This window comes from Streptomyces sp. NPDC087440 (genome assembly GCF_044744005.1).
Taxonomy (GTDB): Bacteria; Actinomycetota; Actinomycetes; order Streptomycetales; family Streptomycetaceae; genus Streptomyces.
In genome coordinates this window covers 1-56,789 of the sequence record NZ_JBIUXN010000037.1, presented here as the reverse complement: position 1 = coordinate 56,789, position 56,789 = coordinate 1, and the positions used below count along the sequence as shown (strand labels likewise).

General features: G+C 70.6%; 50 protein-coding genes. 18 read left to right on the top strand and 32 right to left on the bottom strand.

All coding sequences use genetic code 11. The features are described from left to right. Positions 1–312: 312 nt before the first annotated feature. The gene (locus ACIO3O_RS41475; RefSeq protein ID WP_401755793.1) at positions 313–951 is read right to left on the bottom strand and encodes a MerR family transcriptional regulator; all 639 of its coding nucleotides are present in this window, start codon (positions 949–951) and stop codon (positions 313–315) included. A 169-nt stretch (positions 952–1,120) separates the two neighbouring features. On the opposite strand from ACIO3O_RS41475, the gene ACIO3O_RS41470 reads away from it, so the two are divergent. From ACIO3O_RS41470 to ACIO3O_RS41450, 5 genes are all read left to right on the top strand, one after another. Next, positions 1,121–2,041 (top strand): hypothetical protein, encoded by a 921-nt coding sequence (locus ACIO3O_RS41470; RefSeq protein ID WP_401755799.1) that lies wholly within the window; start codon positions 1,121–1,123, stop codon positions 2,039–2,041. Then, positions 2,038–2,496 (top strand): ABA4-like family protein, encoded by a 459-nt coding sequence (locus ACIO3O_RS41465; protein WP_401755790.1) that lies wholly within the window; start codon positions 2,038–2,040, stop codon positions 2,494–2,496. Before ACIO3O_RS41470 ends, ACIO3O_RS41465 begins: the two co-directional genes overlap by 4 nt. A 134-nt stretch (positions 2,497–2,630) precedes the next feature. After that, on the top strand, positions 2,631–3,218 hold the full coding sequence (locus tag ACIO3O_RS41460) for a sigma-70 family RNA polymerase sigma factor (RefSeq protein ID WP_401755787.1): 588 nt from the start codon (positions 2,631–2,633) through the stop codon (positions 3,216–3,218). Then, on the top strand, positions 3,215–3,961 hold the full coding sequence (locus ACIO3O_RS41455; RefSeq protein ID WP_401755785.1) for an anti-sigma factor domain-containing protein: 747 nt from the start codon (positions 3,215–3,217) through the stop codon (positions 3,959–3,961). The genes ACIO3O_RS41460 and ACIO3O_RS41455 overlap by 4 nt, the downstream gene beginning before the upstream one ends. Next, the gene (locus tag ACIO3O_RS41450; RefSeq protein ID WP_401755782.1) at positions 3,958–5,337 is read left to right on the top strand and encodes a cryptochrome/photolyase family protein; all 1,380 of its coding nucleotides are present in this window, start codon (positions 3,958–3,960) and stop codon (positions 5,335–5,337) included. Before ACIO3O_RS41455 ends, ACIO3O_RS41450 begins: the two co-directional genes overlap by 4 nt. 159 nt (positions 5,338–5,496) lie before the next feature. On the opposite strand, the gene ACIO3O_RS41445 is transcribed toward ACIO3O_RS41450, so the two are convergent. Next, on the bottom strand, positions 5,497–6,180 hold the full coding sequence (locus tag ACIO3O_RS41445; RefSeq protein WP_401755779.1) for a M15 family metallopeptidase: 684 nt from the start codon (positions 6,178–6,180) through the stop codon (positions 5,497–5,499). Between the two features lie 114 nt (positions 6,181–6,294). Here ACIO3O_RS41445 and ACIO3O_RS41440 point away from each other — a divergent pair, with 114 nt between their 5' ends. After that, the gene (locus ACIO3O_RS41440; RefSeq protein WP_401755776.1) at positions 6,295–6,972 is read left to right on the top strand and encodes a response regulator transcription factor; all 678 of its coding nucleotides are present in this window, start codon (positions 6,295–6,297) and stop codon (positions 6,970–6,972) included. Positions 6,973–7,026: 54 nt separating this feature from the next. On the opposite strand, the gene ACIO3O_RS41435 is transcribed toward ACIO3O_RS41440, so the two are convergent. From ACIO3O_RS41435 to ACIO3O_RS41415, 5 genes are read right to left on the bottom strand one after another with little or no spacing between them, the layout of a single operon-like run. Continuing rightward, on the bottom strand, positions 7,027–7,833 hold the full coding sequence (locus tag ACIO3O_RS41435) for a DUF1295 domain-containing protein (protein WP_401755773.1): 807 nt from the start codon (positions 7,831–7,833) through the stop codon (positions 7,027–7,029). Then, on the bottom strand, positions 7,830–9,113 hold the full coding sequence (locus ACIO3O_RS41430) for a class I SAM-dependent methyltransferase (RefSeq protein WP_401755770.1): 1,284 nt from the start codon (positions 9,111–9,113) through the stop codon (positions 7,830–7,832). Before ACIO3O_RS41430 ends, ACIO3O_RS41435 begins: the two co-directional genes overlap by 4 nt. Further along, complete coding sequence (locus ACIO3O_RS41425) at positions 9,110–10,399, bottom strand: class I SAM-dependent methyltransferase (protein WP_401755767.1); 1,290 nt, start codon at positions 10,397–10,399, stop codon at positions 9,110–9,112. Before ACIO3O_RS41425 ends, ACIO3O_RS41430 begins: the two co-directional genes overlap by 4 nt. After that, positions 10,396–11,154 carry a DUF1365 domain-containing protein gene (locus ACIO3O_RS41420; RefSeq protein ID WP_401755796.1) on the bottom strand — a complete coding sequence of 253 codons (759 nt, stop codon included), beginning with the start codon at positions 11,152–11,154 and terminating at the stop codon, positions 10,396–10,398. Before ACIO3O_RS41420 ends, ACIO3O_RS41425 begins: the two co-directional genes overlap by 4 nt. Then, on the bottom strand, positions 11,154–12,467 hold the full coding sequence (locus ACIO3O_RS41415; protein ID WP_401755764.1) for an NAD(P)/FAD-dependent oxidoreductase: 1,314 nt from the start codon (positions 12,465–12,467) through the stop codon (positions 11,154–11,156). Before ACIO3O_RS41415 ends, ACIO3O_RS41420 begins: the two co-directional genes overlap by 1 nt. 131 nt (positions 12,468–12,598) lie before the next feature. Between ACIO3O_RS41415 and ACIO3O_RS41410 the strand changes: the two genes are divergently transcribed. From ACIO3O_RS41410 to ACIO3O_RS41395, 4 genes are all read left to right on the top strand, one after another. Then, on the top strand, positions 12,599–14,698 hold the full coding sequence (locus tag ACIO3O_RS41410) for a molybdopterin-dependent oxidoreductase (protein WP_401755761.1): 2,100 nt from the start codon (positions 12,599–12,601) through the stop codon (positions 14,696–14,698). 69 nt (positions 14,699–14,767) lie between these two features. After that, positions 14,768–15,427, top strand: a complete 660-nt coding sequence (locus ACIO3O_RS41405; protein WP_401755758.1) for a fasciclin domain-containing protein — start codon at positions 14,768–14,770, stop codon at positions 15,425–15,427. Between the two features lie 23 nt (positions 15,428–15,450). Next, positions 15,451–16,419 (top strand): ADP-ribosylglycohydrolase family protein, encoded by a 969-nt coding sequence (locus ACIO3O_RS41400; RefSeq protein WP_401755755.1) that lies wholly within the window; start codon positions 15,451–15,453, stop codon positions 16,417–16,419. A 236-nt stretch (positions 16,420–16,655) separates the two neighbouring features. Continuing rightward, positions 16,656–17,618, top strand: a complete 963-nt coding sequence (locus tag ACIO3O_RS41395) for a pseudouridine synthase (protein ID WP_401755752.1) — start codon at positions 16,656–16,658, stop codon at positions 17,616–17,618. 52 nt (positions 17,619–17,670) lie between these two features. On the opposite strand, the gene ACIO3O_RS41390 is transcribed toward ACIO3O_RS41395, so the two are convergent. From ACIO3O_RS41390 to ACIO3O_RS41335, 12 genes are all read right to left on the bottom strand, one after another. Next, entirely contained in the window at positions 17,671–20,499 is a 2,829-nt protein-coding gene (locus ACIO3O_RS41390; RefSeq protein ID WP_401755750.1) for a DEAD/DEAH box helicase, read from the bottom strand. A gap of 73 nt (positions 20,500–20,572) precedes the next feature. After that, on the bottom strand, positions 20,573–21,502 hold the full coding sequence (locus tag ACIO3O_RS41385) for a diacylglycerol kinase (RefSeq protein ID WP_401755747.1): 930 nt from the start codon (positions 21,500–21,502) through the stop codon (positions 20,573–20,575). A gap of 42 nt (positions 21,503–21,544) precedes the next feature. Then, positions 21,545–22,486, bottom strand: a complete 942-nt coding sequence (gene tatC, locus ACIO3O_RS41380) for a twin-arginine translocase subunit TatC (protein ID WP_401755744.1) — start codon at positions 22,484–22,486, stop codon at positions 21,545–21,547. A gap of 64 nt (positions 22,487–22,550) precedes the next feature. Next, on the bottom strand, positions 22,551–22,841 hold the full coding sequence (gene tatA / locus ACIO3O_RS41375; protein WP_401755741.1) for a Sec-independent protein translocase subunit TatA: 291 nt from the start codon (positions 22,839–22,841) through the stop codon (positions 22,551–22,553). Positions 22,842–23,056: 215 nt separating this feature from the next. Continuing rightward, positions 23,057–23,254 (bottom strand): hypothetical protein, encoded by a 198-nt coding sequence (locus tag ACIO3O_RS41370; protein WP_401755738.1) that lies wholly within the window; start codon positions 23,252–23,254, stop codon positions 23,057–23,059. 49 nt (positions 23,255–23,303) lie between these two features. Continuing rightward, positions 23,304–23,567: a hypothetical protein gene (locus ACIO3O_RS41365; RefSeq protein WP_401755736.1), complete on the bottom strand. Its 264-nt coding sequence runs from the start codon at positions 23,565–23,567 to the stop codon at positions 23,304–23,306. A gap of 69 nt (positions 23,568–23,636) precedes the next feature. Then, entirely contained in the window at positions 23,637–24,605 is a 969-nt protein-coding gene (locus tag ACIO3O_RS41360) for a helix-turn-helix transcriptional regulator (RefSeq protein ID WP_401755733.1), read from the bottom strand. Positions 24,606–24,620: 15 nt separating this feature from the next. Continuing rightward, positions 24,621–25,580, bottom strand: coding sequence for a helix-turn-helix transcriptional regulator (locus ACIO3O_RS41355; protein ID WP_401755730.1), 960 nt, complete (start codon positions 25,578–25,580; stop codon positions 24,621–24,623). 181 nt (positions 25,581–25,761) lie between these two features. Continuing rightward, positions 25,762–26,136 carry an FKBP-type peptidyl-prolyl cis-trans isomerase gene (locus ACIO3O_RS41350; RefSeq protein ID WP_401755727.1) on the bottom strand — a complete coding sequence of 125 codons (375 nt, stop codon included), beginning with the start codon at positions 26,134–26,136 and terminating at the stop codon, positions 25,762–25,764. A gap of 85 nt (positions 26,137–26,221) precedes the next feature. Continuing rightward, positions 26,222–27,223 carry an FKBP-type peptidyl-prolyl cis-trans isomerase gene (locus ACIO3O_RS41345; protein WP_401755724.1) on the bottom strand — a complete coding sequence of 334 codons (1,002 nt, stop codon included), beginning with the start codon at positions 27,221–27,223 and terminating at the stop codon, positions 26,222–26,224. Between the two features lie 133 nt (positions 27,224–27,356). After that, positions 27,357–28,718 carry a Pup--protein ligase gene (pafA, locus tag ACIO3O_RS41340; RefSeq protein ID WP_401755721.1) on the bottom strand — a complete coding sequence of 454 codons (1,362 nt, stop codon included), beginning with the start codon at positions 28,716–28,718 and terminating at the stop codon, positions 27,357–27,359. A gap of 9 nt (positions 28,719–28,727) precedes the next feature. Continuing rightward, positions 28,728–29,996 (bottom strand): MFS transporter, encoded by a 1,269-nt coding sequence (locus ACIO3O_RS41335; protein WP_401755718.1) that lies wholly within the window; start codon positions 29,994–29,996, stop codon positions 28,728–28,730. A gap of 137 nt (positions 29,997–30,133) precedes the next feature. Here ACIO3O_RS41335 and ACIO3O_RS41330 point away from each other — a divergent pair, with 137 nt between their 5' ends. Then, a complete protein-coding gene (locus ACIO3O_RS41330; protein ID WP_401755715.1) occupies positions 30,134–31,162 on the top strand; it encodes a LacI family DNA-binding transcriptional regulator in 1,029 nt (342 codons plus the stop codon). A gap of 75 nt (positions 31,163–31,237) precedes the next feature. Here the strand turns inward: ACIO3O_RS41330 and prcA are convergent, their stop codons facing one another. The 6 genes from prcA to arc form a co-directional block, all read right to left on the bottom strand. Next, positions 31,238–31,987 carry a proteasome subunit alpha gene (prcA, locus tag ACIO3O_RS41325; RefSeq protein WP_401755712.1) on the bottom strand — a complete coding sequence of 250 codons (750 nt, stop codon included), beginning with the start codon at positions 31,985–31,987 and terminating at the stop codon, positions 31,238–31,240. Between the two features lie 54 nt (positions 31,988–32,041). Next, positions 32,042–32,887 (bottom strand): proteasome subunit beta, encoded by an 846-nt coding sequence (gene prcB / locus ACIO3O_RS41320; protein ID WP_401755709.1) that lies wholly within the window; start codon positions 32,885–32,887, stop codon positions 32,042–32,044. Further along, the gene (locus ACIO3O_RS41315; protein WP_401755706.1) at positions 32,839–33,432 is read right to left on the bottom strand and encodes an endonuclease VII domain-containing protein; all 594 of its coding nucleotides are present in this window, start codon (positions 33,430–33,432) and stop codon (positions 32,839–32,841) included. Before ACIO3O_RS41315 ends, prcB begins: the two co-directional genes overlap by 49 nt. 26 nt (positions 33,433–33,458) lie before the next feature. Beyond that, positions 33,459–33,677: a ubiquitin-like protein Pup gene (locus tag ACIO3O_RS41310; protein WP_345224656.1), complete on the bottom strand. Its 219-nt coding sequence runs from the start codon at positions 33,675–33,677 to the stop codon at positions 33,459–33,461. Positions 33,678–33,801: 124 nt separating this feature from the next. Beyond that, positions 33,802–35,313, bottom strand: coding sequence for a depupylase/deamidase Dop (gene dop, locus ACIO3O_RS41305; protein WP_401755702.1), 1,512 nt, complete (start codon positions 35,311–35,313; stop codon positions 33,802–33,804). A gap of 271 nt (positions 35,314–35,584) precedes the next feature. Further along, a complete protein-coding gene (gene arc / locus ACIO3O_RS41300) occupies positions 35,585–37,351 on the bottom strand; it encodes a proteasome ATPase (RefSeq protein ID WP_401755699.1) in 1,767 nt (588 codons plus the stop codon). 243 nt (positions 37,352–37,594) lie between these two features. Here arc and ACIO3O_RS41295 point away from each other — a divergent pair, with 243 nt between their 5' ends. Continuing rightward, positions 37,595–37,915 carry a ferredoxin gene (locus tag ACIO3O_RS41295; protein WP_189828463.1) on the top strand — a complete coding sequence of 107 codons (321 nt, stop codon included), beginning with the start codon at positions 37,595–37,597 and terminating at the stop codon, positions 37,913–37,915. 36 nt (positions 37,916–37,951) lie between these two features. On the opposite strand, the gene ACIO3O_RS41290 is transcribed toward ACIO3O_RS41295, so the two are convergent. The 3 genes from ACIO3O_RS41290 to ACIO3O_RS41280 form a co-directional block, all read right to left on the bottom strand. Further along, entirely contained in the window at positions 37,952–38,518 is a 567-nt protein-coding gene (locus ACIO3O_RS41290) for a hypothetical protein (protein WP_401755696.1), read from the bottom strand. A gap of 237 nt (positions 38,519–38,755) precedes the next feature. Further along, a complete protein-coding gene (locus tag ACIO3O_RS41285; RefSeq protein WP_401755693.1) occupies positions 38,756–39,667 on the bottom strand; it encodes a tRNA (adenine-N1)-methyltransferase in 912 nt (303 codons plus the stop codon). Between the two features lie 56 nt (positions 39,668–39,723). Further along, positions 39,724–41,019 carry a site-2 protease family protein gene (locus ACIO3O_RS41280; protein ID WP_401755689.1) on the bottom strand — a complete coding sequence of 432 codons (1,296 nt, stop codon included), beginning with the start codon at positions 41,017–41,019 and terminating at the stop codon, positions 39,724–39,726. A 176-nt stretch (positions 41,020–41,195) separates the two neighbouring features. Here ACIO3O_RS41280 and ACIO3O_RS41275 point away from each other — a divergent pair, with 176 nt between their 5' ends. Both ACIO3O_RS41275 and ACIO3O_RS41270 read left to right on the top strand, forming a co-directional pair. Further along, positions 41,196–42,053: a RecB family exonuclease gene (locus tag ACIO3O_RS41275; RefSeq protein ID WP_401755687.1), complete on the top strand. Its 858-nt coding sequence runs from the start codon at positions 41,196–41,198 to the stop codon at positions 42,051–42,053. Positions 42,054–42,525: 472 nt separating this feature from the next. After that, entirely contained in the window at positions 42,526–43,197 is a 672-nt protein-coding gene (locus ACIO3O_RS41270; protein WP_384358208.1) for a response regulator, read from the top strand. A 73-nt stretch (positions 43,198–43,270) separates the two neighbouring features. On the opposite strand, the gene ACIO3O_RS41265 is transcribed toward ACIO3O_RS41270, so the two are convergent. From ACIO3O_RS41265 to metH, 4 genes are all read right to left on the bottom strand, one after another. Further along, positions 43,271–44,863, bottom strand: coding sequence for an ABC transporter substrate-binding protein (locus ACIO3O_RS41265; protein ID WP_401755685.1), 1,593 nt, complete (start codon positions 44,861–44,863; stop codon positions 43,271–43,273). Positions 44,864–44,965: 102 nt separating this feature from the next. After that, positions 44,966–46,570, bottom strand: coding sequence for an ABC transporter substrate-binding protein (locus ACIO3O_RS41260; protein ID WP_401755683.1), 1,605 nt, complete (start codon positions 46,568–46,570; stop codon positions 44,966–44,968). Positions 46,571–47,007: 437 nt separating this feature from the next. Beyond that, positions 47,008–47,709 carry an HAD family hydrolase gene (locus tag ACIO3O_RS41255; protein ID WP_401755681.1) on the bottom strand — a complete coding sequence of 234 codons (702 nt, stop codon included), beginning with the start codon at positions 47,707–47,709 and terminating at the stop codon, positions 47,008–47,010. 129 nt (positions 47,710–47,838) lie between these two features. Further along, positions 47,839–51,351 carry a methionine synthase gene (metH, locus tag ACIO3O_RS41250; RefSeq protein WP_401755678.1) on the bottom strand — a complete coding sequence of 1,171 codons (3,513 nt, stop codon included), beginning with the start codon at positions 51,349–51,351 and terminating at the stop codon, positions 47,839–47,841. Positions 51,352–51,612: 261 nt separating this feature from the next. On the opposite strand from metH, the gene ACIO3O_RS41245 reads away from it, so the two are divergent. The 4 genes from ACIO3O_RS41245 (at position 51,613) to ACIO3O_RS41230 (ending at position 56,689) form a co-directional block, all read left to right on the top strand. Then, on the top strand, positions 51,613–52,377 hold the full coding sequence (locus tag ACIO3O_RS41245; RefSeq protein WP_401755675.1) for an IclR family transcriptional regulator: 765 nt from the start codon (positions 51,613–51,615) through the stop codon (positions 52,375–52,377). A gap of 235 nt (positions 52,378–52,612) precedes the next feature. After that, positions 52,613–53,386 carry an MIP/aquaporin family protein gene (locus ACIO3O_RS41240; protein WP_401755672.1) on the top strand — a complete coding sequence of 258 codons (774 nt, stop codon included), beginning with the start codon at positions 52,613–52,615 and terminating at the stop codon, positions 53,384–53,386. 59 nt (positions 53,387–53,445) lie between these two features. Further along, positions 53,446–54,975, top strand: coding sequence for a glycerol kinase GlpK (gene glpK, locus ACIO3O_RS41235; RefSeq protein WP_401755669.1), 1,530 nt, complete (start codon positions 53,446–53,448; stop codon positions 54,973–54,975). Positions 54,976–55,078: 103 nt separating this feature from the next. Then, the gene (locus ACIO3O_RS41230) at positions 55,079–56,689 is read left to right on the top strand and encodes an FAD-dependent oxidoreductase (RefSeq protein ID WP_401755666.1); all 1,611 of its coding nucleotides are present in this window, start codon (positions 55,079–55,081) and stop codon (positions 56,687–56,689) included. The last annotated feature ends 100 nt before the right edge of the window (positions 56,690–56,789 follow it).

Sequence of the window (56,789 nt, the reverse complement as noted above, 5' to 3'; positions counted from 1 at the left end):
CGGGACGGGCGGGCAAGGGGGCGGCCCCTCCCGCTCCCGGCCCGCCCGGGTGCCGCCCCTGGCCCAGCCCCGACACCGGGTGCACGTCACCGCCAGGGCCCCGGGCCGCCTCCCGGTGCCGGACAGGCGCAGCTCTGCCCCGCCGGGGCAAGGGGGTCCCCAGCCCCGCCCCTTCACCTAAACCCGCGGGGCCATTGCACGGTTCCGTGCGGGTGCGTGGGTGGCTGGTCGCGCAGTTCCCCGCGCCCCTGAAGGGGCGCCCAGCGCGGCGGTGCCGCGCAGCGAGACAGCCCCGCGCCCGTGACGGGGCGGTCAGCCCTGTTCGCCGCGGCCGTAGATGCGGCCCGTCTCCTCCGCCTGCGCGATCCGCCTCAGCGACCCGAACATCGCGTCGCCCAGCATCATCCCGATCACCACCCCCTCCAGCACGTCGTCCCGCGCCCCCAGCCCCCGCACGTACGACAGGTCCGCCTCCGCCACCTTCTCCGCCGCCTCCGCGTACGCGTCCAGCGCCACCGCGAAGTCCTCGTGGCCCAGGCGTTCCGCCTCCGTCAGCGTGCGGGCGAGAGCGTCGCCGTCGGGGTGGCCCGGGGGGACGTACCAGCCCCGGCGCTCCCCCAGCGCGGCCACCGACGCGCGGGCCGCGTCCGAGGGTTCGCCGCTGCCGACCAGGGTCGGTGCCGCCACCGTCCCGGCCACCTCCCCCATCAGCTTGAACACCGGCTGCGACGTGTCGTCCACCACCGCCAGGATCTCCGCGATCCGGGCCAGCGACAGGCCGCCCACGCCCAGCATCGAGCGGATCAGGCGCAGCCGCCGCTCGTGGCCGTCCCCGTACGACGCCTGGTTCGGGCTGGTCAACTCCCCTGCCGGGAGCAGCCCTTCACGGACGTAGAACTTGATCGTGGGGACCGACACCCCGGTCCTGCGGCTCAACTCGCCTATGCGCACTGCCTGTTCACCTTTCGGTCCGAGGAAGGGCCTTGCCAACTCACGGGCACGGATGGATAGTTTAGCTATCCGATAGCGGTTAGTGCCACTATCCATTCCTTGTTGGGGGTCTCTCATGCCTGCCGCCTGGCGTACCTGGCACCGTCCTCTGGTGGTCTTCTCGATCCTGATGATCGCCTCCACCGTATTAACCGGCATCGGGCTGGTGGTCGACGACCGCACGGTCCTCGGCTCGCCGGTCTGGTTCAAGCCGTTCAAGTTCTCCGTGTCGTTCGCCGCGTACGGTCTTTCGCTGGCCTGGATGCTGTCGCTGCTGCCCCAGGGGCGGGCGGCCACGGTCGGGAAGTGGGCCGGCGTGGTCGTCACCGTCGCGAGTCTCGGCGAGATGGTGCTGATAGCGGGGCAGGCCGCCCGCGGCAGGCGCAGCCACTTCAACCTCGAAACCGGCTTCGACGCCGCCGTGTTCGCCGCCATGGGCCTCACCGTGGTGGTGCTGTGGCTGGGGAGTCTGGTGATAGCCGTACTCCTGCTGCGGGCGAAGATCCTGGAGCGTGCGACCTCCCTGGCCGTGAAGGCGGGTGCGGTGCTCGCCCTCGCCGGGACCGGGCTCGGCTTCCTGATGACGCAGCCCACCGATGCCCAGCTGAAGGCCGGGATCACCGACACCGCCGGGGCGCACGGGGTCGGCGTCGCCGACGGCGGCCCGGCCATGCCGGTGACCGGCTGGGCCACCACCGGCGGCGACCTGCGCATACCGCACTTCGTCGGCATGCACTCGCTGCAACTGCTGCCACTGCTGGCTCTGTTGCTCCTCGCGCTGGCTCCGCGCGTCGCCCGGCTCGCCGACCCCGTCGTCCGGCTGCGGCTGACCGCCGTCGCCGCCGCCTCGTACGCGGCGCTCCTCGGCCTGGTCACCTGGCAGGCCCTGCGCGGGCAGGCGCTCGTGAGCCCGGACGCCACGACGCTCGTCGCGGCGGGCGTGCTGGTGGCCGCGACCGCCGCCGGTGTGCTGCTCGCGCTGCGCGCCCGGCCCGTACACCGTCAGCGGCCCGATCAGCCGGGCCGGCACGACAAGGAGCTCGCGGCATGACCGGCTTCCTCTTCGACCTCAGCTTCTACCTGGCCGCCCCCGTCTGGCTGTTGATGGTCTTCGCCCCGCGCTGGGCGTGGACCGTGCGGATCGCGCGGTCGCCGTACACCGTGCTGCCGATCCTCGCCGTGTACCTGGGCCTGGCGGTCCCGGTCCTCCCGGAACTGTGGGCGGCCGTGAGCGGCCCGAGCCTGGACGGGTTCCGCGAGCTGACGGTCCTGGCGAACGGCGCCGGGGCGATCTGGGCGCAGGTCATCGCCTGGGACCTCTTGATCGGGCAGTGGATGTTCCTTCAGGCGCGGCGGATGGGGCTGCACCCGCTGGTGACGGGCCCGTTGCTGGTCCTCACCGTCCTGCTGTCGCCCTTCGGAGTGCTTGTCCTGCTCGCCGTCCGGGCGGTCCACTCGGCCCGTACGGCCAAGGACCGGCCGGAAGCGGTCCGTATCTCCGCCTAGTACGGAAGGCCCTTCGGGGCAGGCGGGTGAGAAACCCGGACGGCGACACCAATCCGCGGGTCCCCGGTCTCCGAATATCCGGTGGGACCGTGGGGAGCCGACCGCCCGCCCCGCCGCCAGCGAAGGAAACCCGCGTGAAAGAAGCCGTCCACGTCCAAGGGACGCCCGCCCCGGGGCCCGACGGGCTCCAGGAGCTCATCGGCCGGGTGGCCAGGGGCGACCAGGAGGCCTTCGGCCGGGTGTACGACCTGGTCAGCGGGCCGGTACTGGGACTGGTGCGCAGTGTGCTGCGCGATCCGGCGCAGTCCGAAGAGGTCGCCCAGGAGGTGCTGGTGGAGGTGTGGCGCACCGCCGCCCGCTACCAGCCGTCCCGGGGCAGCGGCATGACCTGGGTCCTCACCCTCGCGCACCGCCGCGCCGTCGACCGGGTGCGGTCCGCGCAGGCGTCCGCCGACCGCGAGCAGCGGGCCGCACTGCTCGACCGCACCCCCGCGTACGACGAGGTGACCGAGCAGGTCGAGGCCCGGCTGGAGCGCGAGCAGGTGCGCCGCTGTCTGCGCACCCTCACCGAGCTGCAACGCCAGTCGGTGACCCTCGCGTACTACCGCGGCCTCGCCTACCGGGAGGTCGCCGAACTCCTCTCCGTACCCCTGGGGACGGTCAAGACCCGTATGCGCGACGGACTGATCCGGCTGCGCGACTGCCTGGGAGTGGGCGCATGAGCACCGCCGAACTGCACACGCTGACCGGGGCCTACGCGCTGCACGCGCTCCCCGAGGACGAGCGCCTCGCCTTCGAACACCACCTGGCCGACTGCCCCTCCTGCGCCCAGGAAGTGGCCGAACTCGCCGCCACCGCCGCCCGGTTGGGTCGCGCGATGACCGAGAACCCGCCGGAGCGGATGAAGGCGGAGGTGCTGCGCCGCATCACCACCGAGCGCCAGGAGGGTCCGTTGACGGTACGTCAGGGGCGGGTGCGGGGAAGGTACGGGCGGGCCGCGACCCGCTTCGCCCTCGCCGCGTGCCTGGCCGCTGCGGCCGCCTTCGGCGGGATCGCCGTCTGGCAGCACCAGGTGGCCCAGGACGCCCAGCAGCAGGCACAGGCCGCGCAGCAGCAGACCGAGGCACTGGCGGCGGTCCTCGCCGCGCCGGACGCGAAGGCGTCCACCGGCAGGGTCGGGGCCGGGGCCTCGGCGACGGTGGTCGTCTCGCGCAGCCGCGACCGGGCCGCGTTCGTGGCCTCCGGCATGCCCACTCCCCCGGCGGGCAAGGTCTACCAGCTCTGGTTCAACGACGCCGGGACGATGCGCTCGGCGGGCCTGATGGACCCGGCGGCCTCCACCGGCGCGGTCCTGCTCAACGGCCCGGTCGGCAAGGCCTCCGGCATGGGCATCACCGTGGAGCCGACCGGCGGCTCGCCCGCACCCACCTCCGACCCCGTCGCCCTCATGGAGTTCCCCGCATGACCCGCACCACCCGCGAGGCTTCTGTCGCCGTCGCCCTGTTCACCTCCGACCTGCGCATCCACGACCAGCCCGTGCTGCGGGCGGCGCTGCGCGGGGCGGACGAGGTGGTTCCGCTGTTCGTGCTGGACGACGGGGTGCGGCGGACCGGCTTCACCGCGCCGAACCGGCGGGCCTTCCTCGCCGACTGCCTGGCCGACCTGGACGCCGCCCTGCGCGAACGCGGGGGACGCCTGGTGATCCGTACCGGAGATGTCGTCGACGAGGTGGCCCGCCTGGTCGCCGAGACGGGCGCGGTGGCGGTGCACGTGGCGGGCGGGGTCAGCGGATACGCCCAGCGTCGCGAGGAGCGGCTGCGCGAGGCGCTCGCCGGGCAGGGGTGCGGGCTGACCGTCCACGACGCGGTGGTCACGGTGCTGCCGCCGGGGGCGGAGGTGCCGTCCGGTTCCGGGCGTGATCACTTCGCCGTGTTCACTCCGTATCACCGCAGGTGGGAGGCGGCCGAGCCGCGTGCGGTGCTGGCAGCGCCCAGGGTGGTGCGGGTGCCGGAGTGGGTGGCGGGCGACCCGCTGCCCGCCCGGGACGCGGTGCGGGACACCTCGCCGGGGCTGGCCCAAGGCGGCGAGCGGGCGGGCCGCAAGCGGCTCTCCGGGTGGCTGGCCCAGGACGTCGCGGCGTACGAGGACCGCCACGACGACCTGCCGGGCGACGCCACCAGCCGCCTCTCTCCCTTCTTGCACTTCGGCGCGCTCTCGCCGGTGGAGGTGGTGCACCGGGCGCGGCAGAAGGGGGATGCGGGGGCGCAGGCGTTCGTACGGCAGTTGGCCTGGCGGGACTTCCACCACCAGGTCCTCGCCGCGCGACCGGCGGCCGCGTGGAGCGACTACCGCGACCGGCACGATCGCTGGCGTGCGAACGCCCGGGAGATCGAGGCCTGGAAGGCGGGGCTGACCGGCTATCCGGTCGTCGACGCGGCGATGCGGCAGCTCGCGCACGAGGGGTGGATGCACAACCGGGGGCGTCTGCTGGTCGCCAGCTTCCTGACCAAGACGCTGTACGTGGACTGGCGGGTCGGCGCCCGGCACTTCCTGTCCCTCCTGGTCGACGGGGACGTGGCGAACAACCAGCTCAACTGGCAGTGGGCGGCGGGCACGGGCACCGACACCCGCCCCAACCGCATCCTCAACCCCCTCGCCCAGGCCAAGCGGTTCGACCCGCACGGGGATTACGTCCGCAGGTGGGTGCCGGAACTGGCCTCCGTGCCGGGGTCGTCCGTCCACCAGCCCTGGCACTTCGAGGGGCGGGCCCGCCTCGACTATCCCGACCCGATCGTGGACCTGGCGGAGGGCCGGGCCCGCTTCGAGTCGGCCCGCGGCTGAACGTGCGGGGCGGTTTGGTCTCGGTCCTGTGCGGGGGCGTGGTGGTCTCTGTCCTGTGCGGGTGCGTCGTGGTCTCGGTCCTGTGCAGGTGCGTCGTGGCTGGTCGCGCAGTTCCCCGCGCCCCTGATGGCATGCCCTCCGGGCAGCCATCCCCGCGCCCTACCGCGACGCATCCCTCAGCAGCACCGGGCACTTCCCCTCCCTCAGCTCAAAGTGCCACAGCTCGTTCGCATAGATCTGGCACAGCCCGTACCGCGCCCCCTCCCTGATCAGCCACCGATCCGCATCCGCCGACCCGATGTCGATCGCCCGCCCCGTCACATGCTGCGACCCGTCCGGCGTCTCCACGAACTTCCGTGCCTCCGCCAGGCTCCCGTACTTCTCCACGCCCTCGTCGAGCAGCCGCTGCTGGTACCCCCTGCTGCGCCACCCCGACGTCACGAAGAAGTCGACCCCCTCCTCCTTGGCGTCCTTCGCCGCCGCCTGCACCGCCTTCAGCAGCGCCGGGTCCAGTCGGCGCAGCGCGGCGTGCCCGGTGTCGAAGGGGGTGAGCTGGCGGGCCGAGGGTATGGACCCGTCGCCCGTGTCCGCCGCGCCGTCACCGTTGGGCGCGCCGGGATTCGCCGGTGGGACACCGGGGTCCGTGCGCCGGGGCGGGGCCGCGACCGCCTCCTCCCGCGCCCCCGTACCGTCCCCGGAGCCTCCCGTGAGGGCCACCGCCCCGGTCACGCCCAGCGCCGCCACCAGGGCCAGCCCGCCGGCCACCGCCCAGCCCGTCGCCGACCCCCTCCGCCCGGTTTCCCGCATGGTGCCCTCCGTCGATCCGTCGTCGTATGCCTCCATGTCGTCAGTGCAGTCGTGCCGGTGTTGTCGGGACGTTTCGGATTCCCGATACGTTTTCGATAGGCCCGGTGTCGTTGAATGGCCCGGAGCGCGCAGACCGAGGAAAGGCCGCCGATGCGGGTGCTGATTGTCGAGGACGAGCCGTATCTCGCGGAGGCGGTGCAGGCGGGGCTGCGCCTGGAGGCCATCGCCTCCGACATCGCGGGCGACGGCGACACGGCCCTGGAGCGCCTCGACGTGCACACGTACGACGTGGTCGTCCTGGACCGCGACATCCCCGGCACGCACGGCGACGACGTGTGCCGCACGATCGTGGCGCGCGGTCTCGGCTGCCGGGTGCTGATGCTGACGGCGGCGGCGCACCTGGACGAGAAGGTCACCGGGTTCGAGCTCGGCGCGGACGACTACCTCACCAAGCCCTTCGACCTGAAGGAACTGGTCGTACGCCTGCGCTCGCTGGCGCGCCGTCCCAAGGAGAGCACGCCGCCGGTGCTGGAGTGCGGGGACCTGCGGCTGGATCCGTTCCGGCGGGAAGTGTTCCGGGCGGGCCGCTACATCTCGCTCACCCGCAAGCAGTTCGCGGTGCTGGAGGTGCTGATGGCCGCCCGGGGCGGGGTGGTCAGCGCGGAGCTGCTGCTGGAGAAGGCGTGGGACGAGAACGCCGACCCGTTCACCAATGCCGTACGCATCACCATCTCGACCCTGCGCAAGCGGCTCGGCCGCCCGTGGGCCATCCACACGGTGCCCGGCGTCGGCTACCGGCTCGGTGAGGGCGTCGACCCCGCCGCCTGACCACCGCCCGCCCCCTGATCGCCGCCCGCCCCCTGACCACCGCCCCGCCCGTGATCACTTCCTCGGTGCCCACGGGAAGAACCCGTTCGTCCGCGCCGCGTACTCCCGAAACCCCGGCCGCTGCGCCATGCTCCGCTCCAGCAGCCGTTTCCCGCTCCCCCAGATCAGCAGGTAGCTCATCACCAGCGGCCCGACCACGGTCAGCCCCGCCACTCCCCAACTCCCGGCCGCGACAAGGAAGATGCCCCACCAGACGCAGAAGTCGCCGAAGTAGTTGGGGTGCCGGGTCAGGGACCACAGGCCCCGGTCCATGATCTTCCCCTTGTTCGCGGGGTCGGCCTTGAACCGGGCCATCTGCCGGTCGCCGACCGCCTCGAAGTACAGGCCCACGGCCCACAGCGCACATCCGGCCCAGCCGACCCACCCGATCGCCCCGGGCGCGTACATCCCCGCCTGCACCGGCAGCGACACCAGCCACACCAGGGCCCCTTGGAGCAGGTACACCATCCGGAACGCGTACCGGTTCCGCCGCCCCTCGGGGGCCTTGCTCAGCATCTTCTCGTAGCGCGGGTCCTCGCCGTGCCCGCGGCCGCGCCACGCGATGTGCAGCGCGAGCCGCAGGCCCCACACACAGGTCAGGGCCAGGATCACCAGCCGCCGCCCGTCGTCGCCGGCCGAAGCGCCGGAGACGACGTACGAGACGGCCGCGACCGCCGCGAACCCCACCCCCCACGCCGCGTCGACCACCCGGTGCAGCCCGATCCGTACGGCGATCGCGAACGTCACCAGCATCACGGCGAGCGCCGCCCCCGCCGCCCAGCCGAGTCCCGCCGCCCAGTCGCCCCACGGAAATCCGTTCATGCGTACCGCTCCTCCTCGTCGACCCCGCTGTGCCCGTGCGCGTCCTGCCGCACCGCGAGGATCTGGTCCACGCCCATCCGTCCCTCCGCGAACGCCAGCGCGCCCCCGACCAGGTACAGCCGCCACACCCGTGCGACCTCCTCGCCGACCAGCGCGACGAAGTCCGGCCAGCGGTCCTCCAGCGTCCGGTGCCAGGCTGCGACCGTGCGGACGTAGTGCTCGCGCAGCGACTGCACGTGCCGCACTTCGAGGCCCGCGCCCTCCAGGAGGGTGACGGTCTCGCCGAGGGGCCGCATGTGCATGTCGGGTGCGATGTACGACTCGATGAACGCACCGCCCCCGGGTGCGACCCGGCCGCGCGACATCTGCTGCACGAGCAGCCTGCCGCGCGGGCGCAGCATCGTGTGCAACTGCCGGGCGAATCCGGGGTATTCGGCGTCGCCGACGTGTTCGCCCATCTCCACGGTCGCCACCGCGTCGTACGTCCCGTGCCCGTCGGCGATGTCCCGGTAGTGGCGGCACCGCACCTCCACCCGGTCGCCGAGCCCGCGTGCGGCCACCTGCTCGCGCACGTGCGCGGCCTGTTCGGCGGCGAGGGTGACGGCGGTGACGTGCACCCCGTGTTTCTCGGCGGCGTACAGCGTCAGCGAACCCCAGCCGCAGCCGACGTCGAGCAGGCGGGCTCCGGGCTCCAGCCGCAGCTTGCGGCAGATCAGCTCCAGTTTGTCGCGCTGGGCGTCGACGGCCCCATAGCCGTCCTCGGTGCTGGTCCAGTAGCCGCAGGAGTACGCCATCGTCTCGTCGAGGAGCAGGGAGTAGAAGGCGTTGGAGAGGTCGTAGTGGTGGCTGATGGCGGCCCGGTCGCGGCTCTTGCTGTGCAGGGTGCCGCCGAGCCGGGCCTCCGACCGGGGCACGGGCGGCCGGGGTCCGACCGCACCGATCCGCAGTGCCGTACGGGCGGCCCGCGCCCGGTCTGTGACGCTCAGCCTCGGCGGCCGCAGCCGTTGGGCGCGGAAGGCCTCCCAGATCCGGCCGAGGCCGTCCGCGAGGTCGCCGTCCACGTCGAGGGCGCCGGTGACGTAGGCGCGGGCGAGCCCGAGTTCGCCGGGCTGCCACAGCAGGTGGCGCAGCGCCCGCCGCGACCTGAGGACCACCACAGGACCGTCCCCCTGCGGTCCGGCCTCGCTGCCGTCCCAGGCGCGCAGCCGCAGCGGGAGCGGCCCGCCAAGCAGGTGCTGCGCCTCGTCGGCGAGCCGTCCGGCGACTCCTGTGCCCTTCATCGGGTGCCCTTTCCGGTGAGCTGCAACTGCCGTACGTCGAGGTATCCGGAGCGGAACCCGGCCTCCGAGTAGGCGAGGTAGAACGACCACATGCGGCGGAACGTGGTGTCGAAGCCGAGGGCCTCCACCTCGTCCGCGCGGGCCTCGAAGCGGGCCCGCCACAGCCGCAGCGTCTCCGCGTAGTGCACGCCGAAGCCGTCGTCGCGGGTGACGGTGAGCCCGGTGTGCGCGGCGGTGGTGCGCTCGACGGCCTCCACCGAGGGGATCAGGCCGCCCGGGAAGACGTACTTCTGGATCCAGGTGTACGTCGTGCTGCTGGCCCGCAGCCGGTCGTCGGGCATGGTGATCGCCTGGAGCGCGATCTTCCCGCCGGGGGCGAGACGGCGCTCCAGGGTGGCGAAGTAGGCGGGCCAGAACTCCTCGCCGACGGCCTCGATCATCTCGACGCTGACGACGGCGTCGTAGGTGCCCTCGACCTTGCGGTAGTCGCGCAGCAGGACGGTGACCCGGTCGGCGAACCCGGCGTCCGCGATGCGCCGCAGGGCCAGCTCGCGCTGCTCGACGGAGAGGGTGACGGTGGTGACGCGGGCGCCGCGCGCAGCCGCCCGGATCGCCAACTCGCCCCACCCGGTGCCGATTTCGAGGACCTCGCTGCCGTCCTTCACCTCGGCCAGGTCGAGGAGGCGGTCGATCTTGCGGTGCTGGGCGGCCGGCAGCAGCTCGTGGGTGGCGGGGAAGGTGCGGAAGACGGCGGAGGAGTAGGTGAGGGTGTCGTCGAGGAAGAGGGAGAAGAGGTCGTTGGAGAGGTCGTAGTGGTGGCTGATGTTGTCGCGGGTGTTCTCGACGGTGTTGCGGCGGGCCTGCGGCTGCTTCACCGCCCAGACGCCGCGCAGGCGTTGGAGGGCGGGCGGCACCAGGGTGGCCGCGTTGTCGGCGAGTACGGTGAGCACGCCGACCAGGTCCTCGGCCGTCCACTCGCCCGCCATGTACGCCTCGCCGAAGCCGATCAGGCCGCCCGCGCCGATCCGCCGGTACAGGGCGGCCGGGTCGTACACCCGCATCACGGGCCCGCCGGTGCCCAGTGTCTTCCCGCCCCGGAACTTCACCGTCAGCGGCAGCCCGGCCAGCGCGTGCCGCACGATGCCCCGGGCGACGGCGGTGCGGGCCGCGGACGCCTTCGGCAGCCGGGCGACGTCGGGCCAGCGGGCGGCGTCCACGGGGTGGGCCACCGCGGGAAGCGGGGCGGCTCCGGCGGGACGGGCCGACGGGGATACGGACACGCTCATTGGACACCCTCCTGGGGTTGATGACGGGGACGGGGCCGCACCGGCAGCCCGCGCAGGAACAGCAGGACGCCGTGCACCCGGATCGCGGCGGACACCGCGAGGGTGGACAGGGGGTGGCGGACCGCAATGCGCAGCAGTGCGCCCGTGGTGGCGGGCCTGCGGACGCCGCGCACGGTCGCGGTGAAGGGGCGGCCGCCGTCGCGCTCCAACTGGATGGTCACGCCCAGCCGTTCGCCGGGTTCGGGCAGCCGCATCCGGTAGTCGCCGTCGACCGGGAAGAACGGCGAGACGTAGAACTCCTTTGCCACGCGGGTAAGTTGACCGGCATCGCCGCCGGTCCGCAACAGGTAGCAGTGGCGTTCGCCGTACGTGTTGTGGACCTCGGCGACCACGCACTGCAGCTCGCCGCCGGGCCCGTGGCACCAGTACAGGGTGAGCGGGTTGAAGACGTACCCGAGGACGCGGGCGTGGCCGAGCATGGTGACCCTGCCGCCCTCCAGGTCGATGCCGCGGGCGGCGAGGAAGGACTCCAGTCCGGCGCGGATGGTGGGTGCGGTGCCGCCGAAGTGGTCGCGTGCGTCGAACCGGGCCAACGACCGCACCGCGCGCGGCAGTCGGGGCGGCGCGTCGGGGTCGACGTACCACAGGTAGGTGCGGTGGCGGACGGTGTGGCGCAGGGGGGCGGTGCGGGCGTGCGCGACGGTGCACAGGTAGAGGGCGGGGGCGTCCGCCCGGGTCGCGGCTCCGGTGCGTATCACCAGTCCACCCCCAGTGCGGCGGCCGCGTCGACGCCGGAGCGGCAGCCGTCCTCGTGGAAGCCCCAGCCGTGGTACGCCCCGGCGTAGACGGTGGTGGGGGTGTTGAGGGTGGGCAACTCGGCCTGGGCGGCGACGGATTCGGGTGTGTAGACGGGGTGTTCGTACACCATGCGGGCCACGACGCGCTCCGGGTCGACGAGGTCCTCGCCGCCGAGGGTGACGACGTACCGCTCGGGGGAGTCCAGGCGCTGGAGGCGGTTCATGTCGTAACTGACGCGGACCCGGTCGGAGCCCGAGGTGCACGAGGGCATCAGGTAGTTCCAGGACGCGCGGGCGCGCGGGCTGCGCGGCAGGACGCGGGTGTCGGTGTGCAGGAGGGTCGGGTTGCGGGAGTAGCGGAACGCGCCGAGCACTCGGCGTTCGGCCTCGGTGGCGTCGGCGAGCAGCCGCAGTGCCTGGTCGGGGTGGACGGCGACGACGACGCGGTCGTACGGGAGGGTGGTGCCGTCCTCGCCGGTGACCTCGACGCCGTCGGCGTGGCGGCGCAGGGCCCGTACGGGGGTGGCGGTGTGCACGGCGTGGAGCTGCTTGGCGGCCCGTTCGACGTACTCCCGCGACCCGCCGACGACGGTCCGCCAGGCGGGCGAGCCGCCGACGGACAGCATCCCGTGGTGGGCCAGGAACCGGAACAGGTAGCGGGCCGGGTAGCGCAGCGAGGTGGCCGGGTCGCAGGACCAGACGGCGGAGACGAGCGGGGTGAGGAAGTGCGCGACGAAGTACGCGGAGAAGCGCCCGCGCCGCACGAACTCCCCCAGCGTCAGCCCTCCATGCCCCTCCTGCTCCATCAACTGCCGTGCCCGGCGGTGGAAGAGCGGCACTTCGGCGAGCATCCGCAGGTAGGCGGGCCGGGCGGCGTTGCGCGGCTGCGCGAACAGACCGCCCGGCCCGCGCGCTCCGGCGTACTCCAGACCGCAGCCCTCGCACCGTACGGACATGCTCATCTCGGACTCCTGGGTCGCCACCCCGAGTTCCCCGAAGAGCCTCAGCAGATGCGGGTACGTACGCCTGTTGTGGACGATGAACCCGGAGTCGACCCGGTGGACGCGCCCGTCGGCGGACGGCACGTCGTGGGTGTGGGCGTGCCCGCCGAGGCGGGGCTCGGCGTCGTACAGGGTGACGTGGTGCGCGCGGGAGAGGACGTGTGCGGCGGTGAGTCCGGCGACACCGCCACCGATCACGGCGGTCCGCACCCCTCGCCCCGACCACGCTGACCCCTGTGACCCCTGTGACCCCGCCCCAGCGCCTGACATAAGTCCTCCTCCTGTCTACGGCTCGCACCCCTTCTTCGTAGCCGAGGGCCCGGTGGATTGGTCCGCCCCCCGAAAGAATGAAGAGAACCTTTCGACCAATCCGGCCACCCCTCCCGCCCCGAACCTCTTGCGTGAGCGGAAAAGCACGCACCATCGCAAACGCGGCCGGCGGTCTCATCGCCGCCTTCGCGTCGCTGTGCACCGCCGAACTGGCGGCCGCGGCGGTACGACCCGAGGCCGGACCGGTGACGGCGGTGGGCGGTGCGGTCGTGGACCGCACCCCCGCCGCGGTGAAGGACTTCGCGGTCCGCACCTTCGGCACCGCCGACAAGCTGGTCCTCCAGCTGGGCATCCTGGCGCTGCTGGCGGTGTTCGCGCTGGCGGTCGGGCTCCTGTCGGCCCGCCACCGCCGCATCGCGGCCCTGCTCGTCTTCGCCTTCGGCGCCCTCGGCGCCTGGGCGGCGGTGTCCCGCCCGGAGGGCCTCCCCCTGGACGCACTGCCGTCACTGCTGGGCGGGGCGGCGGGCACGGGGGTGCTGCTCCTGCTCACCTCACAGCGGGTCGCCGGACGGACACCCGCCCCCAAGCCGGGCACGCGCCCGTCTCCCGCGGCTGAGGAGACGGACACGGAGCCCTGGGCCGGACCGGACGCCACCCCGGGGAACGTGGGCTCCCCGGACTCGGCCCCGGCCCGGTCCGAGGCGGCCGGGAGCACGTGGGAGGAACACCTCCCGGCCGCCGCCACCCACGAGCGGGCGCGGGACTCCACGGACCCCGCCTCCACTCACCCCGAAACCCCTCAACCCCGCAACATGCACCCCCACGGAACCCCCACACCCGGCCCCGCTCCGGCCCACCCCGACGCCGCCGGCCCGGCCCACCCCGATCCCGCCAGCCCGTGGGCGCGGGTTCCGCCAGGGGCGGAACGGGCGGGCACGGGCGGAACGGCTCAGCACCGGACGCGCCCCCCTGGCCCGCCCGCACCCCTCGACGCCGCCCAGCCCTCGCCGCCGCCCCTGCCCGCCGCCTCGGAGCCGAGCCGTACCGACGCTCCCGAAGGCACCGGTGCCACCGACCACCCCGACACCCCCGACACCCCCGCAGGCAGCACCCCGGCCGGGCAGCCGCCCACCCCCCACCCCTTCAACCGGCGCGCCTTCGTCCTCACCGCCACCACCACCCTCGCCGCATCGGCCGGCGCAGGCCTCCTCGGCCGCCACCTGAACTCCGGCCGCCAGGCCGACGCCGCCGCGGCCCGCAGCCGCATCACCCTCCCCTCCCCCGCCGACCCGGCCCGTCCGGTCCCCGCAGGAGCCGAGCTCCGCGTCCCCGGCCTGAGCCCCCTGACCACCCCCAACCGCGACTTCTACCGCGTCGACACCGCCCTGGTGGTGCCCCGCCCCGACCCCGCCCGCTGGCGCCTCACCCTGCACGGCCTCGGCATCGCCAAGTCCCTCACGTACACCTACGAAGACCTTCTCCGCCGCCCCCTGATCGAGCGCGACATCACCCTGACCTGCGTCTCCAACCAGGTCGGCGGCCCGTACGTCGGCAACGCCCGCTGGCTGGGCGTCCGCCTCGCCGACCTGCTGCGCGAGGCGGGGGTGCGACCGCCGTCGCAGGGCGGCCCCGCCGACCAGCTGGTCGCCCGCTCGGTCGACGGCATGACGCTCGGCTCACCCGTCGAGACGGTGCTGGACGGCCGCGACGCCCTCCTCGCCGTCGGCATGAACGGCGAGCCCCTCCCCTTCGACCACGGCTTCCCGGTACGGATGCTCGTCCCCGGTCTGTACGGCTACGTATCGGCCTGCAAATGGCTCCGCGACCTCGAACTCACCACCTTCGACGCGTTCGACGCGTACTGGGTGCGCCGCGACTGGGCCCGCGAGGCGCCGATCAAGACGCAGTCGCGGATCGACACCCCGCGCCCGTTCGCCTCGCCGAAGGCGGGCCGGGTGATGGTCGCCGGGGTGGCGTGGGCGCAGCACCGGGGGATCGCCCGGGTCGAGGTCCGGGTGGACGGCGGCCCCTGGCAGGACGCCTCGCTCGCCGCCGAGAACGGCCGCGACACCTGGCGGCAGTGGAGCTGGCCGTGGCAGGCCGCTCCCGGAAACCACTCCCTCGAAGTCCGCGCGACGGACCGCGAGGGCGACACCCAGACGGAGCGCCGGGTCGGGACGGTCCCCGACGGCGCGACGGGCCTGCACTCGGTGGTGGTCGCCGTGACCTGACACCCCCACCCCCGAACCACACCCCACAACCCACACCCCCCAACTCACGCACCACTCAAGGAGAACGCCATGAGCACCACCCGCACCGCCTTCGCCCGCCGCGCCGCCCTCGCCGTCTCCGCGGCCGCGCTCCTGCCCCTCGCCCTGACCGGCTGCTCGGACGGCGGCAAGTCCTCCGACACCGCAGGCTCCAAGGCGACCCCCACGAAGGAGGCCAGCATGGCCTCCACCCCGTCCGACGCGACCGCGATGAGCGGCCCCTTCGGCCCGGCCTGTGCGGGCGTCCCGAAGGAGGGCGCAGGCAGCTTCGACGGCATGGCCAAGGACCCGGTGGCCACCGCCGCGTCGCACAACCCGGCCCTGTCGACCCTGGTCACCGCCGTGAAGAAGGCGGGCCTGGTCGACACCCTCAACAACGCCCAGAACATCACGGTGTTCGCCCCGACCAACGACGCCTTCGCCAAGCTCCCCAAGGCCGACCTGGACGCGGTCCTCGCCGACAAGGCCAAGCTGACCAGCATCCTCACCTACCACGTGGTCGGCCAGAAGCTGGCCCCGAAGCAGCTGGAGGCGGGCACCTACCCGACCCTCCAGAAGTCCACCCTGACCACGGCAGGCTCCGGCGAGTCCTACAAGGTCAACAACGCCTCGTCGGTGGTCTGCGGCAACGTCCCCACCGCCAACGCCACGGTCTACATCGTCGACACGGTCCTGATGCCGAAGGCCTGACCCCCCGCCCGTACGCTCGCCCCATGGACTACCAGGACCACTCAACTCCCGGGGCGAGCAGGGCAATCGGCACGATCGTCGGCTCCGCGGTCGGCGACGCACTGGGCGCGCCCTTCGAGTTCCAGCTCGGGGGCGCGTTCCGTGCGCGGTTCGGCGACGGTACGGGCGAGATGTGCGGCGGTGGCGGCTGGGACCCGGGCGAGGCCACCGACGACACCCAAATGGCCGTCCTGGTCGGCCAATCGCTCCTCGCCCGCTCCGGCCTCGACCTGCCCGACGTCTTCGCCCGCTTCCAGCGCTGGGCGGTGTCCGACCCCAAGGACATCGGCCTCCAGACCGAGGACGTCCTCACCAACGGCCACCCCTGGGACCTGGCCGCCGCGATCCACTTCCAGGTGAACATGTACGCGGCGGGCAACGGCTCCCTGATGCGCGCGGCCACCTCGGCGGTGTACTTCGCCCGCACGGAGCGTCGTACGAGCATGGACGCGGCCCGCCGTATCGCCGCCCTGACGCACGGCGACCGGGCGGCCTGGGAGGGCACGGCGATCTTCCACGACCTGATCCGTACGGCCCTGACCTCGAAGGACACCACCCCCGCCACCATCCTGGAGGCCGTACCCGCCGCCCTCGCCGAGGTCCACCCTGACCACCGCGACCGCTGGGCGACGGTCCTGGCCCCGGACTGGCACCCGGGCCTGGCCACGGAGTTCAACGGCGCGGTCTGGCCCTGCCTCGGCTCGGCCCTCTGGGCCCTGCGCACGACGTCCACCTTCGAGGACGCCCTCGCCGAGGCCATCGACCTGGGCGGCGACACGGACACGGTGGCAGCCGTCACCGGCGCCCTCGCGGGCGCCGCCTACGGTCCCACCGCCATCCCACCCCGCTGGACAACCCCCCTCCACGTCCCCCTCCCCGGCTCCGCCACCGCCCCCCTGCACCTCCCCGACCTCCACCACCTGGCCCTCTCCCTCTGGCAAGCGCCCCTCTAGGGGCGCGAGGAACTGCGCGAGCAACCACGAATCATCCGCACGCAAACCGTGCAATTGCCCCGCGGGTTGAGGTGAAGGGGCGGGGCTGGGGCCCCTTGCCCAGGCGCGGCAAGCCCGAACGCACCCGACGCCGGGATACGGGCCGGGGCCCGGGACGCGCACAGGGCCCGCCCGGGACCACGACCCACGGAGCCCCCGGAGGCACCCCCACCCCGCCCCCATACCCTTGCCCCACCATGACCCGCAGACCCCGCCCCCGCACCACACCCCCCTCCCCGCTCCCCCAGCACCTCGGCATCGCCCCCGTCCACTTGAAGCTCCCGCCCGCGCAGGACGACACCCCGCCCACCGTCCACGCCTACCTCCTCGAACGGCTCGCCGCCGCCGGCCCCGCCACCATCGACCGCATGCTCGCCGCCGGCGCCTTCGTCACCGCCGACGGCACCCCGCTCCCCCCGGACGCCCCCTACACCCCCGGCCTCCACCTCTGGTTCCACCGCGACCTCCCGCCGGAGCCCCCCGTCCCGTACCCGATCGATGTCGTCCACCGGGACGACCGCATCCTGGTCGCCGACAAGCCGCACTTCCTGGCCACCACCCCCCGCGGCACCCACATCACGCAGACCGCACTCGCCCGCCTGCGCCACGACCTGGACCTCCCCGACCTCACCCCGGCGCACCGCCTGGACCGGCTCACCGCAGGCCTGGTCCTCTTCGTGGTCGACCCGACGGCCCGGGGCGCGTACCAGAACCTCTTCCGCGACCGCCATGTCCACAAGGAGTACGAGGCGTTGGCCGCGTACGAACCGGGCCTCGCCCTCCCCCGCACCCTCCGCAGCCGCATCGAGAAGACCCCCGGCATCATCGCCGCCCGCGAAGTCCCGGGCGAGCCCAACAGCGAGAGCCGCGTCGAACTCCTCGACCAGCAGGGCACGTTGGCCCGCTACCGCCTCATCCCGCACACCGGCCGCACCCACCAGCTCCGCGTCCACATGAACGCCCTGGGCCTCCCGATCCTCGGCGACCCCTACTTCCCCACCCTCACCGACCCGGCCCCGGACGATTTCACGAAACCCCTCCAACTCCTCGCCCGCTCACTGGAGTTCACCGACCCTTTCACGGGCATCCAGCACCGCTTCGCGTCCCGCCGCACCCTCCAGGCCTGGACCGACCCCCAGGGCTGGGCCACCGGCCCATGACGAAGGGCCCCGGCCGGAATGATCCCGGCCGGGGCCCCACCGCGCAGACGCGTCAGCCCACCGAGCTGTACGCCACCACGCCCCGCAACACCGCGTCCACGGCCTTGCGCGCGTTCTTCGCCACCGTGCTGCCCCCGCTCGACGCGGGAGCCGCCGCCGCGACCTGCCCGAGCACGTCGATGACCTGCTTGCACCAGCGCACGAAGTCACCGGCGGGCATCTCCGCCTCCCGCAGCACCTCGTCGAGCCCCTTGCCGGAGGCCCACATGTACACCGCCCAGGCGAACCCGAGGTCGGGCTCGCGCTGGCCGACGCCCTCGGTCTGGTTGATCCGGTGGTCCTCCTCCAGGGCGTCCAGCCGCCCCCAGATGCGGACCATCTCGCCGAGCGCCTCCTTGGCCGCCCCGCCCGGAACCTTGGGCGCCACCGCGTCGTCCGACTGCCTGGCCTCGTACACCAACGCCGAGACGCACGCGGCCAGTTCGGCGGGGCTCAGGCCCTCCCACACACCGTCGCGCAGACACTCCGACGCCAGCAGGTCCAGCTCCCCGTACAACCGGGCCAGCCGCTTCCCGTGCTCGGTGGCCTCGTCGCCGCGCAGGTAGTCCAGCTCGGTCAGCAGCGCGTAGATGCGGTCGAAGGTGCGGGCGATGGTGTTCGTCCGGCCCTCGATGCGCTGCTCCAACTGCCGTGTGTCGCGCTGGAGCCGGTAGTACCGCTCCGCCCACCGGGCGTGGTCCTCACGCTCGTCGCACCCGTGACAGGGGTGGGCGCGCAGCGCGGTCCGCAGCCGGGCGATCTCCCGGTCGTCGGCCGCCGCCGCCCGCCCCTTGCGGTGCCGCTCGGGCGCGATGTGCCCTGCCTTGGTCCGCAACTGCGACGCCAGGTCACGGCGCGACTGCGGCGATCTCGGATTGAACGACTTCGGGATGCGCATCCGCTCCAGCGCCTCCACCGGCACCGGGAAGTCGATCTCCGCGAGCCGCTTGACCTGCCGTTCGGCGGTGAGCACCAGCGGGCGCGGCCCGTCGTGGTGCTCGAAGCCCCGCCGGTGACCGTTGGTGCGCCCCGCCGGAACACCGGGGTCCAGCACGAGCGCCAGCCCCGCGAACTTCCCCGTCGGCACGTGGATCACGTCGCCGACCTTCAGCTTCTCCAGCGAGTCGGCCGCCGCCGCCCGCCGCTGCGCGGCGCCCTGCTTGGCCAGCTCGGTCTCGCGGTCCTTGAGGCCGCGGCGCATGGCCGCGTACTCCTCGAAGTCCCCGAGGTGGCAGGTCATGCCCTGCTGGTAGCCCTCCAGGCCCTCCTCGTTGCGCTGCACCTGCTTGGAGATGCCGACGACCGACTTGTCCGCCTGGAACTGTGCGAACGACGTCTCCAGCAGCTCTCTGGAGCGGTGCCGCCCGAACTGCTGCACCAGGTTGACCGCCATGTTGTACGACGGCTTGAAGCTGGAGCGCAGCGGATACGTACGCGTCCCCGCCAGCCCCGCCAGGGCCTGCGGGTCCATGCCGCGCTGCCACAGCACCGCCGCATGCCCCTCGACGTCGATGCCCCGGCGTCCGGCCCGTCCGGTGAGCTGCGTGTACTCGCCGGGGGTGATGTCGGCGTGCTGCTCGCCGTTCCACTTGACCAGCTTCTCCAGCACCACCGACCTGGCCGGCATGTTGATGCCGAGCGCGAGGGTCTCCGTCGCGAAGACCGCCTTCACCAGGCCCTTCACGAACAGCTCCTCGACGACCTCCTTGAAGGTCGGCAGCATGCCCGCGTGGTGCGCGGCGATGCCCCGCTCCAGGCCCTCCAGCCACTCGTAGTACCCGAGTACGTGCAGGTCCTCGCCGGGGATCGACGCGGTGCGCTCCTCGACGATCTCGCGGACCTTCTGCCGGGCGTCCTCGTCGTTGAGCCGCAGCCCCGCGTACAGGCACTGCTGGACGGCGGCCTCGCAGCCGGCCCGGCTGAAGATGAACGTGATCGCGGGCAGCAGCCCCGCGGAGTCCAGGCGCTCGATGACCTCGGGGCGGCCCGGCGTCCAGATCCGGGTGCGCTGGCGGCGCTCGCGCTCCCGGTCGGCCTCGCGGACCATCTTGCCCTTGCGGCGGTCGCGCGGGTTGTACGTCTTCTGGTTCTCCATGCGGGCCATGCGCAGCAGGTCGGGGTTGACCTCGCGGCGGCCGCCGCGCCCGTCGTCGGACTCCTCGAAGAGGTCGTACATCTTGCGCCCGGCCAGCACGTGCTGCCACAACGGCACGGGGCGGTGCTCGGAGACGATGACCTCGGTGTCGCCGCGCACGGTGTCCAGCCAGTCGCCGAACTCCTCCGCGTTGGACACGGTCGCCGACAGCGACACCAGCGTCACCGACTCGGGAAGGTGGATGATCACCTCTTCCCAGACGGCGCCCCGGAAGCGGTCGGAGAGGTAGTGCACCTCGTCCATGACCACGTACGCCAGGCCCAGCAGCGACTGGGAGCCCGCGTAGAGCATGTTGCGCAGCACCTCGGTGGTCATGACGACCACGGGCGCGTCGGAGTTGACGCTGTTGTCACCGGTCAGCAGCCCGACCTTGTCGGCGCCGTAGCGCTTCACGAGGTCCTGGTACTTCTGGTTGGACAGCGCCTTGATGGGCGTGGTGTAGAAGCACTTGCCGCCCTGCGTGAGGGCGAGGTGCACGGCGAATTCGCCGACGATCGTCTTGCCCGAGCCCGTGGGCGCCGCGACCAGTACGCCCTTGCCCGCCTCCAGCGCCTCGCAGGCCTCGATCTGGAACGGGTCCAGGTCGAAGTCGTACATGGCGCGGAACGGGTGGAGCGCGGTGGCCTCCTCGGCGGCGCGGATGCGGGAGGCGGCGTATCGCTCGGCTGGTGAGAGGTCCTCTGTCATCTTGTCTTCGAGCCTACCCGCCACCTGTGACACTCAGCCCGATCTTTATTGACCCATGGAATTCGGCCGCCCCTCACGGCTGCGGGACCAGCACCCGCACCGCCCCGGGCACGCACTCGGCAGTCAGCGGCAGCGCCCCGAGCGGCTCGCCGTCGGCGTAGGAGGTGATGTCCGGGGCATCGAGAGTGATCTTCTTCGCCCGGTACGTGGAGACCTTGGGGTGGCTGAGATGCGTCCCCGCGTAGACACGCGGGAAGACCCGCAGCAGGGTCGTGCGCGAGCAGTCCCCGACGACGGTCACATCGAGGAGCCCGTCGTCGAGGCGGGCGTCCGCGCAGATCCTCATGCCGCCGCCGTACGAGGTCCCGTTGCCGACGGCCACCAGCGTCGCCGCGATCTCCCGCTCCGGCCCGTCGTCGAGCCGCATCCGGTACGGGATCGGCCGGAACGCGGCGAGTTCGGCGAGGATCGCCAGGTCGTACCTGAACCGCCCGGCGGGCAGCCGCATCCGGTTGCCCCGGTCGTTGACCCGCGAGTCGAACCCCGACGCCAGCACCCCGCCGAACCAGTGCCCGCCGACCCGCCCCAGGTCCACCTCCCGCACCCGGCCCGCGAGCAGCGCCCCGGCGGCGATCCGCCCGGCCGCACCCGGATCTCGTACGGGAAAACCCAAAGCCCGCGCGAAGTCGTTGCCGGTGCCGACCGCGACGACGCCCAGCGGCGTCGACGTCCCGGCGACCGCCTGGAGGGCCAGGTTGACCAGGCCGTCACCGCCGACCGCGACCAGCGCCCCGGTGCCCGCGGCGACCGCCGCCCGCGCCCGGTGCAGGGCGTCGTCGGCGTCGACGCCGAGCACGGTCCGTACCCGCAGACCCGCCTCGCGCAGGGCGGCGGCAGCGGGCTGGGCGGCCTGCGCACCGCGCCCGCGCCCGGCCGTGGGATTGACGAACAGCGTGATCTCACGGGCAGCAGCGGCAGCCGCTACGTCACCAGAGCCGGTCACAGAAAAGTCCCCCCAGACGTCGTCCGGGGGGACCCTACAAGATCAGGTGATGTCGTCGTAACCGTTGAGCTGCCTCGGCGCAGATCCATTGGCCTGCTCCGGCAACGCCCGGCGGGCGCCGACCGGCTCGATCTCCCCGACCGCCTCAGGCGTGAGGTCGAGCTCGGACGCCTCGTCGTCGTCCAGCTGCGCGTCCGGGTCCTTGCGGGCCCGCCGCTTGTCGTTGAGCATCGCGATGCCCACCGCGATGAAGTACAGGACGATGATCGGCCCCGACAGCGCCAGCATGCCGACCGGGTCGGTCGACGGGGTGGCGATCGCGCCGAACACGAAGACGCCCATCAGCACCGCCCGCCACCAGCGGACCATCTGCTTTCCGGTGACGACCTTCGCGAAGTTCAGCATGACCATCACCAGCGGCACCTCGAAGGCGACGCCGAAGACCAGCACCATGCGCACCGAGAAGTCGAGGATCGTGTCCAGCGACAGCAGGTTCTCGAAACCGTCCGGCGTGATGCCGAGCAGCACCTTGAAACTGACCGGCAGGACCACGTACGCCGTGTACGCGCCGGCGACGAACAACGGCGCCGCGACGCCCACGAACCAGTACGTGTACTTCTTCTCGTTGCGGTGCAGACCGGGAGCGATGAACGCCCACAGCTGGTACAGCCAGACCGGCGCGGAGACGACCACACCGGTCAGGAAGGCGACCTTCACCGTGGTGGAGAAGGGGGACATGATGTCCATGTACGTGAGGTTGGCGCAGGTGCCACCGGTCCTGGTGCCGCCCTCGACGCACTTGGGCACCGGGTCGGTCAGGAACCCGACGATCTCATCGCTCCAGAAGAGGGCGACGATGCCGACCACGACGATCGCGAGGACCGCCTTGGCGAGCCGGTTGCGAAGCTCACGCAGGTGCTCCCCGAGCGGCATCCGCCCCTCGGGATCCTTTTCCTTCACCTGCTTGCGGGCAAACTTGAGCAACCCACGTCCTCATCTCGTGTAACAGGCAGCCGTCATCGGTCGGGCTGCCCGCATCGGCCCAGTGTCAGCGCTTGACGTCGGTCGGCTCGGTCACCGGACGCGAGGTCACGTCGCCGGGCGCGGCCTTGATGGTGCGCGGGGCGTCACCCTCGGTACCGGCGTCCTGCGCGGGCGGGTCCGCGGGGGCGCTCGCCTTCTGGCCGCCCTCGGACTTCATCGCCTTGGCCTCGCTCTTGAGGATGCGGGCGGACTTGCCGAGCGAGCGCGCCATGTCGGGCAGCTTCTTGGCGCCGAACAGCAGCAGGATCAGCAGGGCGATGATGATCAGTTCGGGGGCACCGATCTGACGGAACATAGTGGGACCTTCTCACCGAGGCGGCGGGGTGGGAGTGGAGCATGTGACCGGACACGCGTCCGGCCCTTCGTACTGTCAGCGATCGTAACCCCCCGGAGTAAACACAGGGCAATGCCCGTGCGTACTCCGGATTGCGGCCCGTGCCTCGCTCCCGGCACCGCGGTCACCGAGCGTACCCCTGTCCGGGACACCGGCGGAGGCCGCCGTTCCCCCGGCTACCGCAGCGCTTCACCCGTGCGCGCCAGTCCCTCCGCCGACCGCTCCAGATCTTCGGCGGCGAGGGTGATCCGCTGCGAGGACTCGGCGACCTGCCGCCCCAGGCGGCGGACTTCGACGAAGACCCGCACGGCCAGCACGCCGAGCACGGCGAGTCCGAGGAAACCGAGACAGATGGCGAGCATGGGCCAGAACATGGGAGGAGCCTAAGGGGTCGGAGAGCCTGGTGGCGGCGCGGTCCGGGCGTCAGAGAGCCGAGTGGAGGCGCAGCGTCCGCACCCCGCCCCGGGTGAGGAGTTCCACAATCCGCTCCCCGGCCGGCTTGCGGACCGCGTTGCCGCACTCCGGGCAGGTGAAGGAGTAGAAGGTGGTGCGGCGGCTGCCGCCGATCGCCAGGCGCAGCCCGGCCGCGTCCAGCTCGAAGCGGGCCCGGCAGTCCGGGCAGGCCGCCTTGAAGAGGACCGCCTCCAGGGGGGCGGCCGCTTGATAAGGACCAGACATCACTGACATGTCCCAGCTCTCCTTGGTGGTTCCGTGACACCGGGCGGGCCCGCACCCCCGTCGCCCCCGCCCCTCTTGCTAGGCGAGGCCGCCCGGCTCCGACGCGTACGCGGACAGGGCGTCCCGCGCCGCCTCCCGTGCGCTGACCGCCAGCCCCACCGGCGACACGATCCGCCCGTCCCGGCCCAGCCGCAGCGCCAGCCTGCGCAGCGACGCCGGGTCGGGGGTGCGCAGCGTGACCCGCAAACCGCCGTCGGGCAGTTCCTCGGCGCTGTCGTGCGGGTAGTACTCGGCGACCCAGCGCCCGCCGGGCCCGACCTCCACCACGACCTCCGGGTCCTCCGCGGCGGGCTGCACCAGCCCCTCCGAGAGGTCCCGCAGCTCGATCTGAGGCGGCTCCGACGGCTCGTCCAGCAGCTTGATCTCCGCCACCCGGTCCAGGCGGAAGGTGCGGCGCGCCTCGGAGAGACGGCACCACGCCTCCATGTACGTGTGACCCACCGCGAACAGGCGGATCGGGTCCACCTCGCGCTCGGTCAGCTCGTCCCGGGCGGGCGAGTAGTAGCGCAACCACAGCCGCCGACGCTCCGAGATGGCCCGGTCGACGTCCGCGAAGACCCCGCCCTCCGACTCGAACGTCACCGACAGCCGGGAACTCGCCCCGGCCGCCTCACCGGCCGCCGCCTCCAGCTTCGCCGTCGCCCGCAGCAGAGCCTGCCGGTCGCCCTCGCGCAGCCCGGGCAGCGTGGACACCGCGCGGGCCGCCACCAGCAGCGCCGTCGCCTCGTCGGCGGCCAGCCGCAGCGGCTCGGCCACATCGTCGGGGTTGTGCCACCAGATGCGCTCGCCGTCGGTGTCGATGTCCAGCAGGTCACCGCCCCGGAAGCTGGTGCCGCACATCGGCAGCACGTCCAGGTCGGAGATCAGCTCGTCCTGGGTGATCCCGAAGGCCCGCGCCACGTCCTCGATGTGCGCACCGGGCCGCTCCCGCAGATACGTCACCAGCGACAGCATCCGCCGCGTCTGGTCGATGGCATTGGTCGCCATGAAAGTCCCCGCCCCTCAGCCCTTGGCCACGGCGCGCAGCCGGTCCACGACGTCCGCCCGCAGATCCGCGGGCTCCAGCACCACCACGTCCGGGCCGAACTCCACCAGCCACGCGTCCAGCCCGTGACCGTACGGAATCGCCAGCTCGTCCCAGCCGTCGCCCAGCTCCCGCACCGCCGTCGCCCTCGACCGCAGCGGATACCCCGACCCCGAACGCAGCTTGATCAGCGCACTGCGGGTCGCGGTCTCCCCCGCCCAGCTCTCCACCGTCTCGCGCACCGTCACCACGTCCGGCACCTCCGCGGTGAACTTCCCCGCCCGCGACCGCACCTTCCCGGTGATCCGCGACAGCCGGAACACCCGCTCGGCACCCCGGTCGCGGTCCCAGCCCGCCAGATACCAGTGGCCGCGCCAGCACTCCAGCGTCCACGGCTCCACCTGCCGGGTCTCCGGCCGCGCCGCCGTCGCCTTGCGGTAGTCGAACACCACCGGACGCCGGTCCCGGCAGGCCAGCATCAACGGCTCGAACGCCGCCTCGTGCACCGGAATCCTCGGCTCCAGCGCACTGTGCGGCTGACTCGCGTACGGATCCTCCGCCTCCGGCATCCCCGCGGCGCGCAGCTTCTGCAGCGCGCCCGAGGCCGCACCCGCGAGCCGGGCCTGCTGCCACACCTTCGCGGCGAGCCCCAGCGCGGCGGCCTCCTCGGCGTCCAGCTGGATCGCGGGCAGCCGGTTGCTGTCCCGGCGGGCCAGGTACCCGGCGTCGCCGTCCAGGTTCTCCACCGTCTCGATGACCAGGCCGAGCTCGCGCAGATCGTCCTTGTCGCGCTCGAACATCCGGTTGAAGGACTCCTCGTTGCCCGCCTCCAGGTAGGCCTCGATGGACTCCTTCAACTCACGCTTGCTGAGCGGGCGCCGCGTCCCCAGCAGGCACAGCGCCAGGTTCATCAAACGCTCGGCCTTGGCAATCGCCATCGACGCCCTCTCTCCCCAGATGCGCGCCACCAACCGTCCGGGCGCTACGACCGTCGACCGTACCGCCCCGGGGTGTCGCGGCAAAAGCCGAGGGCCCCCGCCACGGAGGCGGAGGCCCTCGTACCGCCTTCAGCGGCACCGCACACGCACCGCGATCAGCGGCACGTCACACGCACTGCGATCAGACGGACACCAGGTCGCAGACGAAGATCAGCGTCTCGCCCGGGGCGATCACACCGCCGCCCGCGCCACGGTCGCCGTAACCCAGGTGCGCCGGGATGGTCAGCCGACGACGGCCGCCGACCTTCATGCCCTGCACGCCCTGGTCCCAGCCCTTGATGACCTGACCGGCGCCGAGCTGGAACTCCAGCGGGGTGCCGCGGTTCCACGAGGCGTCGAACTCCTCGCCGGTGGAGAACGCCACACCCACGTAGTGCACCTTGACGTAGGCACCGGCCTTTGCCTCGGGGCCGTCGCCCTCCCAGATGTCCACGATCTCCAGGTCCGTCGGGACGGGGCCCTCGGGGAAGTCGATCTCGGGCTTCTCGATGCTCACAGGTCTGCTCCTACTTCGTACATGTCGGACAACGCGAAAGTCTCGCACGGCCCGCGAAGGAGCCGCATTCCCGGGGCCGCGGGACTCAGACGGTGCCGACGATGTCGACGACGAACACCAGGTTGTTCTTGGCCAGCTCGCTCTGCGGGTTGCCGCCGTACGCCTGCGCCGCCGGAATGCTCAGCAGCACCCGGTCCCCGACGTGCTTGCCGACCAGACCCTTGTCCCAGCCCTTGATGACCGCACCAGTACCGATCTGGAAGGCGGTCGCGCCACCGTGGTCCCAGGAGGAGTCGAACTTCTTGCCGTCCTCCCACTTCACACCCGTGTACTGGGCGACCAGACCGTCACCGGCCTTCACCTCGGCACCCGTCCCCTTGATCAGGACCTGCTCCTTGAGGTCCTTCGGGGCCTTCTCGCCCTTCGGGATGGTGAAGGTCGCCGCCTTCTGACCGTCCGCCTTCACCTCGGGCATGCCCTCGGACACCGCCGCCTGCTCACCCTTCGACTCGGTCTTCTTGTCGAACGACTTCGCACCCACGATGTCCACGACCCACACCAGACCGTCCTGCGGGGTGATCCCCGACTGCGGGTTCAGCTGGTCGCCGATGAGCGCCTTCGCCGTGCCCTCGATCTCCACCCGGCTGCCGACCTTCTTGCCCGCCAGCGCCTCCATCACCTTCGACGGCAGCATCTGACCGGGCTGCGCAATGTCCTGCACGACCTGCATGCGCGGCGCCTTCGGGTCCGCACCCGGCTGCTTCATCCAGGTCGAACCCAGCGTCTGGCCCTTCATCGTCTTGCCCGAGAAGTCCAGCCGGACGAAGTCGCTCTTCGTCACCGCGGCACCCGTGCCCTCGGACAACGTCTTCACCACGACCTTGTCCGCGGCCTTCGCGTCCTTGGCCACGTCGATCTTCGGCTCCTCGCCGAACTTCCCCGACACCTTGGCAACGGCCTCGGCCGACACGGTCTTCGACCCTTCGTCCTTGCCGTCCTTCGTGTCGGAACCACACGCGGCGGTCAGGAACAGGGCGGGCACCACCAGAGCGGCAGCGGCAATGCGGGCAGTCTTCTTGGGGATCATCAGTCCAACTCGCGGTAGGGGGTGTCCGGGCAGTCCCGCCACTCTACGACCATGCCCCAGCCGCACCACGAGCACCGACACGGCTGTGGGCCGGAGCTCTCACGCTCCGGCCCACAGCCACCACCGCCCGCCGCTACATCCCGGCGATCAGCTTCTCCACCCGGTCGTCCACCGACCGGAACGGGTCCTTGCACAACACCGTGCGCTGCGCCTGGTCGTTCAGCTTCAGATGCACCCAGTCGACCGTGAAGTCCCGGCGCTGCTCCTGCGCCCGCCGGATGAAATCACCCCGAAGGCGCGCCCGCGTCGTCTGCGGCGGCACCGACTTGCCCTCGAAGATCTTCAGGTCGTTGCAGATCCGCGCCGCCTGCCCCTTCCTCTCCAGCAGGTAGTACAGACCCCGACGCCGGTGGATGTCGTGGTACGCGAGGTCTATCTGCGCGACCCGCGGATGCGACATCGTCATGTTGTGCTTCGCCCGGTACCGCTCGATCAGCTTGTACTTCATGACCCAGTCGATCTCGGTGCCGATCCGGTCCAGGTCCTCCGCCTCGATGGCGTCCAGCGCCCGGCCCCACAGCTCCAGCACCTTCGCCACGTTGCCCTCGCGGATGCCACGACGGTCGACGAAGTCCACGGCCTTCTCGTAGTACTCGCGCTGCACCTCCAGCGCGGAGGCCTCCCGGCCACTGGCCAGCCGCACCTTGCGCTGGCCCGTGATGTCGTGGGACACCTCACGGATCGCCCGGATCGGGTTCTCCAGCGTCAGGTCCCGCATCACCGTGCCCGCCTCGATCATGCGCAGCACCAGATCCGTCGCGCCGACCTTCAACAGCATCGTCGTCTCGGACATGTTCGAGTCGCCCACGATGACGTGCAGCCGGCGATAACGCTCAGCGTCCGCATGCGGCTCGTCCCGCGTGTTGATGATCGGCCTCGAACGCGTCGTCGCGGAACTGACGCCCTCCCAGATGTGCTCGGCACGCTGACTCACGCAGTACACCGCACCACGCGGCGTCTGCAGCACCTTCCCCGCACCACAGATCAGCTGACGCGTCACCAGGAACGGAATCAGAATGTCCGCGAGCCGCGAGAACTCACCATGCCGCGCCACCAGGTAATTCTCGTGGCAGCCGTAGGAGTTCCCGGCGGAATCGGTGTTGTTCTTGAACAGATAGACGTCGCCCGCGATTCCCTCCTCGTGCAGGCGGCGTTCGGCGTCGACGAGCAGGCCTTCGAGAATGCGCTCCCCGGCCTTGTCGTGGGTGACCAGCTCGGTCAGGTTGTCGCACTCGGGTGTCGCGTATTCCGGATGCGATCCCACGTCGAGGTACAGGCGGGCGCCGTTCCGCAGGAAGACGTTGCTGCTGCGGCCCCATGACACAACACGGCGGAAGAGGTAGCGCGCCACTTCGTCAGGAGACAGTCGGCGCTGTCCCCTGAACGTGCACGTGACGCCGTACTCGTTCTCCAGCCCGAAAATGCGGCGGTCCATGTCTGAACATTACGCCTGATGGCCTGAGCTGAAACCGGGTTCGACCTCACCGATTCGATCATTTTCAAAAGCCCCGACAATGTTTACGCCGCTCTCCCTGACCTGAGGAACCCTCAACACCCGGCGCGTCGCCACCAGAACCAGCAGCGCCAGCACCCCGCCGACCGCCGCCACACCGAAACTCGCCGCCGTCCCCCCGAGTTCCACCGCGGGCCCCGCAGCCCCCGTACCCACCGCAGACCCCACACCGAACGTCGTCACCAGCCACGAGAACGCCTCCGTCACCGTCCCCCGCGGCGCATGCCGGTCCACCACGATGAACGCACACGCCAGCGCCGGCGCCAGGAACACCCCCGCCACACCCGCCAGCACCGTCATCGCCACGATCCCCGGCGTCAGCATCAACGGCAGATACCCCGCCGCCAACAACGCCACAATCACCACCAGCCGAGGCTCCGGAGCCCCCGCCCACTGCCGCGCCCCGTAGACGAGACCACCCACCAGCGCACCCAGCCCGAGCGCCGCCATCAGCACCCCGTACACCCACGCCTCGCCGTGGTCGTCCCCGTACGCCACACCCGCCACCGTGATCGAACCCAGCGCCATGCCGACGAAGAAGAACGACCCCAACAGCGCCAGCAGCCCCGGCGAACGCAACGCCCCCAGCCAGTGCGCCTCGCGCGGCGCCGACCGCCAGGTGCGCGACGGCTCCGACACCACCACCGACAACGCGCCCAGCACCCCGATCCCGTTGATCACCAAAAGCGCCGCCGCCGACGACCACAACGACACCAGCAGCGTCACCAGCAGCGGGCCGACCGTGAACATGATCTCCTGGGCCACCGCGTCCATCGCGTACGCCCGGTGCACCTTGTCCTCGTCGCCCAGCACGCTCGGCCACAACGCCCGCAGCCCGCCCTCCAGCGGCGGCGTGAACAGCCCCGCCACCACCACGGCCGCGTAAGCGAGCACCAGATGGTCGATGCCTGACAGGCACAGCAGCAGCACGCCGAGCGCCGACAGGAACGCCGCCGGGAGCTGCACCCGCGGCTGCCCCTTCAGGTCCACCGCACGCCCCAGCAGCGGCTGACCGACCGCGTTCGACACCCCGTACACCGCGGCCAGCGCACCGCCCAGCGTGTACGAACCGCCCTCCGCCCGCGTGAACAGCATGATCGCGATCGGCGCCGTCGCGTTCGGCAACCGCCCCACCAGCGTCCCGGCCAGCAGCCGCGCCGCATGACGCGTCCCCAGCAGCTCGGCGTATCCCGCGGCCATCCGTCCCGCCCTTCTTCCCCGGAACCGCCCGCCCGGGCGAAGGGGTTTTACGTATAACTACCGCCGTCATACGTACCATGTGCACAACCCGACGGTCCACCCCGCACCCCCCTCACCCAGCCCCCACGGAGAACCCGGTGACCACCCCCGCACAGCCCACCCGCACCGCCCCCACCAGCAGGGACGTCGCCCGGGCCGCCGGAGTCTCCCAGGCCACCGTCTCCCTCGTCCTCGGCGACAAGTGGCACGGCCGCGTCTCCCCCCGCACCGCCGCCCTCGTCCGCGACGCCGCCGTCGACCTCGGCTACCGCCCCAACCAGGCCGCCCGCAGCCTCCGCCTCGGCAACACCCGCACCGCCCTCCTCGTCGTCCCCGCCCTCACCAACGAATTCTTCGCCCGCGTCTACACCGGAGCCGCCGCCACCGCCGCCGAACACGGCTTCGGCGTCGTCCTCTACCCCTCCCCCGACGGCACCGGACCCGCCCGCGACCCCTTCGCCTCCGCCCGCACCGCCCTCGACGGCGTCATCGCCTCCTCCATGGCCACCCACGCCCTCGGCGCACTCCGCGGCACCGGACTCCCCCTCGTCATGCTCGACAGCGACCCCACCGACACCCACGACCCCCAGGGCGCCGCTGCCCACGTCAACCTCGCCATCGCCGACGGCATGCACCAGGTCGCCCGCCACCTCCTCGACCTCGGCCACCGCCACTTCCTCCACCTCGCCTCCGCCGTCGACACCTGGACCTTCCACGTCCGCGCCCGCACCCTCGCCGAAGCCCTCCCGCCCGGCACCACCCTGCACCCCGTCCCCTCCGCCCTCGACGTCCACAGCGCCCGCGCCGCCCTCGAAAACACCCTCACCACCGGCACCGACCGCCCCACCGCTGTCATCTGCGACGACGACATCCTCGCCGCCGGCGCCTGCAAGGCCCTGCGCCGCCTCGGCCTGCGCGTCCCCGACGACGTCTCCGTCACCGGCTTCGACGACATCGCCCTCGCCACCGCCGTCGAACCCGAACTCACCACCGTCCGCCTCCCCGCCGAACAGGTCGGCAGACGCGGCATGGCCGCCCTCCTCGCCGTACTCGAAGGCCGCACCCCCGACAGCACCGACCTCCCCGTCGAACTCGTCCGACGCGGCTCCACCGCACCCGCCCCCTGACAGCCCCCCTTGGCACACGAATGGCCCCGGACCGCTCCACAGCGGTCCGGGGCCACACCTGAAAAACGCGCGGGCCTACTCCTCCTCGGTGTCCGACGGCACCTCGGTCGGCGCCGACGCATCACCGTCGGCCTCCAGCAGACGCGCCAACTGACGCCCCACGATCCGCTTGAACTTCCGCTGCTGCGGCCGCGTACGGTCCAGCACCGCCACCTCAAGACGCTCCGCCGGAATCTCCCGCTCCGTACCGTTCGTGTCCCGCGACAACGCCTGCACGGCCAGCTTCAACGCCTCCGCCAGACTCATGTCGTCACGGTGCCGCTGATCCAGGAACGAACTGATCTGCTCCGCGTTGCCGCCCACCGCGACCGAACCGTGCTCATCCACGATCGACCCGTCGTGCGGCAACCGGTAGATCTGGTCACCCTCCCGCTCGGCACCGACCTCGGCGACCACCAACTCGACCTCGTACGGCTTCTCCGCATTGCTGGAGAAGATCGAACCGAGCGTCTGCGCGTACACATTCGCCAGACCGCGCGCCGTCACGTCGTCACGGTCGTACGTGTACCCACGCATGTCCGCGTACCGGACACCACCGATCCGCAGATTCTCGTACTCGTTGTACTTACCGGCGGCCGCGAAGCCGATCCGGTCGTAAATCTCGCTGAACTTGTGCAGCGCACGGGACGGGTTCTCGCCGACGAACACGATGCCGTCGGCAAACTGCAGCACAACCAGACTGCGTCCACGGGCGATGCCCTTCCGGGCGTATTCCGCCCGGTCGGCCATGGCCTGCTGGGGTGAGACATAGAACGGCGTCGACACCGGCTATCCGTCCCTTTCTGTCAGAGGCGAAAACATGAGAGAAGCTCGGGGAAATCAGAGGAGCGAGGCACGCGGGCCGTCGGGCTGCTCCAGACGCTTCTCCAGAATCGCCCGCGCCAGTTCGGCGGACTCGTCGTCCGTCAACCGCCGGAAACCGTCCTCCGTGATGACGGTCACGATCGGATAGATACGACGCGCCACATCGGGCCCGCCCGTCGCCGAATCGTCGTCCGCCGCGTCATAGAGCGCCTGGATGACCAGCGTGGTCGTCTCCTGCTCCGACAGGTCCTTCCGGTACAGCTTCTTCATCGAACCGCGCGCGAACACCGAACCCGACCCGGTGGCCGCGTACCCGACCTCCTCGGAACGCCCGCCCGTCACGTCGTACGAGAAGATGCGGCCCTTCTCCCGGTCCAGGTCGTAACCGGCGAACAGCGGCACGACGGCCAGCCCCTGCATCGCCATTCCGAGATTCGACCGGATCATCGTCGAGAGACGGTTCGCCTTTCCTTCGAGCGAGAGCTGCGCGCCCTCGACCTTCTCGAAGTGCTCCAGCTCCAGCTGGAAGAGCTTCACCATCTCCACGGCGAGACCCGCCGTGCCCGCGATGCCGACCGCCGAGTACTCGTCGGCCGGGAAGACCTTCTCGATGTCGCGCTGGGCGATCATGTTCCCCATGGTCGCGCGCCGGTCGCCGGCGAGGACGACCCCGCCGGGGAACGAGGCGGCCACGATGGTCGTCCCGTGCGGCGCTTCGACGACGCCCGCGACGGGGGGCAGCACCCGGTTGCCGGGGAGCAGCTCGGGCGAGTGCTCGTTCAGGAAGTCCATGAACGAGGCCGACCCGGGCGTCAGGAAGGCAGCTGGTAGACGCCCGGTGCTACGAGTGTTGGCTTCCACGCGTTTCCCTCCAGGTATGCGATGGCCCGGTGCAACGTGTCGGGATCGTCTCCCAACTGGCCGAGGGCCGCATTGCAGTTGAAGCACAGTACGCCTCGGACCCTACCCGTCTCGTGGCAGTGATCCACATGCACGGCGGGGGCCTTCAGGCAGATCGTGCAGACCCCCTGCTGCGAGGCGATCATTTCGTCGCGCTGGGCTTCGGTGATGCCGTACGAGCGCTTCAGGTGATCCGCGCGCCCCTGTTCCGCTCGGCACGGCTTGCAGCGTGTGGCCAGACCGTCAGAAGCGGTGGCATTGCGATGCCATTCGCTGTGCGGCTTGATCTGACCACAGCCACGGCATTCCTTGTGACCGGGCGGAACGTCGACCTTTTCGCGGACTTTCTTTCCCTGCGCTTCCATGCGTCGCCGATAATGCCGAGCGCCGTATTCCGAAACGCATTGCCGACATCGGACCTGGAGTCCGCCCTTCCGATTACGGTCGGCCGCAAAGGAGTCCACCGGCAAGGTCCGGGAGCACCCCGGACAATGCTTCACGTTCATTCCGTGAATCTTGTCCGTTTTGCCCGTTACTGCCCACCTTTCTGCACAAATCCGCGCACAAACTCCTCGGCATTTTCCTCGAGTACGTCATCGATTTCGTCGAGAACAGAGTCCACGTCGTCGGAAAGCTTTTCCTGGCGTTCCTTGAGGTCTTCCGAGCCCTGCGCCTCCGCAGTCTGCTCCTCGGTCTCCTCGGTGGAACGCGTCGCCTTCTGCTGTCCGCCGCCGGTGTCCTTGGTCGCCATCTCTACCTCACCCCGCTCGGTTCGATGCTTTTGATTCCGGTCGTTAACCGGTCCCTTGATCAGACCCTATAACCAGGGTCTGACATTCGCCTCGTACTTGTCTGATTCCCACTTGGGCCGCATTTCAGCCGCCCGAGAGCACCCGGACCAGTTCGTCCGCCGTGCGGCAGCGGTCCAGCAGCTCCTTGACGTGGTTCCTGGTGCCCCGCAGCGGCTCCAGGGTCGGGACGCGCTGGAGGGAGTCCCGGCCGGGGAGGTCGAAGATGACCGAGTCCCAGGAGGCCGCCGCGACGTCGTCCGCGTACTGCTCCAGGCAGCGGCCGCGGAAGTACGCCCTGGTGTCCTCCGGAGGCTTCGTCTCGGCCCTCTCGACGGCGCTCTCGTCCAGGAGCCGCTTCATCTTCCCGCGGGCCACCAGGCGGTTGTACAGGCCCTTGTCGGGGCGTACGTCCGCGTACTGGAGGTCGACCAGGTGAAGCCTGGCCGCGTCCCAGTCGAGGTTGTCGCGGCGGCGGTAGCCCTCCAGGAGCTCCCGCTTGGCGATCCAGTCCAGTTCCCCGGACAGGCTCATCGGGTCGTTCTCCAGACGGTTGAGCACGTCCTCCCACCGAGTGAGGACGTCCTTGGTCTGGTCGTCGGCGTCCGCCCCGAACCGCTCCTCCACGTACTTCCTGGCGAGCTCGAAGTACTCCATCTGGAGCTGTACGGCGGTCAGTGACCGGCCGCTGCGCAGCGTGACCAGGTGGCGGAGGTCGGGGTCGTGGGAGACCTGGTGGAGGGTGCGCACGGGCTGGTCGACGGCGAGGTCGACGTTGATGAAGCCGTCCTCGATCATCGAGAGGACCAGGGCCGTGGTGCCCAGCTTCAGGTACGTGGAGATCTCGGAGAGGTTCGCGTCGCCGATGATGACGTGGAGGCGGCGGTACTTCTCGGCGTCGGAGTGGGGTTCGTCGCGGGTGTTGATGATGGGGCGCTTGAGGGTGGTCTCCAGGCCGACCTCGACCTCGAAGTAGTCGGCGCGCTGGCTGATCTGGAAGCCGTGTTCGTGGCCGTCCTGGCCGATGCCGACGCGTCCCGCGCCGGTGATGACCTGGCGGCTGACGAAGAACGGGGTGAGGTGGCGCACGATGTCCGAGAAGGGGGTCTCCCGCTTCATCAGGTAGTTCTCGTGCGTGCCGTAGGAGGCGCCCTTGTTGTCGGTGTTGTTCTTGTAGAGCAGGATCGGCTGGGCGCCGGGGAGCTGGGCGGCGCGTTCGGCGGCTTCGGCCATGATGCGCTCGCCGGCCTTGTCCCAGAGGACGGCGTCCATCGGGTTGGTGATTTCCGGGGAGCTGTACTCGGGGTGGGCGTGGTCGACGTAGAGTCGCGCGCCGTTGGTGAGGATGACGTTGGCGAGGCCGATGTCCTCGTCGGTGAGCTGGCTGGAGTCGGCTGCTTCGCGGGCGAGGTCGAAGCCTCGGGCGTCGCGCAGGGGGTTCTCTTCTTCGAAGTCCCAGCGGGCCCGGCGGGCGCGGTGCATCGCGGCCGCGTAGGCGTTGACGATCTGGGACGAGGTGAGCATGGCATTGGCGTTGGGGTGGCCGGGGACGGAGATTCCGTATTCCGTCTCGATGCCCATTACTCGACGTACGGTCATGCGGCCCTCCTTGCCCGGCGCCGCCCCCGTCCTGGGGCGGTGCTCAAGTACCGCTGGTTCTCGGGTGCGTGTGCGGTCCGTCCCCGCACTGTGCGACCGGCGGTGGCGGTACGGAAGAGCCTAGAACGCCTTTGCGCTGGTGGGGAGATCGTTTTCGTGTTTGCTCCACAATGGCTTCGGGATGGGGGTGAAGCGGTGGGAGCGGTGGGGGAATGCGTCGGCTGCGGATGCCGGGCGGGGTGTCCGCCGGCATCCGCAGCCGGGTTGCGTATTACAGGTACTGACCGGTGTTGGCCACCGTGTCGATGGAGCGTCCGGTGTCTGCGCCCTGCTTTCCGGTGACGAGGGTGCGGATGAAGACGATCCGCTCGCCCTTCTTGCCGGAGATGCGGGCCCAGTCGTCGGGGTTGGTGGTGTTGGGCAGGTCCTCGTTCTCCTTGAACTCGTCCACGCAGGCCTGGATGAGGTGTGCGATCCTCAGGCCCTTCTGGTTGTGGTCGAGGAAGGCCTTGATCGCCATCTTCTTGGCCCGGTCGACGATGTTCTGGATCATCGCGCCGGAGTTGAAGTCCTTGAAGTAGAGGACTTCCTTGTCGCCGTTGGCGTACGTGACCTCGAGGAAGCGGTTTTCCTCGGTTTCGGCGTACATCTGCTCGACGACTGTCTGGATCATGCCGTGCACGGCGGCTTCCTTGGAGCCGGTGTGCTCCGTGAGGTCGTCGGCGTGCAGGGGCAGGGTCGCCTTGAGGTACTTGGCGAAGATGTCCTTGGCGGCTTCCGCGTCCGGGCGCTCGATCTTGATCTTGACGTCGAGTCGGCCGGGGCGGAGGATCGCCGGGTCGATCATGTCCTCGCGGTTGGAGGCGCCGATGACGATGACGTTCTCCAGGCCTTCCACGCCGTCGATCTCGGCGAGCAGCTGGGGGACGATGGTGTTCTCCACGTCCGAGCTGACGCCGGATCCGCGGGTGCGGAAGAGGGATTCCATCTCGTCGAAGAAGACGATGACGGGGGTGCCCTCGCTGGCCTTCTCACGGGCACGCTGGAAGACGAGCCGGATGTGGCGCTCGGTCTCGCCGACGTACTTGTTGAGGAGTTCGGGGCCCTTGATGTTGAGGAAGTAGGACTTCCCCTGGGGCTGTCCGGTGACCTCGGCGACCTTCTTGGCGAGGGAGTTGGCGACGGCCTTGGCGATGAGTGTCTTGCCGCAACCGGGCGGGCCGTAGAGCAGGATGCCCTTCGGGGGCCGCAGTTCGTGCTCCTTGAAGAGGTCGGGGTAGAGGTAGGGCAGTTCGACCGCGTCGCGGATCAGTTCGATCTGGTCGCCCAGGCCGCCGATCTTCTCGTAGTCGACGTCCGGGACCTCTTCGAGGACCAGGTCCTCGACCTCGCTCTTGGGGATGATTTCGTAGACGTAGCCGGAGCGGGGTTCGAGGAGCAGGGCGTCGCCGGGGCGGATGGTGACGTCCAGCAGTGGCTCGGCGAGCCTGACCACCCGTTCCTCGTCGGTGTGCCCGGTGACCAGGGCGCGTTCGCCGTCCTCGAGGATTTCCTTGAGGGTGACGATGTCCCCGGCGCGCTCGAACTCCATGGCTTCGACCACGTTGAGTGCTTCGTTGAGCATCACTTCCTGGCCGCGTCGGAGCTCTTCGAGCTCGACGCCGGGGCTGACGTTCACCCGGAGCTTGCGGCCCCCGGTGAAGATGTCGGCCGTGCCGTCCTCGTTGGCCTCCAGGAACACTCCGAAGCCGGCCGGCGGCTGTGCGAGCCGGTCCACTTCTTCCTTGAGGGCCACGATCTGGTCGCGGGCCTCGCGGAGAGTGTTGGCGAGCCGCTCGTTCTGGGCGGACACGCCTGCCAGGTTGGTCTGCAGCTCGACGATCCGCTCTTCGAGAATCCTCGTGTGACGCGGAGAGTCGGCGAGCTTGCGTCGCAGGACGGCGATTTCCTGCTCTAGATAGGCAACCTGTCCGGCGGGGTCCTCGGACCCTCGCGCGGGCCGGATGCCGCGGTTGATGTCGTCGTCGTGGGCTGCCACGGTCCTCACCTCCTCCAAGGGGAGCTGGACGCTTCCTGACCCTACCTGGGTGGGTGCTGGTTGAAACCCCTAGATCACAAACAGGATCGCGGAGTGTCTGATCTTCACCCTTGCGTACTCCCTCACAGTGGGGGGATACCCACCCAGCAACATCGGAAAGCGGGCGGTTGTATCTTCGAAGTGTTCAACACCCGTCAGGGCTGGCTTCAATTGGTGCATACCGCGCAGGAAACGGCAGGAGATATGACCGTGCAGGAAGAGGCTCCCACCGCGGACGGCGCCCAGGTCGGCGACCCTCTTGAGGTGTGGATCGACCAGGACCTCTGCACCGGCGACGGGATCTGTGCGCAGTACGCGCCGGAGGTCTTCGAACTCGACATCGACGGTCTGGCGTATGTGAAGAGTGGTGACGACGAGTTGCTTCAGTCACCTGGTGCGACGACGCCGGTGCCGCTGACGCTGCTGAACGATGTCGTGGACTCGGCGAAGGAGTGCCCGGGCGACTGCATTCATGTGCGTCGGGTTTCGGACAGGGTCGAGGTGTACGGGCCGGACGCCGAGTAGGCGTGGCGGTCGGCCCTGCGGGGTCGGCCGGGTCGGTCAGACGCTGTGGGCGTCGGTGGTGGCGGAGCGGAGGAATTTTCCGTTCCGCCACTGCCATGTGGTGCGCTGTTTGGTGTCGGGGCAGCAGCGGGCGACGGCTTCGGAGGAGTAGCCGAGGAGGGTGGCGGTGACGCTGCCGCGGGTGATCGCGAGCTCGGTGACGTTCTGCGCGTCGGAGGGGTCGAGGAGGGTGGCGACGACGCGGCCCGGCCCGGTGAGTACGTAGATGCCGCTGGGGGGCGTGCCCATGCCGCTGTCGCAGCGGACGGCGGCGACGGTTTCGGGGTTCTTGTCGCCGTCGAGGTCGCCGGTCGCGGTGTGTACGACGACGGGCTTTCCGGCGCGGCAGGTCAGGGGGTAGGTGGCGGTGGCCGGGTCGGGGGCGGGGCGGGCCGCTGCCGGGGCCTGGGGGGCGTTCTTGGCCGCCGTCTGGGAGGCGGTGGCGGCGGTGGGCTGGAGCAGTCCGGCGAGGGCCACGACGGCTGCGGTGGCGGCGGCGGTGGCGAGCCAGTGCATCGCGCGGGGCCGGGTGTGTGCGAGGTCCGGGAGCGCGGGAGTCTGCACGCGGGGTGTCTCCTGTGGGGCTGTGCCGGGAGGGGCGCCGGCGACGGGAGGGGTGCCGGAATCGTGCCACACGGGGCGGGGGGTGGGAACGCCGGGGGCCGGGCTTCGTACAAAGAGTGGGTCAACGGGGGTGGGGCAACGAAAAGGCGCCGCCGTCCAGTTCTCGTGTCGGTCCGGGAACTGGACGGCGGCGCCGGTCTGTTGGGGCGGGTGACCCCGGGGCGTGGCCCCGGGGTCTCAGCCCTGGGCTTCGCTGGAGCCGCGCTCCTTGTTGGGGCCCTCGTAGTCCTCGCCGTAGGCGCCCTTGGAGGGGCGGCGGCGGCGCATGGGGGGCTCGACGCCGTCGGCGAGGCGGCGGGCGGTGACGAGGAAGCCGGTGTGGCCGATCATGCGGTGGTCCGGGCGGACGGCGAGGCCTTCGACGTGCCAGTTGCGGACCATGGATTCCCACGGCTGGGGTTCGGCGAAGCAGCCGATCTCGCGGATGGACTCGACGGTCCGGGCGAGCTGGGTGGTGGTGGCGACGTAGGCGCAGAGGATGCCGCCGGGTACGAGCGCCTTGGAGACCGCTTCGAGGGTTTCCCAGGGGGCGAGCATGTCGAGGACGACGCGGTCGACCTCGGTGTCGGAGAGGTTGTCCTGGAGGTCGCCGACGGTGAGGGTCCACGCGGGGTGGGGGCCGCCGAAGTAGCGTTCGACGTTGCCCTGGGCGATGTCCGCGAAGTCCTGGCGGCGCTCGTAGGAGTGCAGCATTCCGTGGTCGCCGATGGCGCGCAGCAGGAAGGCGCTGAGCGCTCCGGAGCCCACTCCGGCTTCGACGACGCGGGCGCCGGCGAAGATGTCGGCGAAGGCCAGGATCTGCCCCGCGTCCTTGGGGTAGACCACGGCGGCGCCGCGGGGCATGGACAGGACGTAGTCGGGGAGCAGGGGGCGGAGCGCCAGGTAGGCGACGTTCCCCGTGGTACGGACAACACTGCCCTCGGACGCCCCGATCAGCTCGTCGTGCGAGAAGGCACCCTTGTGGGTGTGGAACTGCTTCCCGGCTTCGAGCGTGAACGTGTAGTGGCGGCCCTTGGGGTCAGTCAGCTGGACCTGGTCCCCGACCTTGAAGGGCCCGCGTCGGCGGGCGGCACCGGTCGGTTCGGACATGTGACCAGCCTACCGGCTGTTTGGATGCCTTCTCGCCGCGCCGGTCGCCGGCGGGGTTACGGGCGGGGGCGGGCCATGGCCTTGACGAAGGCGCGCTCGACGTCGGCGGTGGAGAGGACTCCGTAGATCTCGCCGGTGTCCTCGACGACGAGGTATTCGGTGGCGGGGGCGGCGCGGAGGCGGTCGAGGAGGGCTTCGCCGGCGAGTTCGGCGGGGATGCGCATGTCGTCGGTGAGGTCGGCGGCGAGGCCGCTGACGGCGACCCAGGGGCGTCGGTGTTCGGGGACGTTGCCGATGGCGGTTTCGCGGACGACGGCGGTGGGGGTGCCGTGGCCGTCGACGACGACGAGGGCGCGGGCTCCTGCTTCGTTGGCGCGGCGGAGTGCTTCGGAGAGGGGGGTGGCGGATTCGACGGGTACGGCGCGGCGGGTGAGGCTGCGGGCGCGGAGGTCGGGGAGGTGCTGGCGCAGGCGGGCCATGCGGAGGCTGTTTCCGGCGCCGGTCCAGATGATGGCGGCGAGGATCGCGGCGAGGAGTGCGTCGAGGACGGTGTCCATGCCGGTGATGTCTTGTGTCTTGTTGCCCAGCGCGCCGGTGTGGGTGAGGAGGGGGAGGCCGATGAGGACGGCGACGGCGAGGGCGCGGCCGACCCAGGCGGCGGCGACGGTGCCGGTCATGGGGTTGCCGGTGATCTTCCAGACGACGGCACGGAGCATGCGTCCGCCGTCGAGGGGCAGGCCCGGGAGGAGGTTGAAGGCGGCGACGATGAGGTTGGAGATCATCAGGCCGGCCAGGAGGACGCCGGGGACGGTGCCTGCTTCGACAAGGCCCATGGCCCAGTAGAAGAGTCCGGCGAGGGCGAGGGAGAGGAGGGGGCCGACGAAGGCGAGGACGAATTCGCGTCCCGGGGTCTCGGTCTCCTTCTCGATTTCGGAGACGCCGCCGAAGAACTGGAGCTGGATGCGCCGTACGGGGAGTTTGAAGCGGAGGGCGGCGACGGTGTGGGCGAGTTCGTGGACGAGTACGGAGGCGTAGAAGGCGACGGCGAAGAAGAGGGAGACGAGGTAGCGGGCGGCGCCGAGTTCGGGCAGGACGAGGTCGAGCTGGCCGCCGAAGACCCAGGTGATGAGGGCGGCGACGAGGAACCAGCTGGGGGCCACGTAGACGGGTACGCCGAAGGGGCGGCCCATGAGGATGCCGCCGCCTGGGTTGCCGGGTCGTTCGGTGGGGTTCTGCGGGTCCTTGGTGGTGGGGGCGTCGTCCGTGCCGGGGGTGCGGGTCGCGTCCGTGCGGGTGTCGTCCGTGCCGGGTTGAGGGCGTCCGCTGTCGCCGCTCTCGTCGCGCTCGTCCACGGGTTCCCTTCGTTGGGCTTGCGTCTCGTCGGTGGTGCGTCGTTCGGTAAACGTTTGTTGAAGCCTGTGTCGCCCTGGTGCCGTTGTGCGGGGCATTGCCCCGATCATGCAGTGCGGGTGGGTCTGCCGTCGATGGTAGGCGGGCGTTGTCAGTGGTGGGTCGTAGGGTCTGAGTCATGAATACGAGTACCGGTCCTGCGGACGTGGCGAGGCGGCCCGCGTCGTTGTCCCCGTCGCGGGCGAGCGACTTCATGCAGTGCCCGCTGCTGTACCGGTTCCGGGTGATCGACAAGTTGCCGGAGAAGCCGAGTGAGGCGGCGACCCGGGGCACGCTGGTCCATGCCGTACTGGAACGCCTGTTCGATGACCCTGCGGTGGACCGGACGGCGCCGCGGGCGCGGGCGATGGTGCCGGGGCAGTGGGACCGGCTGCTGGAGTCGAAGCCGGAGCTGGCCGGGCTGTTCGCGGACGACGCGGAGGGCGAGCGGCTCGCGCGGTGGCTGGGGCAGGCGGAGGACCTGGTCGAGAAGTGGTTCACGCTGGAGGACCCGACACGGCTCGAGCCCGCCGAGCGGGAGCTCTTCGTGGAGACGGAGCTGGAGTCGGGGCTGCGGCTGCGCGGGGTGATCGACCGGGTGGACGTCGCACCGACGGGTGAGGTGCGGATCGTCGACTACAAGACGGGCAAGGCGCCTCGGCCGGAGTACGCGGAGGGTGCGCTCTTCCAGATGAAGTTCTACGCGCTGGTGATCTGGCGGTGGAAGCGGATCGTGCCGCGCAGGCTGCAGCTGGTGTATCTGGGCAGCGGGGACGTCATGACGTACGACCCGAACGAGGCGGATCTGGAGCGGATGGAGCGGAAGCTGCACGCTTTGTGGGAGGCGATCGTGGAGGCGACGGAGACGGGGGAATGGCGGCCGCGGCCGACGAAGCTGTGCGGGTGGTGTGATCACCAGGCGGTGTGCCCGGAGTTCGGGGGGACTCCCCCGGTGTATCCGCTGCCCGTGGTGCCGAGGCAGGCGGGGGCCGAGTAGGGGGACCTGGCGGGGTGTGCGGCCGGGGGCGGGGGCCTTGGCGCGGGTCGCGGCCGAGGGTGTGGGGCTTGGCCACGGGCCGGTGCCGGGCTGGGCCGGTGGCGAGAGGGCCGGAACCGGGCGGGGCCGGTGTCGGGCGGGCCGCCCCCTTGCCCGCCCGTTCCGCCCCCTTGGGGCGGCCCCGTCGCCCCAAGGGGGCGGGGGTGAGGAAGTGGGCGGAGCCCAAGGGGGCGGGGCGGCTTCGCCGCAGGGGCTATGGCTGCCCGGAGGGCATGCCATCAGGGGCGCGGGGAACTGCGCGACCAGCCACGACGCACCTGCACAGGACCGAGACCACGACGCACCCGCACCTCACCCACACACCGCACCCGCAGAGCCACAGCACCGGCGGCACGGAGCGCCCCCATCCCCCTCACCCGCACGGAGCGATCCCTGCAGGGCAGAATGGGGCCGGTCTAGTGAAGGAGTACCTGTGGCTATCCGCGTCCTACTGGTCGACGACCAGCCTCTGCTGCGCACCGGTTTCCGGATGATTCTGGAGGCCGAGCAGGATCTTGCGGTCGTCGGCGAGGCCGGTGACGGCTTGCAGGCGCTCGATCAGGTGCGGGCCCTGCAGCCCGATGTGGTGCTGATGGACATCCGGATGCCGCGGATGGACGGGGTGGAGGCGACCCGGCAGATCACCGGTCCCGGCCGGGACGGTCCGGCGAAGGTGCTGGTGCTGACGACGTTCGACCTGGACGAGTACGTGGTGGAGGCGCTGCGGGCGGGGGCCAGCGGGTTCCTGCTGAAGGACGCCCCGGCGCACGAGCTGGTACAGGCGATCCGGGTGGTGGCCGCCGGTGAGGCGATGCTCGCGCCGAGCATCACGCGCCGCCTGCTGGACAAGTACGCGGACCACCTGCCGTCCGGTGAGGACGAGGTGCCGGACACCCTGCACACGCTGACCGAGCGTGAGGTGGAGGTGCTGAAGCTGGTGGCGCGCGGGTTGTCGAACGCGGAGATCGCGGCGGACCTGTTCGTGAGCGAGACCACGGTGAAGACCCATGTGGGCCACGTGCTGACGAAGCTGGGGCTGCGCGACCGGGTGCAGGCCGCGGTGTACGCGTACGAGAGCGGTCTGGTGCGGCCGGGCGCGCAGTAAAGGGGCGGACGGTACGCAAGCGGGGCCGCGCGGAGTGATTCCGCGCGGCCCCGCTTGCGTACGCCTGAGGGCATCAGCCCTTGCTGATCTCCCAGAAGCGGAAGACCGTCGAGGTGTCGAGGGTCCATTCGAGGCCCGCGATGTTGGAGCGGGCGACGGCGTACTGCTTGCCCTGCCAGAGCGGGAGCAGGGGGACGTCCTCGGCGACGAGGTCCTGCAGGCGGTTGAACTGCTCGGAGGTGGCGCCCCGGTCGGCGACGGCGGCGCTGGCGGGCAGGAGCTTGTTGGTGATCTCGGTGTTCTCGTAGTTGTTGGAGATCACGTTGCCCTTGCCGAAGAACGGCTGGGTGAAGTTCTCGGGGTCGGGGTAGTCCGGGACCCAGCCCTTGACGTAGACGCCGTACTTTCCGGCGGCGATGTCCTTCTCGTACTGGCCCTGCTCGACGGACTTGACGTTCGCGTCGAAGAGGCCGCTGCGGTTGAGCTGCTTGGCGAGGGTCTTGAACTCCTCGACGGTGGCGGGGCCGTAGCGGCTGGGGGTGGCCCAGAGGGTGAGCTTGACCTTGCCGGTGATGCCCTCGTCGCGCAGGACCTGGCGGGCCTTGGCGGGCTGGGGGCGGCTGCCGTAGCGGTTGAAGAAAGCGGTGTTGTGGCCGGTGATGCCCGCGGGGACGATCGAGTACAGCGGGGTGGCCGTCGACTCGTAGACGTCGCGGACGAGGGCTTCGCGGTCGACCAGGTAGGCGATGGCGCGGCGGACGCCGGGCTTGCCGACGATCGGGTCCTTGACGTTGAAGACGAGGTGGTGGACCTCGGCACTGCTGCCTTCGACGGGGTCCAGGCGCTGGTCGCCATTGATGGACTCGGCCTGGGCGGCGGAGATGTCCTTGGCGGTGAGGCCTCGGTAGGCGAGGTCGATCTCGCCCTTCTTGAGCGACTGCGAGAGGGCCTTGCGGTCGTCGTGGAAGAGCTTGAGGGTCATGCCGGTGTTCTTGATCTTCGCGGTGCCGCGGTAGTGGTCGTTGACCGCGAAGACGGCCTTGCTCCGGTCGACGGAGTCGAGCCGGTAGGGGCCGGAACCGTCGGCCTTGCCGTCGGTGCGGAGCTTGTCGGCCGGGTAGGTGCGGTGGTCGACGATGGAGCCGGCGCCGGAGGCGATCTTGTTGGGGAAGGTGGCGTCCGGGACCGTGAGGTGGAAGACGACCTTGGTGTCGTCGGGGGTCTCGATGCTCTTGATGGTGGAGAGCATGACGGCCGGACCGGCGGGATCGTTGATCTTCAGGGTGCGCTCGAAGGAGTGCTTGACGTCCTTGGAGGTGAGCGGGTTGCCGTTGCTGAAGCTGAGGCCCGCGCGCAGGGTGCAGCGGTAGACGGTGTTGCCGTCGTCGAAGGCGCAGCTCTCGGCGGCCTCGGGCTGGGGTTCGGAGCCGCCCTTGGGGAAGGCGAGCAGGGACTGGAAGACGTTGTTGAACAGCAGCCAGGAGCCGGGGTCGTAGCCGGAGGCCGGGTCGGTGGCCTTGATCTCGTCGGACATGCCCATGGTGACGGGCTGTCCGCTGCCGGTCGTGCTGCCGCCGTCGGTGCCGCTGGTGGTGCCGCAGCCGGTCAGGAGGCCGGCCGACAGCCCTGCTGTGAGGAGGGCCGTCGGCCACTTACGTATCTGCACCGCGTATCTCAGACTTTCGTGGGGGTGTGGTCGTACGAAGAGGGAGATGAGGAGGAAGAGGGGAACGAGAAGGGTGGGGGAAGCCGCTGGTGGGGCAGCAGGTCAGGCGACGCCTCGGCCGAGTTCCCAGAGCTGGAGGTCGGCGGCGAAGTTGACGGCCCATTCGGTGCCGGTGATGTCGCTGCGGGCGGCGATGTACTGCTTGCCCTGCCAGAGCGGGAGGAGCGGGACGTCGTCGGCGACGATGTCCTGGATCCGCTCGAAGTCCTTGGTGGCGGCGCCCCGGTCCTGCTGGCTGCGGGACTGCGGGATGAGGGTGGAGCGGATTTCCTCGTTGGCGTAGGGGCTGTTGAGGAAGTTCGACTTGTCGAGGAAGGGGGCGACGTAGTTGTCGGCGTCCGTGAAGTCGGGGAACCAGCCCATGCCGTAGACGGCATACTTGTTGGCCTTCTGGTCCTCGCTGAAGGTGCTCCAGGGCACGCCCTTGATGGTCACGTCGAACAGCTTGGAGTCGTTGAGCTGCTGCTTGAGGACCTCGAACTCCTGCTTGGTGGCGGAGCCGTAGTGGTCGGTGGTGTAGGTCAGCGTGAGCTTGACGGGGGTGGTGATGCGGGCGGCGCGCAGCTTGTCGGTGGCCTTCTTGAGGTTCCCCGCCGGGTACTTGTTGAAGAAGGAGTTCTTGTGCCCGGTGATGCTGGTGGGGATGATCGAGTAGAGCGCCTCGGCGCTGTCGCCGTACACGGCGCGGGCGAGGGCGGTGCGGTCGATGACCTGGGCCATGGCCTGGCGTACGGCCCTGTTCTTGACGGCGGGGTCCTCGGTGTTGAAGCCGAGGTAGCGGATCTCCAGGCCGGGGAGCTCGACCAGCTTGAGGTTCGGGTCCTGCTTGGTGGAGAGTTCCTTGATCTGCTGGGGCGTGATGGTGCGCGACATCATGTCGATCTCGCCGCTCTTGAGCGCCTTCTCCATGGACTCGGAGTCCTTGTAGGAGCGGAGCTCGACCTTGTCGTTGTTGAACTTGATGCCGCCCTTGTAGCGGGGGTTCTTCGTGAAGACGGCCTTGGTGAAGTTCTCGCCGTCGTTCTCGACCTTCACGGTGTACGGTCCGGAGCCGCTGACCTCGAAGCCCGCGCGCACCTTGTCGCGGGCGTAGGTCTGGTCGTCGACGATGGCGGCGGCGGGGGTGGCCAGCTTGTACGGGAAGGTGGCGTCGGGGGTCTTGAGGTGGAAGACCACCTCGTTCTCGCCCTTGGCCTCGACGAGGTCGATGTTGGTGAGGAGGGAGACCGGACCGTTCTGGTCCTTGATCTTCAGGGAGCGCTCGATGGAGAACTTCACGTCGGCGGCGCCCAGGGGCTTGCCGTCGGCGAAGGTCAGTCCGTTGTGGAGCTTGCAGCGGTAGCTGGTGTTCTTGGTGTCGGTGAAGCCGCAGGACTCGGCTGCCTCGGTGACGGGTTCGCCGCCGCCGCGCGGGACGCGCATGAGGGTCTGGTTGGTCTGGCGCAAGACGTTCCAGGCGCCGACGTCGTAGGCGTGGGCCGGGTCGAAGGGGGCCGGGGCGCCCTTGGTGGCGACGAAGCTGTCGGTGGTGCCCACGACGATGGGCTTGCCCGTGCCCTCGGCAGAGTCCGAGCCGCCGCCGCACGCGGCCAGTACGGGGGTGACCAGTACGGCTATTGCCGGCAGCACCAGAGTCTTGCGGTTCATCCTGGAAGTTCTCCCTCGACCGGCGCCGCCATGCGGCTTTGTACGAACACTTCGCCTTTTTCCGCTTTTTGGGGCGGGCGGATCGGGCCGGGTTCCGAACCGCTGTGGGGTGTGGCGAAGTTCTCGCGTCGAGATTAGTGGGGAGCGGGCCCGGGGCCGACCGGTGCGGTGGGGGCGGCCGGGGTGGGGCGGGGTGTTCGGCGCGCGGGAATTTTTCGTACACGGATTCATGAATCCGGACACAAGGGCACACAAAACGGCCCACCGGCGGGGGTTCCCAGCTGCTGGAACCTCTACCGGCGGGCCGCCCCGTGACCAAGCTCACCTCGTGAATACATTTACGGAAGAGCGAATTCCTCATGCGGAATCTCACTCATGCCGCACGGTTCGCTCCCCTGCGTTTCCTCATTCCGGGGAAAACACGCTGGGTGTCCGGATCACTGCATTCCCGTGAACAGGGTGCGGAGAAATGCGAGGTTCACTTCTTCGAGCGAGCGGACGATCACACGGCCTTCGGCGGGGGCGATCGGTGCGACCGAGGGGACGGCGACGACGCGGCAGCCGGCCGCTTCGGCGGAGGCCACTCCGGTGGCGGTGTCCTCGACGACCGCGCATCTCGCGGGTTCGGCGCCGAGGCGGGCGGCGGCGTGCAGATAGGGGTCGGGGTGGGGCTTGGTGCGGGCGATCTCGTCGCCGGCGACGGTGAGGTGGAAGGCCTCGGGGCCGACCGACTCCAGGATGCGGTCGATGATGCGCCGGTGCGAGGCCGAGACGAGGGCCGTCGGGATGTCGTACGCACGCAACTCGGCCAGCAGGGCGGCCGCGCCCGGCATGAGCGGGACGCCGCGTCCGATGCGGGCCTCGAAGCGGTCGTTGAGGGCGACGGTCAGCTCGGGGAGGGTGATGTCGGCGCCGGTGGAGTCGATGAGGAACCCGGCGCTGCGGGTCATCGGGCCGCCGACGACCACGTCGCGCCAGGACTCGTCGAGTTGGTGCCCGAGGTCGGCGAAGACCGCCTTCTCGGCGTCCCACCACAGGCCTTCGGTGTCGACGAGGGTGCCGTCCATGTCCAGGAAGACCGCCTGGAGTGCGGAGCCTTCGGCCGTGGTGGTCATCGGCGCGGGGACCGTACTGGTCATTCGGGCACACCTCCTGAGGGACAAGAAGGCCGGCCGCCCTCCGAGTGGGAGAGGCGACCGGCCTGCACTGGGCCGACCAGTGTACGTCCGGCCCGGTGAACGCGCGTTTCCTTGTGCGGGTGTCCCCTCTTACCGGGCGTTGAAGTACTTCGCCTCGGGGTGGTGGATGACGATCGCGTCGGTGGACTGCTCGGGGTGGAGCTGGAACTCCTCGGAGAGGTGGACGCCGATGCGCTCGGGCTCCAGGAGTTCGGCGATCTTGGCGCGGTCCTCCAGGTTGGGGCAGGCGCCGTACCCGAGGGAGAAGCGGGCGCCCCGGTACTTGAGGTCGAACATGTCCTTGACGTCGGAGGGGTCCTCGCCGGCGAAGCCGAGTTCGGAGCGGACCCGGGCGTGCCAGTACTCGGCCATGGCCTCGGCCAACTGGACGGAGAGGCCGTGCAGTTCGAGGTAGTCGCGGTAGGCGTTGGCCTCGAAGAGCTTGGCGGTCTCCTCCCCGATGCGGGAGCCGACGGTGACGACCTGGAGGCCGACGACGTCGATCTCGCCGCTCTCCTCGGGGCGGAAGAAGTCCGCGAGGCACAGGCGGCGGCCGCGGCGCTGGCGGGGGAAGGAGAAGCGGGTGCGCTCGGAGCCGTCCTCGTTCAGGAGGATCAGGTCGTCGCCCTTGGAGACGCAGGGGAAGTAGCCGTAGACGACGGCTGCTTCCAGGAGGCCCTCGGTGTGCAGCTTGTCGAGCCAGCCGCGCAGGTGCGGGCGGCCCTCGGTCTCCACCAGTTCCTCGTACGAAGGGCCGCCCTTGCGGGCTTCCTTCAGGCCCCACTGGCCCTTGAAGAGGGCGCCCTCGTCGAGCCAGGAGGCGTACTCCTTGAGCGGGATGCCCTTGATGACGCGGGTGCCCCAGAAGGGCGGCTCGGGGATCTTGTTGTCGGTGGAGGTGTCGGAGCGGACGGGGCCCTCGGGCTGCTCCTCGACCTCCAGGACGGGCGTGTCGCGCTTGGGCACGCGGCGCTGCTTGAGTTCGGGGAGGACGGCGCCGGGGACGCCGCGCTTGACGCCGATGAGGGCGTCCATGAGGCGCAGGCCCTCGAACGCGTCGCGGGCGTAGCGGACTTCGCCCTCGTAGATCTCGTGGAGGTCCTGCTCGACGTAGGCCCGGGTGAGGGCGGCGCCGCCGAGGATGACCGGGTAGTCGGCGGCCATCTTGCGCTGGTTGAGCTCCTCCAGGTTCTCCTTCATGATCACCGTGGACTTGACGAGGAGGCCGGACATGCCGATGACGTCGGCCTTGTGCTCCTCGGCGGCTTCCAGGATCGCGGAGACGGGCTGCTTGATGCCGAGGTTGACGACGTTGTAGCCGTTGTTGGAGAGGATGATGTCGACGAGGTTCTTGCCGATGTCGTGGACGTCGCCGCGGACGGTGGCGAGCACGATGGTGCCCTTGCCCTCGTCGTCGGACTTCTCCATGTGGGGTTCCAGGTGGGCGACCGCGGTCTTCATGACCTCGGCGGACTGGAGCACGAACGGCAGCTGCATCTGGCCGGAGCCGAAGAGCTCGCCGACGACCTTCATGCCTTCGAGCAGGGTGTTGTTGACGATGTCGAGGGCGGGGGTGTCCTGGAGGGCTTCGTCGAGGTCGGCCTCCAGGCCGTTCTTCTCGCCGTCGATGATGCGGCGCTGGAGGCGCTCGTCGAGCGGCAGCGCCATCAGCTCCTCGGCGCGGCCGGCCTTCATGGACTTCATGTTGACGCCCTCGAAGAGCTCCATGAGCTTCTGGAGGGGGTCGTAGCCTTCGGCGCGGCGGTCGTAGACGAGGTCGAGGGCGGCCTTGACCTGCTCCTCCTCCAGCCGGGCGATCGGCAGGATCTTGGAGGCGTGCACGATCGCGGAGTCCAGGCCCGCCTTGACGCACTCGTCGAGGAAGACGGAGTTGAGGACGACGCGGGCGGCCGGGTTGAGGCCGAAGGAGATGTTGGAGAGGCCCAGCGTGGTCTGCACGTCCGGGTGGCGCTTCTTGAGTTCGCGGATCGCGCCGATGGTGGCGATGCCGTCGCCGCGGGACTCCTCCTGGCCGGTGCAGATGGTGAAGGTCAGGACGTCGATGAGGATGTCCGACTCGCGCACGCCCCAGTTGGTGGTGAGGTCGGTGATGAGGCGCTCCGCGATGGCGACCTTGTGCTCGACGGTGCGGGCCTGGCCCTCCTCGTCGATGGTCAGCGCGATGAGGGCGGCGCCGTGCTCGACGGCCAGCTTGGTGACCTGCTGGAAGCGGGACTCGGGGCCGTCGCCGTCCTCGTAGTTGACGGAGTTGATGACCGCGCGACCGCCGAGCATCTCCAGTCCGGCCTTCAGGACAGGGAGTTCGGTGGAGTCCAGGACGATGGGGAGGGTGGAGGCGGTGGCGAAGCGTCCGGCGAGTTCCTTCATGTCGGCGACGCCGTCGCGTCCCACGTAGTCGACGCAGAGGTCGAGCATGTGGGCGCCCTCGCGGATCTGGTCGCGGGCCATCTCCACGCAGTCGTCCCAGCGGGCCTCCAGCATGGCCTCGCGGAACTTCTTCGAGCCGTTGGCGTTCGTACGTTCCCCGATGGCGAGGTACGAGGTGTCCTGGCGGAAGGGCATCGTCTGGTAGAGCGAGGCGGCGCCGGGCTCGGGGCGCGGGTCGCGGGCGACGGGGGTCAGGCCGCGGGCGCGGTCGACGACCTGGCGCAGGTGCTCGGGGGTGGTGCCGCAGCAGCCGCCGATGAGGGAGAGGCCGTAGTCGTTGACGAAGGCTTCCTGGGCGTCGGCCAGGCCCTCGGGGCCGAGGGGGAAGTGCGCGCCGTTCTTGGTGAGGACGGGCAGACCGGCGTTCGGCATGCACATCAGCGGGGTGCGGGAGTGGCGGGCGAGGTAGCGGAGGTGCTCGCTCATCTCCTCGGGGCCCGTGGAGCAGTTGAGGCCGATGAGGTCGATGCCGAGGGGTTCCAGGGCGGTGAGCGCCGCACCGATCTCGGAGCCGAGCAGCATGACGCCGGTGGTCTCGAAGGCGAGCGAGCAGATCAGCGGGACCTGGAGGCCGAGGGCGTCCATCGCACGGCGGGCGCCGACCAGGGAGGACTTGGTCTGGAGGAGGTCCTGGGTGGTCTCCACGATGAGGGCGTCCGCGCCGCCGGCGAGGAGGCCCTCGGCGTTCTGCTGGTAGCCGTCGCGCAGGACGTCGTACGTGGTGTGGCCGAGGGAGGGCAGCTTGGTGCCGGGGCCGATGGAGCCCAGCACCCAGCGCTGCCGGCCGTCTTCGGCGGTGAACTCGTCGGCGACCTCGCGGGCGATGCGCGCGCCGGACTCGGAGAGTTCGACGATGCGGTCGGCGATCTCGTACTCGTTGGCGGCGGAGTGGTTGGCGCCGAAGGTGTTCGTCTCGACGCAGTCGACACCGACCGCGAAGTACTCCTTGTGGACGTTGCGGACGATGTCCGGGCGCGTCAGGTTGAGGATCTCGTTGCAGCCTTCGAGGTCCTGGAAGTCCTCAAGGGTGGGGTCCTGGGCCTGGAGCATGGTGCCCATCGCTCCGTCGGCGACCACCACGCGGGTGGCGAGCGCCTCGCGGAGGGCTTCGGCTCGGGCGCGGGCGTCAAGCGTCGGGTTCGGCAACGAGGCCATGGTTGAGCTCCCAGGGTTGCGACGGCTGTCGGCTTTGCGCCTACCCAGGCGGCGGGCGCACCGGGTCAGGGTAGCGGGGACGGTTGAGGGAATGTGCAGGCGTCCCGGTCGGCGGACAGGGTGACCGTGGAGCGTCGGTGGAGCGGGCGGGCTCGCGGTGCCGGTGACAGGGGTCGGCAACGGCCGATACTGTTCGGCATTGACGAACATCGGCACGTATCGACTGTGGGACTGCCGAATCCCAGTGGAGGTGATCGGGCGATGGCTCGCAATATCCAGTCGCTGGAACGGGCGGCGGCGATGCTGCGCCTTCTGGCGGGGGGCGAGCGGCGGCTGGGCCTGACGGAGGTGGCGGCGGCGCTGGGGCTGGCCAAGGGCACCGCGCACGGCATTCTGCGCACCTTGCAGCACGAGGGCTTCGTGGAGCAGGACCCGGCGTCGGGCCGCTATCAGCTGGGGGCGGAGCTGCTGCGCCTGGGCAACAGCTATCTGGACGTGCACGAGCTGCGGGCCCGGGCCCTGGTGTGGACGGACGACCTGGCGCGCTCCAGCGGCGAGAGCGTCTATCTGGGGGTGCTGCACCAGCAGGGCGTGCTGATCGTGCACCACGTCTTCCGGCCCGACGACAGCCGTCAGGTGCTGGAGGTGGGGGCGATGCAGCCGTTGCACAGCACGGCGCTGGGCAAGGTGCTGTCCGCGTACGACCCGGTGGCGCACACCGAGGCGGCCGACAACGACCGCGAGGCGTTCACCTCGCACACCCTGACGTCGGCGGAGGACTTCGAGGCGGTGCTGGACCTCACGCGGGCGCGCGGGTGGGCCGGTGACGTGGAGGAGACCTGGGAGGGCGTGGCCTCGGTCGCGGCCCCCATCCACGACCGGCGACGGATGCCGGTGGGCGCGGTGGGCATCACCGGTGCGGTCGAACGGGTCTGCCCCGGGGGCGAGTTGAAGCCCGAGCTGGTGGCGGCGGTGCGCGACTGTGCGCGGGCGGTGTCGCGGGACCTGGGCGCCGGGCGCTTCTGAGCGCGGGGCGCACGGGGCGGGCCCGGGCCCGTACCGCCGCGCGGGCCTGATCCGTACCCGTGTGGGACGGACCTCACAGAACCCTTGACTGGCCGGTAACAGAGGTGAAAACTGCCGTTCATCGGTCGGCATTGTCGAACACCTAACGGCATAAGAGTTAGGGTGGGGGCAAGCCAGGCACCGACTGGGTCCTCAACGAGGGCCTGAACCTGGACGAAGGACAAAGGAGTCGCGGGTGTCCAGCCTCGACATCTTCACCGGCGAGACCATCGGTACCGCCGTGCTCATCCTGCTGGGCGGCGGCGTCTGTGCGGCCGTCACGCTCAAGCGCTCGAAGGCGTTCAACGCCGGCTGGGTCGCCATCACCTTCGGGTGGGGCTTCGCGGTGCTGACCGGCGCGTACATCTCCGCCGGTCTCTCCGGGGCCCACCTGAACCCGGCCGTCACGGTCGGCCTCGCGATCAAGGGCGCGACCCCCTGGGGCGACCTGCCGGTCTACTTCGCCGGTCAGCTGCTCGGCGCGATGATCGGTGCCCTGCTGGTGTGGGCGACGTACGCGGGACAGTTCCGCGACCACCTCACCTCCGCGGAAGCGGTCGAACTGAAGAGCGCGAACCCGGGTCAGGTGCACGGGGTGTTCTTCACCTCCCCCGAGATCCGCAACAGCGTGCAGAACCTGGCCACCGAGGTCATCGCGACCGTCGTGCTGGTCCTGGCGATCCTCACCCAGTCGACGATCCCGGGCGTGTCCCCCACCGACCCCAAGGGTCCGGGCGTGCTGGGCGCGATGATCACCGCGTTCGTGGTCGTCGGCATCGGCCTCTCGCTGGGCGGTCCCACCGGGTACGCCATCAACCCGGTCCGCGACCTGGGTCCGCGCATCGTGCACGCGCTGCTCCCGCTGCCGAACAAGGGCGGCTCCGACTGGGGGTACGCATGGATTCCGGTGGTCGGTCCGCTGCTCGGCGGTGCGATCGCGGGCGGCATCTACCAGCTCGCCTTCGCCTGATCCCGCGAGCGACCCGCCAAGCTGCGAACCGTACGACACAAGACTTCGAGGAGCACACCGTGACCGACGCACACACCGCAGGCCCCTTCATCGCCGCGATCGACCAGGGCACCACGTCCAGCCGCTGCATCGTCTTCGACAAGGACGGCCGGATCGTCTCCGTCGACCAGAAGGAGCACGAGCAGATCTTCCCCAAGCCGGGCTGGGTGGAGCACGACGCCACCGAGATCTGGGAGAACGTCCAGGAGGTCGTCGCCGGGGCGATCGTGAAGGCGGGCGTGTCGGCGGCCGACGTCAAGGCGATCGGCATCACCAACCAGCGCGAGACCACCCTGCTGTGGGACAAGAACACCGGTGAGCCCGTCCACAACGCCATCGTCTGGCAGGACACCCGCACCGACGCCCTCTGCAAGGAGCTGGGCCGCAACGTCGGCCAGGACCGCTTCCGCCGCGAGACCGGCCTGCCGCTGGCGTCCTACTTCGCGGGCCCGAAGATCCGCTGGCTGCTGGACAACGTTGAGGGCCTGCGCGAGAAGGCCGAGGCCGGGGACATCCTCTTCGGCACCATGGACTCCTGGGTCATCTGGAACCTGACCGGCGGCACGGACGGCGGCGTGCACGTCACCGACGTCACCAACGCCTCGCGCACCCTCCTGATGAACCTGCACAAGATGGCGTGGGACGAGAAGATCCTGCACTCCATGGGCATCCCGGCCGCCGTCCTCCCGGAGATCAGGTCCTCCGCCGAGGTCTACGGCCACGCCGCGTCCGGTGTCCTCCAGGGCGTGCCGGTGGCGTCCGCGCTGGGTGACCAGCAGGCGGCCCTGTTCGGCCAGACCTGCTTCTCCGAGGGCGAGGCCAAGTCCACGTACGGCACGGGCACGTTCATGCTGATGAACACCGGCGAGGAGCCGGTCAACTCCTACAACGGGCTGCTCACGACCGTCGGGTACCAGATCGGCGACCAGAAGCCGGTCTACGCGCTGGAGGGCTCGATCGCGGTCACCGGTTCGCTGGTGCAGTGGATGCGCGACCAGATGGGCATGATCAAGACCGCGGCGGAGATCGAGACGCTGGCCTCCAGCGTGGACGACAACGGCGGCGCGTACTTCGTGCCCGCGTTCTCCGGTCTGTTCGCCCCGTACTGGCGCTCCGACGCCCGCGGTGTGATCGCCGGTCTGACCCGGTACGTCACCAAGGCGCACATCGCGCGCGCCGTGCTGGAGGCGACCGCGTGGCAGACGCGGGAGATCACCGACGCCATGACCAAGGACTCCGGCGTCGAGCTGACCGCGCTGAAGGTCGACGGCGGCATGACCTCCAACAACCTGCTGATGCAGACCCTGTCGGACTTCCTGGACGCGCCGGTCGTCCGTCCGATGGTCGCCGAGACGACGTGTCTGGGCGCGGCGTACGCGGCCGGTCTCGCGGTCGGCTTCTGGTCCTCCACCGACGAGCTGCGCGCCAACTGGCGCCGGGCCGCCGAGTGGACGCCGCGGATGGACGCGGCCACCCGGGACCGCGAGTACAAGAACTGGCTCAAGGCCGTCGAGCGGACCATGGGCTGGCTCGAAGAAGACGAGAACTGACGCATCTGCGCAGGTCGGGCGTGGCCGCGGCGGGTCGACAGGGACCCGCCGCGGCCCGCGGAGAGAGATCTGAAGCAGCGTTTTCCGAAGAGGAGCAAGCGACATGACCACCCTGCACAGCGGCCCGACCCACGGGGCGCGACCGGACGACGGCTCCACCGCGAGCCGCGCCGAGACCCGGGAGCGGCTTTCCCAGGCGACGTACGACCTCCTGGTGATCGGCGGTGGCATCCTGGGCATCTCCACCGCCTGGCACGCCGCGCAGTCCGGGCTGCGGGTGGCGCTGGTGGACGCCGGTGACTTCGCCGGTGCCACCTCCTCCGCCTCCTCCAAGCTGCTGCACGGCGGTCTGCGCTACCTCCAGACCGGTGCGGTGAAGCTGGTCGCGGAGAACCACTTCGAGCGGCGTGCGGTCTCGCGGGACGTGGCCCCGCACCTCTCCAACCCGCTGACCTTCTACCTCCCCGTCTACAAGGGCGGCCCGCACGGCGCTGCCAAGCTGGGCGCGGGCGTCTTCGCCTACTCGGCGCTGTCCGCCTTCGGTGACGGCGTCGGTCACGTGATCTCGCCGTCGAAGGCCGCGAAGGACGTGCCGGAGCTGCGCACGGACAACCTGAAGGCCGTCGCGGTCTACGGCGACGACCAGATGAACGACTCCCGGATGGCGCTCATGACGGTGCGTGCCGCCGTCGAGTCGGGGGCCACCGTCCTCAACCACGCCGAGGTCACGGGCCTGCGCTTCACGCACGGCCGGGTGACGGGCGCGGAGCTCAAGGACCGCATGGACGGCACCGAGTTCGGTGTCGACGCCCGGCTGGTGCTCAACGCCACCGGCCCGTGGGTGGACCACCTGCGCAAGCTGGAGGACCCCAACTCGGCCCCGTCGATCCGGCTGTCCAAGGGCGCGCACCTGGTGCTCAAGCGGACCTCGCCGTGGAACGCGGCGCTGGCGACGCCGATCGACAAGTACCGGATCACCTTCGCGCTGCCGTGGGAGGACCAGCTCCTGCTCGGCACCACCGACGAGGAGTACGAGGGCGACCCGGCGGACGTCGCGGTCAACGAGCGTGACATCACGCAGATCCTGGACGAGGCCGCGTTCTCGATCCGCGACCAGCAGCTGTCGCGGGACCTGATCACGTACTCCTTCGCGGGGCTGCGGGTGCTGCCCGGCGGGCCCGGGGACACCTCGAAGGCCAAGCGGGAGACGGTCGTCACCGAGGGCCGCGGCGGGATGCTGTCGGTGGCAGGCGGCAAGTGGACGACCTTCCGCCACATCGGCCGCACCGTGATGAACAAGCTGGCGTCGCTGCCCGGTCACCCGCTGGGCGAGGACATGGAGCCGATCTCGGAGCTGCCGAAGAAGCTGCCGCTGCCGGGCATCTCGAACCCGAACGCGGTCGCGCACCGGCTGCTGGTGGACGGTGGGACGCCCGGTCCGCGGATGTCGCCGGAGACCGCGCGGCACCTCGCCACGCACTACGGGTCGCTGTCCTTCGACATCGCGCGCCTGGCCGCCGACGACCCGGCGCTGGCCGAGCGCATCCACCCGGACGCCCCGGAGATCTGGGCGCAGGTCGTGTACGCGCGCGACCACGAGTGGGCGGAGACGGCGGACGACGTGCTGCGCCGCCGTACGACGCTGACCATCCGGGGTCTGGCCACGGACGACGTCCGGGCGAAGGTCGAGCGGGTGCTGCGCCGGGAGGCGTGAGCACCGTGCTGCGCCGGGAGGCGTGAGCACCGTGCTGCGCCGGGAGGCGTGAGCACCGTGCTGCGCCGGGAGGCGTGAGCACCGTGCTGCGCCGGGAGGC

Coding starts and splice junctions, on each gene's coding strand:
- ACIO3O_RS41395 (WP_401755752.1), top strand. CDS start 16,656: ATGACCCGCAGACCCCGCCCCCGCACCACACCCCCCTCCCCGCTCCCC.
- ACIO3O_RS41310 (WP_345224656.1), bottom strand. CDS start 33,677: ATGGCGACCAAGGACACCGGCGGCGGACAGCAGAAGGCGACGCGTTCC.
- dop (WP_401755702.1), bottom strand. CDS start 35,313: ATGACCGTACGTCGAGTAATGGGCATCGAGACGGAATACGGAATCTCC.
- ACIO3O_RS41345 (WP_401755724.1), bottom strand. CDS start 27,223: ATGATCCCCAAGAAGACTGCCCGCATTGCCGCTGCCGCTCTGGTGGTG.
- ACIO3O_RS41405 (WP_401755758.1), top strand. CDS start 14,768: ATGAGCACCACCCGCACCGCCTTCGCCCGCCGCGCCGCCCTCGCCGTC.
- ACIO3O_RS41360 (WP_401755733.1), bottom strand. CDS start 24,605: ATGGCGACCAATGCCATCGACCAGACGCGGCGGATGCTGTCGCTGGTG.
- ACIO3O_RS41455 (WP_401755785.1), top strand. CDS start 3,215: ATGAGCACCGCCGAACTGCACACGCTGACCGGGGCCTACGCGCTGCAC.
- metH (WP_401755678.1), bottom strand. CDS start 51,351: ATGGCCTCGTTGCCGAACCCGACGCTTGACGCCCGCGCCCGAGCCGAA.
- ACIO3O_RS41450 (WP_401755782.1), top strand. CDS start 3,958: ATGACCCGCACCACCCGCGAGGCTTCTGTCGCCGTCGCCCTGTTCACC.
- ACIO3O_RS41390 (WP_401755750.1), bottom strand. CDS start 20,499: ATGACAGAGGACCTCTCACCAGCCGAGCGATACGCCGCCTCCCGCATC.
- ACIO3O_RS41370 (WP_401755738.1), bottom strand. CDS start 23,254: ATGTTCTGGCCCATGCTCGCCATCTGTCTCGGTTTCCTCGGACTCGCC.
- pafA (WP_401755721.1), bottom strand. CDS start 28,718: ATGGACCGCCGCATTTTCGGGCTGGAGAACGAGTACGGCGTCACGTGC.
- ACIO3O_RS41400 (WP_401755755.1), top strand. CDS start 15,451: ATGGACTACCAGGACCACTCAACTCCCGGGGCGAGCAGGGCAATCGGC.
- ACIO3O_RS41260 (WP_401755683.1), bottom strand. CDS start 46,570: ATGAACCGCAAGACTCTGGTGCTGCCGGCAATAGCCGTACTGGTCACC.
- ACIO3O_RS41445 (WP_401755779.1), bottom strand. CDS start 6,180: ATGGAGGCATACGACGACGGATCGACGGAGGGCACCATGCGGGAAACC.
- ACIO3O_RS41465 (WP_401755790.1), top strand. CDS start 2,038: ATGACCGGCTTCCTCTTCGACCTCAGCTTCTACCTGGCCGCCCCCGTC.
- ACIO3O_RS41415 (WP_401755764.1), bottom strand. CDS start 12,467: ATGTCAGGCGCTGGGGCGGGGTCACAGGGGTCACAGGGGTCAGCGTGG.
- ACIO3O_RS41440 (WP_401755776.1), top strand. CDS start 6,295: ATGCGGGTGCTGATTGTCGAGGACGAGCCGTATCTCGCGGAGGCGGTG.
- ACIO3O_RS41295 (WP_189828463.1), top strand. CDS start 37,595: ATGACCGTGCAGGAAGAGGCTCCCACCGCGGACGGCGCCCAGGTCGGC.
- ACIO3O_RS41335 (WP_401755718.1), bottom strand. CDS start 29,996: ATGGCCGCGGGATACGCCGAGCTGCTGGGGACGCGTCATGCGGCGCGG.
- ACIO3O_RS41365 (WP_401755736.1), bottom strand. CDS start 23,567: ATGTCAGTGATGTCTGGTCCTTATCAAGCGGCCGCCCCCCTGGAGGCG.
- ACIO3O_RS41275 (WP_401755687.1), top strand. CDS start 41,196: ATGAATACGAGTACCGGTCCTGCGGACGTGGCGAGGCGGCCCGCGTCG.
- ACIO3O_RS41230 (WP_401755666.1), top strand. CDS start 55,079: ATGACCACCCTGCACAGCGGCCCGACCCACGGGGCGCGACCGGACGAC.
- ACIO3O_RS41255 (WP_401755681.1), bottom strand. CDS start 47,709: ATGACCAGTACGGTCCCCGCGCCGATGACCACCACGGCCGAAGGCTCC.
- ACIO3O_RS41430 (WP_401755770.1), bottom strand. CDS start 9,113: ATGAAGGGCACAGGAGTCGCCGGACGGCTCGCCGACGAGGCGCAGCAC.
- ACIO3O_RS41285 (WP_401755693.1), bottom strand. CDS start 39,667: ATGTCCGAACCGACCGGTGCCGCCCGCCGACGCGGGCCCTTCAAGGTC.
- tatA (WP_401755741.1), bottom strand. CDS start 22,841: ATGTTCCGTCAGATCGGTGCCCCCGAACTGATCATCATCGCCCTGCTG.
- ACIO3O_RS41355 (WP_401755730.1), bottom strand. CDS start 25,580: ATGGCGATTGCCAAGGCCGAGCGTTTGATGAACCTGGCGCTGTGCCTG.
- ACIO3O_RS41425 (WP_401755767.1), bottom strand. CDS start 10,399: ATGAGCGTGTCCGTATCCCCGTCGGCCCGTCCCGCCGGAGCCGCCCCG.
- ACIO3O_RS41435 (WP_401755773.1), bottom strand. CDS start 7,833: ATGAACGGATTTCCGTGGGGCGACTGGGCGGCGGGACTCGGCTGGGCG.
- ACIO3O_RS41315 (WP_401755706.1), bottom strand. CDS start 33,432: ATGAACGTGAAGCATTGTCCGGGGTGCTCCCGGACCTTGCCGGTGGAC.
- ACIO3O_RS41245 (WP_401755675.1), top strand. CDS start 51,613: ATGGCTCGCAATATCCAGTCGCTGGAACGGGCGGCGGCGATGCTGCGC.
- ACIO3O_RS41470 (WP_401755799.1), top strand. CDS start 1,121: ATGATCGCCTCCACCGTATTAACCGGCATCGGGCTGGTGGTCGACGAC.